This is a genomic window from Bacillus sp. FSL R7-0646 (assembly GCF_037969865.1).
Lineage (GTDB): Bacteria > Bacillota > Bacilli > Bacillales > Bacillaceae > Bacillus > Bacillus licheniformis.
In genome coordinates this window covers 3,548,827-3,606,497 of sequence record NZ_CP150217.1, presented here as the reverse complement: position 1 = coordinate 3,606,497, position 57,671 = coordinate 3,548,827, and the positions used below count along the sequence as shown (strand labels likewise).

The window sequence follows — 57,671 nt, the reverse complement described above, 5'->3', positions numbered from 1 at the left end:
TGTCACACTGTTTGCAGGAAAGATTACCGGAGCTTTTTATACATACTTTTTGGCTCCGCAAACCGCACACGATTTCAGCGAGCCGCTGCCATCCAATGTCGCCAGGGCGAATTTGTTGAAAAACGCCGGGCATTATGTGCTGGATACTTACGGATTTGGCGTCGGCGCCGGCAATGTGCCATATTATTTGGAGCATCATGCACTGTTCGATACGGACCGGGTCGTGGAGGTTCATAACTGGCTCGTTGAGATCATGACGAATTTTGGAGTGGTGATGATGCTCGGTTATTTAACGATGTACATTTATTTAATAACCGTGCTTTACAGATATTATAAAAGATCGCTTGGAAGACGGCCAAAGCTTCTTATTGAAGGTTTGACAGCCGCGCTCGTCGCCTTCCTTGTGTCAAGCATCAGTCCGAGTTCCGTCTCGAATTTATATTTCCATTGGGTGTTCCTCGCGCTTGTGATTGCGACGGTTAATACCTTTAGAGTCTGCGGAACGGATGAAACCGAACAGTATAGGTGATTTTTGAAAATCGAATTTAAAAACAGGGAGAAATTCATGTGATGAATTTAATCAAACGTATTGCTGGTAGAGTGAAAAAGTTTATTGTGGCGATTATTGCGCTTCCTCTTATTCTTGGTCTTGTCGGCTATTTTATGCCGAAGGGAAGCGTTGCTCCATCTAATTACACGGCTACTGTAACGATATCAACCGGGAACTATGGAGAAGCGAAGTACAACAATGCAAAGCAAGTGCCGCTGCTGTTGAAAAACGAAGCTTTTTTAAAGGACATTTTCCCGGATATGCCGGAAGAGGATCTGGCGCAATTGAAAGACGATCTGGCGATTGAAATCAGAACGGATTCACTTTTCAACTTAAGCTACACAGGGCCTGATAAACAGGAAACATTGGATACTTTAGGAAAAATTAAAGATGCCTATATGAAAGGCGATAAGGCGCTGTTCTCAAAAAGAGAAGAAGTCATTGAAAAGAATATTAAGGCGCTTGAAGACGAAACAGTCAGCGCTGATTCCAAAGTTGACAAACAGCGGTTTTTGTATGAGCTTGAAACAAGCAAGCTTGATATGAAGGCTGCTGAAGAAATTGAGCCGTTGATCGTGCTTGATAACCAGGCTGCCGGCATGTCGCCTAAGAAAAGAGCGGTGCTGGGCGTACTGATCGGTTTAGCGCTGTCATTTTTTATCATTGTCATTCCGGAAGTTTTCAGAGAACGTTAAATTTTTAATTGGGGATGTGGATCAGGACCATGACGAGGCAAAAACCTTTAATCTCTGTCATTACGCCTTCCTATAACGCGGAGGAATTTATCGAAAAAACCATTAAGTCCGTCTTAAATCAGACGTTTTCCGACTGGGAAATGATCATTGCCGATGATTGCTCAACAGATGGGACAAGAGACATTTTGAAGCGCTATGAAGAAGATGATGAGCGGATCCATGCCATTTTTCTGAAAGAGAATCAAGGTGCTGCAGCGGCGCGAAATGCGGCGCTCAGCAAAGCCGAAGGGCGCTATGTCGCCTTTTTGGACAGCGATGATGTTTGGAAAGCAGAAAAGCTGGATAAGCAGCTCGCCTTCATGAGAAAGCATCAGCATGCTTTCTCATTTACGGCATACGAGCTGATCAGCCAAGACGGCGAACCGCTTCATAAAACCATTCATGCACCCGTAAGCCTTACATATGATGATGTATTAAAAAATACGATCATCGGCTGCTTGACGGTGATGATTGACAGAGAACAAACGGGTGATATCCGGATGCCGAATATTAGAACCCGCCAGGATTTGGCGACATGGCTGTCCGTATTAAAGCGGGGGTTCAAGGCATATGGACTGAACGAACCCCTCGCGGAATACCGCATCGTTGAAACATCGATCTCCAGAAACAAGTGGAAGGCGGCGCGAAAAACCTGGTACGTATACAGGGAAATCGAACGACTTCACTTGATGAAAGCGACATGGTGCTTTTTCCATTACGCTAAGAACGCAGTAATGAAAAGATTATAACGGCATTGACAGAAAAGGTGATTGAAAGTGAAAGCAGATCAATTCATACACGTCATAGTAGCGACAGGTGAATGGGGGCAGGATCAGCTAAGATACAGAAGGCACCGCCTTGCTGAGTTTTTAGCAGGCCGCAAGGAGACGAAGGAAGTCATTTGGGTTTGTCCGTCTGAAAATCCTTCCCGTGAGACTTTTACATTGCTTGACAACGGAATCAAGCAATTTGCAGTCAAAGATTTTTTGAAAAAGAAAATATTCAGGTTTGCCCGCTACAAAGATGTTTTCTATCAAAGCAAGCTGAAGCCGCTGCTTGACCGGCTGAAAGAAGACGTTCAGGGAGAAAAGGTGTGCTTATGGTACACCTTCCCCGGCTTTCCGCTGCTGTCGTCGCTTTATCAATGGGATCAGGTCATCTATGACTGCAGCGACCTGTGGGCGGCCCCGATCAGCGGTAGCCAAAGCCTTGTCTCAGGATTCAGGCAAAAGGTCATTTTTGAAGCTGAAGGCAGAATCATCAAAGCTGCTGATACGATTTTTTGCACTTCCGAATACTTGCAACAAAATGTAGCAGACCGGCTTCAAGGAGAGACAAAGCCGGTTTTTACAATCGAAAACGGTGTGGAGTACAGCTTGTTTGCAGAAAATATGCAAAAAGCGGATGTATTGAAGGGAAGGGAAGGAACCGTCCTCGGCTTTATCGGAGGAATCAAGCCGAAGCTCGATTTTAAGCTCGTCAAAGAAGCTGCCAGAACAAAAAAAGAGTGGACATTTTTATTTGTCGGTCCTGACGGGACAAACGGAGACGAAGATTTTAAAGCGCTTCTTGAAGAAGATAATGTCATCTGGACGGGCCCCGCTGCGCCGTCAGAAGTACCAGCTTATATGAATGTAGTGGATATCGGTATCATGCCGTATAAACCGTCGCCATATAACAATGCGGTATTTCCTTTAAAGCTGTTTGAATTTTTGGCTGCCGGAAAGCCTGTCGCAGGTATGAACCTCCCTTCAACGGAAAAGGTTGAACAGGAACACGTTTACCGTCATTTAACAGGAAACGACCCCGCTGAATTTACAGCGGTTTGTGAAGAGCTGGAGCTTGCGCATGATGATGTTTCCCATGTGGAACTGCGCAGAAAGATCGCACGTGAAAGAGACTGGCATCATCTATTTTTAATGATGCTTGATAAATTGAACTTGAATAAGGATGCATAATTTGCGGCGGGGGATATTAATTCGTGATGTTTCTTTTGGCTGGAGCTTGTTATAATAAATAATGAAATTGTATAATGAAAAGGTATGATCTTTTATACGACCAGACTTCATTTAAAAAGGAGACTTCCTTATGTCTTATGAACGCACTGTAATTGCGTTTTTTGTCTCTCTCATTACTGTTTTAATTATTACTCCGCTTGTCAAACGTCTAGCAATCAAATCCGGGGTCGTGGATCAGCCGGATAAACGAAAGATACATGATAAAGTAATGCCGAGAATGGGCGGTTTAGCCATTTTTATAGGAGTATTGACCGGTTCGTTTGCCGGCGGCCTTTATGAAAACAGAATAACAGCAATTACACTCGGTGCTTTTATGATCGTAATTTTAGGCATTGTAGATGACAAATACAATTTAAGCGCGAGAATTAAATTTATCGTACAAGTATTAGTAGCCTGCATCATCGTCAGTACAGGCTTGAAAATGGAATTTTTATCGATTCCGTTTTGGGATCTTCGCTTTGATTTGGGGTGGCTCGCATACCCGTTGACGATTTTGTGGATCGTCGGGATCACCAATGCCATCAATTTAATCGACGGATTGGACGGACTGGCTGCGGGTATATCCGTCATCGGCCTCTCGACGATTGCCGTCATGGCGTTTTCTGCCGATAAAATCTTGATCTTCTCTTTGTCGCTGGTAGTCATCGGAAGCACGGTCGGCTTTCTGTTCTACAACTTCCACCCGGCGAAAATTTTTATGGGAGACACGGGCTCGCTGTTTTTGGGCTATGTGATCTCGGTTCTGTCGCTGCTGGGGCTGTATAAAAGCGTGACTCTGTTCAGCGTCGTCATCCCGATTATTATATTAGGAGTGCCGATATTTGACACGACATTTGCGATCATCAGGCGGATTTTAAACAAGCAGCCGATTTCGGCTCCCGATAAATCGCATATTCACCACAGGCTGATGGCCTTCGGCCTGTCCCATCGGAAAGCCGTTATCGTCATTTATTTAATCGGCGTCGTCTTCAGCCTGAGCGCCATTCTTTTAAAAACCGCAACCCTATGGGTGTCCATCTTCATCATCTTCGGCTTAATACTGTTCATGCAGATCATCGCAGAGGTGACAGGCCTTGTAAATGAGCAGTACAAGCCTTTTACGAAGTTTTACAGGCGGATGGTGAAGAGGAATTAATGAACGCAAAAAACCCCTGGTTTCCAGGGGTTTTATTTTTACCGCATTTCCGGAAGTATCATAAGCGGGTTTTTAATAATGGCTGAATAACTAAAACTTTATGAAAAGGAGGGTTATTTATGGATGATCATTACCTTGGACAAATCGAACAAATAGTGAAAGCATTGTATAAATCCTGGTCTTCAGATTCAAGTTCAAAATGGAGTAAGGATAACCCTGCCAAGGGACAATGCGGCGTAACCGCGCTAGTCGTAAATGATATATTAGGTGGAGAAATAAAGAAAACAAAGCTGCCTGAAGGGTGGCATTTTTATAATTTTGTCAATGGTAAAAGATATGATTTAACGGTTTCTCAATTCAAAGAAGACATCCTGTATATGGATATTCCCTCAAATAGAGACGAGGCATTCTCAGATACCAGCGAAAAACAGTATAATTATTTAAAGCATAGTATGATCAATCATTTGCCTTGTTCAAATAGTAAGTTACGCTAGCTTAAAAAGAAAGGGGAACCCTAAATATATAAAGAGTTCCCCTTCAATTTATTCATTTATGAATTTAACATTCAACAGAGCCGATCAATAAGAAGCAGCAGACGATTCAGCTGAGCTGTCCGCACCGTCAGCGGTTGCGGAAGATTCAGACGATGTTCCGCTCGAATCGGCAGCTGAGTCCGGGTACAAATGATGGGTCAATTCATTTTGCACGTTTTCCAGGTTTTGCTGGTCAGGCTCAAAGTAGTAAACATTTGCAATCGTAAGATCCTGTCCTGTGATGTTTAATGTTTTGATATCATCGCCGGCAAAGCCGCTGTAAATTTGTTGAAGCGCCAGCGCCTGCGTGATTCTAAAATTCGTCTGAATGTTTTTGCTTGCTTTTTGGGCAATTGTATCAATTTTAGCGAGGTTTTGCGGTTTTGAGATTTGATCAAGAGCGGCTTTTAAAATTTGCTTCTGTCTGTCGTTTCTCCCGAAGTCTCCACGCTTATCCTGTTTTCTCATCCTTGCGTAGGCAAGAGCTTCCTCACCATTTAGATGCATATTTCCTTTTTTAAAATAGATTCTCTTCGATTTGGAGACATCGCTTTTTTCGCTAAAGTCAAACGGCACATCGACATCGATTCCGCCGATTTCATCGATGACATCTTTAAACCCGTCAAAATCGACCGTTGCATAGTAGTCGATCGGGATTCCGAGGAAATCCTCAACCGTCTCAATTGTTTCATCCTTGCCGCCTTTTGCATAGGCCGCATTAATTTTTGTTTTTGTGCCGGTTGTGTCGCTGGCCAAATGAACCCTTGTGTCCCGCGGAATGCTCAGCATTTTCATCGACTTCTTTTTAGGATCGAGCGTCACGACAATCAGGGAATCCGTCCGGCCGTGCTCGCCGTTTGTCGAATAATCTTCAACCCCCATAAAAAGAATCGAGAACGGCTTTTTTTGAATATCAACAACATCGTCCCTGAGCTTCGACTTCTCTCCGCGTTCAAGCTCATCATAAGTGCCGTCAGCCGCGGAAATCGTGTTTATAATTTTATATATGCCCACTCCGCCGACTGCGAGAAGTGCGAGCAGCATAAGGACTATAAACCGTTTAATCAGCCTTCTCTTTTTATTCTTTTTTTTCCGCACTTTCACTTTAATACGCTCAGCCATAAGATGATTCTCCTTTAATTATTAAAAGCTTCTTCCAAATAGACTTGAATGCCTTCTCTATTCTCACTCTTGCCATTTGTTAATTCGGTTATCCATTCCGTAAATGCCTGTTTTTCGCTTTCCTTGACATACGTTTCAAATTCGACATCGTCTGCATAGTGAACGTCTTTTATTTGATAAGGGGACTCGCGAAGCTCGTTTTCAAGCTTGCCGATCCATGTATAGTTCACAGTGGTGTGCATGACCCGCATCAGCTTTAGTTCGACAACGCCGACATGGTTCAGCCCCTCTGACACGGATTTTCCGTAAGCCCTTATCAATCCTCCTGCGCCGAGTTTAATGCCGCCGAAATATCTCGTCACAACGGCGCATGTATCTTTAAGGTTGCGTTTCTTCAAAACTTCAAGCATCGGTACGCCCGCTGTCCCGCTCGGTTCTCCGTCGTCATTCGCTTTTTGAATTTGATCATTTTCTCCTATGACGTAAGCCGAGCAATTATGCGTCGCATTCCAATGCTGCTTTTTTATGTGGTTGATAAAGTTCTGTGCTTCTTCTTCAGTACTGACGCGGCTCAAGTGGCATATAAACCGGGATTTTTCAATCACGATTTCATGGGTCCCTTCACCTGCAACAGTCAGATAGCTTTGCAGCATGCCTGCTTACCTCCTGACAAGCCTGCGGCTGTTCTCCTAAAAATCGAACAGACTTAGAATTTTGGCGCGTATTTTGTTATGATTAAATAGAAATGGATCGGTAACCATAAAAAAACCAGAATACGCATTCTTTCATTATAATTCGACACGAATTTCAGTTCAATGAAATTTATGATAAAACTAAATGACAATGCTGTTACGGAGGGAAAATGGGTGAGCGTTTCCAAAATGGACTCCAAAGTTTTAGATTCAATCATTATGAAGATGTTAAAAACGGTTGACGGGAGCAAGGATGAAGTCTTTCAAATCGGAGAGCAGTCCCGCCAGCAATACGAAGGCTTGGTAGAAGAGCTGAAACAGATTAAACAGCAGGTCAACGAAGTCATCGATCTTGGAGACAGGCTGGAAGTGCATGCCCGCCATGCGCGGAACCGCTTGTCAGAGGTCAGCAGAAACTTTCATAAATTCAGTGAAGAAGAGATTCGCGAAGCTTATGAAAAAGCCCACAAACTGCAGGTTGAACTGACAATGATCCAGCAGCGGGAAAAGCAGCTGAGAGAGAAGCGTGATGATCTGGAACGGCGCCTTTTGGGGCTTCAGGAAATCATCGAGCGTTCAGAAGGGCTTGTCAGTCAGATTACCGTCGTCTTAAACTACTTAAATCAGGATCTGCGCCAGGTCGGCGTTCTCCTTGAAGATGCGCAGGCCAAGCAGGATTTCGGACTGCGGATTATCGAAGCCCAGGAGGAAGAAAGAAAAAGGGTCTCAAGGGAAATTCACGACGGTCCTGCGCAAATGCTGGCCAACGTTATGATGAGATCTGAACTGATCGAACGCATCTTCAGAGACAAAGGAACAGAAGAAGGCTTTCAGGAAATTAAAAACCTCCGGCAAAACGTCAGAAATGCTCTTTATGAAGTCAGAAGAATCATTTATGATTTAAGGCCGATGGCTTTAGACGATTTGGGATTGATACCGACGCTCAGAAAATACTTGAACACGATCGAAGATTATCATGGAAAAGCAAAGATTCATTTCCAATGCATCGGAGAATCCGAAGAAAGAAGAATAGCACCGCGGTTTGAGGTTGCACTATTCCGGCTTGCACAGGAAGCGGTGACAAACGCCTTAAAACACTCCGAATCAACTGAAATTCATGTTAAAGTAGAAGTGACAAAAGATTTTGTGACGCTGATTATCAAAGACAATGGAAACGGCTTTGACTTAAAAGAAGTAAAAGGCAAGAAGAACAAATCTTTCGGTCTGCTAGGTATGAAAGAAAGAGTCGATTTGCTCGAAGGCTCAATGACAATCGATTCGAAAATAGGTCTTGGGACATTTATATTGATTAAAGTTCCACTGTCTTTGTAAAGATAATTGTAAAATAGAGACAAAAGACATATTGACCATAAAAGCGGTGTGTTTAACAATGAGAATGGGGAGGCGTAGCTTGTGACTAAAGTAAATATTGTAATTATTGACGATCATCAGTTATTCCGTGAAGGTGTCAAACGGATTTTGGATTTCGAACCTACCTTTGAGGTAGTGGCCGAAGGAGACGACGGAGATGAAGCGGCTCGCATTGTCGAGCACTACCATCCTGATGTTGTTATCATGGATATTAATATGCCGAATGTGAACGGAGTAGAAGCGACAAAACAACTGGTCGACTTGTATCCGGAATCAAAGGTTATTATTTTATCCATCCATGATGACGAAAACTATGTTACACATGCATTAAAAACAGGAGCCCGGGGCTATCTGCTGAAAGAAATGGATGCCGATACGCTGATCGAAGCCGTGAAAGTAGTAGCTGAAGGCGGATCTTATCTGCATCCTAAGGTTACACACAATCTTGTGAATGAATTCCGCCGTCTTGCAACAAGCGGTGTATCATCTCACGCTCAGCATGAGGTGTATCCGGAAATCCGGAGACCTCTTCACATTCTCACAAGAAGGGAATGCGAGGTACTGCAGATGCTGGCGGATGGAAAAAGCAACCGCGGAATCGGCGAATCATTATTTATCAGTGAAAAAACGGTTAAAAACCATGTCAGCAACATCCTTCAAAAAATGAATGTAAACGACAGAACGCAGGCTGTTGTTGTAGCCATTAAAAACGGCTGGGTAGAAATGAGATAAAGATGGACTTGCCATAAGGCAGGTCTTTTCTTTTGGCAGAAAATTAAACTTTATAATGAAAAAAGCTGCTTTTTCTTTTAGAATAGAAAAGAGTATCTTTCATAAGGAAGGTTTATTTCATGAAAACAGCAGTAGTAACAGACAGTACGGCATATATACCTAAAGACCTGCGTGACCGCTACAATATTCATATGATACCTCTCAATGTGATCTTTGGAGAGACTTCATACAGGGAAGAGATCGATATGAGCTGGAAGGACTATTACAAAGAAGTAAAAGCCCACGAAAATCTCCCGACGACTTCCCAGCCCGCCTACGGCGAGTTGATTTCTCTCTATGAAAAACTCGGTGAAACATATGACGCGGTCATCAGCATCCACCTTTCCAGCGGCATCAGCGGAACATTCAACAGCGCTGTATCAGCAAGCGGTATGCTTGAAGGAATTAAAGTGTATCCGTTTGATTCGGAAATCAGCTGCATGGCTCAGGGTTTTTATGCGATCGAGGCGGCTGAGATGGCGGAAAAAGGAGCGGCTCCTGAGGAAATCATCCGCCACTTGGATCATATGAAAACCTCGATGAGGGCTTATTTTATGGTTGACGACCTTTCACATTTGCAAAGGGGAGGACGTCTGAGCGGCGCCCAGGCTTTTGTCGGAAGCCTTTTAAAAGTAAAGCCGATCTTGCATTTTGAGAACAAGCTGATCGTTCCCTACGAGAAAATCCGGACGAGAAAAAAAGCGATGAACCGTTTATTTGAGCTTTTTGGCGAAGATGCCGAGAAAGGAAAGCCGCTGAGAGCGGTTGTGATTCATGCCAACCGTGAAGAAGAAGCCGATCAAATAATCGAAGAATTGTCGAAGCAATATGCACATGTCGAATTTTATAAAAGCTATTTCGGGCCTGTGATCGGCACTCACCTTGGTGAAGGAGCGATGGGTATCGCCTGGTATACAGTATAAAAGCCAATCTCCGTTTTGCAAAACGGAGATTTTTTTTTCAACTGTTTTGAAGGGAGATTTTTAGATTTTGACTGTTTTACAAGAAACCATGGATGATAGATACTAAATGGCAGATTGGAGGTGATTCACATCGAACAACCGGCATTCTATACCCGTGAATTGCGGTCATGTTTGGAGCAGCGCCACCTTCTGAAAAGCGAACTTCCTTTTCGTGAATCCGTCGTTGATTGGCATATCCAAGAAGGCTTGATAAAAACGGAGGAAGGTATTAAAAAAACGAAGAAAGGCTTTATTTGTTTGAGGTGCGGCCAGCACGAACGCTCATTTTTCGCCCGGTATCCTTGCTATCGGTGCAGTAAATGCTGCGTGTACTGCCGATCCTGCGTCATGATGGGCAGGGTGAGCGATTGTACGCCTCTGTTGACTTGGCACATGCATGTCAGCCATAAATGGGCGCCTGTTCATACGGAGTGGAAAGGCGCGCTTTCAGCAGGTCAGGAGAAAGCGGCCAAATCCATTATCAATGCTATACGAAGAAAAGAAGAACTGTTGGTCTGGGCGGTTTGCGGGTCGGGGAAAACAGAACTTCTCTTTCAAGGGATCGAATTCGCGCTGAACAACGGCTTGACAGTATGTATCGCTACTCCGAGAACCGATGTCGTACTCGAGCTTGCTCCGCGGTTTCGCCAAGCCTTTCCAGGGGTGGAAATTGCCGCTTTGTACGGAGGAAGCTCAGACGTTGGGAATCTCTCGCCGCTTATCATTTCAACTACCCACCAGCTGCTCCGCTATAAAGAAGCATTTGACGTGATCATCATAGATGAGGTGGATGCTTTTCCGTATTCTATTGATAACACGCTGCAATACGCTGTTAAAAAATCGGCAAAACGGCAAAGCGCTCACATCTATTTAACTGCCACGCCTTCAGCAGATATGAAAAAAAGGGCTGAGAGCGGAAAGCTGGACACCGTCCGTATTCCCGCGAGATTCCACCGCAGCCCCTTGCCTGAACCTACATTGATTTGGTGCGGAAATTGGAAAAAGAGTTTGAAACGAAGAAAAGTTCCTTTTCGCCTCAAAAAATGGCTTTTTAAGCACCAAGAACTGCAGCAACCGGTTTTTTTATTCGTTCCCTCTGTCCCTGTTCTTAAATCTGTGGTCAGTGTGCTGAAAAAGGAAACATTTCGCGCTGAAGGAGTTTATGCCGATGACCCTGACAGAAATGAAAAAGTGAACCGGTTTAGGGAAAGTAAGCTTGAGGTGCTCGTGACAACAACGATTTTGGAAAGAGGAGTGACCGTCAAAAAAGCGCAGGTTGGAGTATTGGGGGCAGAGTCGGCGGTTTTTACCGAAAGCGCCCTCGTCCAAATGGCGGGAAGAGCCGGCAGGCATCCCGAGCACACAGATGGAGACGTCTGTTTCTTTCATTACGGCAGGACAAAGTCGATGAATGCGGCACGACGTCATATTCAAAACATGAATAAAATGTCTAAAAAGGAAATGTTGATTGACTAGTCTGATATTCATGGTAAAGTATACCTATGAATATAAAATGAGGAGCGGTGCCGGATGCTAGTCAACGCCAAAGAAGCTGTTTTGGAAGAGTTGTTTGATCAGTATATCGATCAGCTGCACATGAGCTGTACGTGCAGCAGGTGCAGGGAGGATGTGCTCGCCTTGGCTTTAAATGCAGTAAAACCGCAATATGTAACAGATCAGTCGAAGCTGGCTTACATAAAAGCAGAGCTCGTTGACAAACAAAAGAATACATCAATGCTTGTCACCTTGGCTGAAGCTGCCAGAAAGGTGAATGAAAACCCGCTTTGCGCAAGCAATCGAAGAGGGAGGGAATAAACTGAATTGTTTAATTTGTGCAGCGCCTCTTTTACATTCTCTCTCATGGCATTCTTTTTTCTTTTTACGATCAGAAGAGAAAATATGCAGGGAATGTAAAGAGAACTTTATCGAGATCAAAGGAACCGTATGCCCTAAGTGCGGACGGCCACAGGGGAGCGAAGAGCTGTGCGGTGACTGCGCAAAATGGGAGGCCAATCCGTTAACCCGCTCTCTTTTGAGGCAAAACCGCTCTGTTTATCTCTACAATACTTTCATGAAAGAAGTCCTTGCCCGTTTTAAGTTCAGAGGTGATGCTGAACTGGTCTTCGCTTTTGCCCCTTCATTTATCAGCGCTTTTCAACAATACTTCCGCCGCAGCCCGTCTGTTTTAGTTCCGATACCTCTCAGTGAAGAACGTAAAGCGGAGAGGGGATTTAATCAGGCGGAGCGTCTTGCTTCCTTATTACAAATACCCGTTATTCATCCCTTGATCAGAATCGAAAATGAAAAACAATCCAAAAAAAGCAGGAAAGAGCGAATTAAGCCAAAAACCGTTTTTAGAACCGAAAAGGGGTCAGTAAAGAATCTGGATGTCATATTGATTGACGACTTGTATACGACAGGAGCGACCCTTCATCATGCCGCTGATTGCCTGATGACATCCGGAGAAGCAAAATCTGTATCATCATATACATTAATTAGAAGCTAAATCATTTTTCTTCCCTGCCGATATAAAAAATAGAATTTAAGGATAGGGGTCAAAGTTTATGAGTCAATTGGCGAATTGTCCAAGATGTAACGCATTGTTTATGAAAAGCAGTTTTCAAACCGTTTGCGCTTCATGCTTGAAAGAAGAAGAGCGCGCGTATGAAATTGTTTATAAATTTCTGAAAAAACAGGAAAACCGGCAGTCCACGATGTTTCAGATCGTAGAAAAAACAGGTGTCGAAGAAGAGTTAATATTGAAGTTTATTAGACAGAAACGCATTCAAATCTCTAATTTCCCGAATCTCGGCTATCCGTGCGAAAGGTGCGGCACGCTTATTCGGGAAGGACGTTATTGCATGTCATGCGAGCAGGATTTGGCATCGCAAATGAGTCAATTAGACCAGCTGGAGCAGCTTGAAAGAGAGAGAAATAATAGTTCTAAAGGCACGTACTATACCTTTAAGCCCAAAAATGACTGATTCCCTAAACTAACTTGAAGCTCAGACGATAAAATGAGTATGATCATAGATAACTATGGCGGAAAGTGAGAGGAATCCCATGAAGATCAACCAATATGGAACACAACCTGTTAATCCTTATCATAAATCATTTGAAAAACAAACAGCTTCTTCACAGGGAGCAGCCCAGCCGGAAGACAAAGTTGAGATTTCCGCGAAAGCAAAGGAGCTGCAAAAAGGCCCTGATTTAATGAAGGAGCGTCAGGAGAAAATTGCCCAGCTGAAAGCAGCCGTGGAGAATGGAACGTACAAAGTTGACGGCAAAGGCATAGCTGAAAAAATGGTCAATTTTTATAAACAGCAATAAAAGGAGGAAGTCAGTTCAGTGAAACGGGTGATTGAAGAGCTGGAGCGCTTATGCGTGCTGCATGAACATCTGCTGTCTCTGTCGGAACAAAAAACGGAGGCGCTGAAGACGAACGAAATAAAGGCACTTTCAGAAATCGTGACGAAAGAACAAAAGTATGTGCAGGCCATTGAACAAACGGAGCAGTCCCGCATTGAAGCAACTAAAAGCTGTATCGGCAGCTCGGACGCGACGATCAGCGCATGTATCAGCAAAGCTGCGGGCGGCGAGAAAAAGGTGCTGGAACAGCTGTATGCCAAGCTCTCACAGCTCGTCACCCGTTTGAAGGATGTGAACGATTTGAACAAGCAGCTGACTTTTCAGTCGCTTCAATTTATCTCGCTTACATTTGATATGCTCCTTCCGAATGAAGGCGGTTCGAATTACGGAAAAGAGCAGCAGCCAAACCAGACAGGCGGGGTGAAACGGCTTTCTTTATTCGATTCAAAAGCTTAGAACGGAGTGAAAAAGATGACAAATCCAACTTTTTTAGGGCTGGAAATCGCAAAAAGAGGCTTGTCCGCGCAGCAATCAGCTCTGAGCGTGACAGCAAACAATATATCCAACGCCAATACCGAAGGGTATTCAAGACAGCGTGTTACATTTAAAGCATCAACCCCTTATCCGTCCGTATCAAGAGACTCTGTCGGACTTGCAGGCCAGATGGGTACAGGCGTTGAAATCGGTTCGGTTGAAAGGGTTAGGGACAGCTTTCTGGACTATCAATACAGGACGCAGAATACAAAGGCCGGCTATTACAATGCAAAAGTGGACGCTTTTAACCAAATGGAAGGGATTATGAATGAACTGAACGACACCGGACTAAACAAAGTTCTGAATTCATTCTGGAATTCCATTCAGGAATTGACGAACAACGCCCACGAACCGAGCGCTGCTTCTGTTGTTGCGCAAAAAGGGCAGGCGGTCGCCGATACATTTAACACTCTGTATGAATCGCTGACAACCGTTCAATCAAATTTAGGCGACCAGATTGATCAAAATGTGATGACGATTAACTCGCTTTTGTCCCAGCTGAACAGCTTGAACGAGCAAATCGCCAAAGTCGAGCCGAACGGCTATCTCCCGAACGATTTGTACGATAAGCGTGATCAGCTCCTTGATGAACTGTCTTCAATGGTTAATATCAAAGTCAGCTATGCGAAAACCGGCGGCAATCCACTCGCAACCGCTGAAGGCATTGTGTCAATAGAAGTCCTTGACGTAAACGGCCAGTCTCTGGGCAAGGTTCTTGACGGGCCAAACTTCACGACTGAAACTGTCAAAGTGAATTACGACAACGATACAGGCCTTGTGACGGGCGTTTCCCTCGGCGGGACGGACATCGGCATCGATTCGTTTACTAGCAAAGGGTCCCTGCTCGGTTTAATCGAATCTTACGGATATATGTCAAACGGTGAAGAAAAAGGTTTGTATCCCGAAATGCTCGCAGATCTGGATACGATGGCGCTTGCTTTTGCGAAAGAGTTTAATGCAGTCCATCAAAGCGGGTTTACTTCATCGGGAGAACCGGGAGGCATTTTCTTTGAATTTACCGGAGGAGAGGCTGAGCCTGCAAAGGGAGCCGCCGGCAAAATCAAAGTAGCCGATGAGATCATGAATTCAAAAGGCGATAAAGTCGCCGCATCGCTGAATGGTGAAGCGAGCGACAACGCCAACGCGACAAATCTCGCTAATGTCTTCACCAAGAAAATTCAAATCGGTGACAAAACGACGACCGTTTTAGACTATTACGCAGGCATCATCGGTGAAATGGGCGTAAAAGCTCAGGAAACAAACAGACTGGCCAAAAATACAGAAACGCTTGTAAACACTGCTGAATTGAACAGACAGTCTGTTAGCGCCGTATCATTAGACGAAGAAATGTCGAACATGATCCAATTCCAGCATGCTTATAACGCGGCTGCGAGAATGATTACGCTGCAGGACGAAGTCCTCGATAAGATTATTAACGGCATGGGTGTCGTGGGAAGGTAGGTAGAGATTCATGCGGGTAACCCAAGGGATGATTGCAAAAAATTCTTTGCGCTACATCAATTCAAGCTATGGAAAACTGGATAAGCTTCAATCCCAGATTTCTTCGGGAAAAAAGATCACAAAGGCATCCGACGATCCCGTCGTCGCGATGAAAAGCCTGAAGTACAATACACAGCTGTCCCAGGTTAAACAATATCAAAGCAATGCCTCGCAAGCTTTTACATGGCTTGAAAACACGGAAACGAACATTACAGAAGGCATTGATATCATGGCGAAAATCAGGGAGCTGACCGTTAAGGCTCAAAACAGTACAAACGGCAAGGATGAATTAAATGCGATCGGGGTCGAAATCGGCCAACTGAAAGACCAGCTGATTCAGATCGCCAATACGCAGGTCAACGGCCGCTACCTTTTTAACGGAACGAACTCTGACGTCGCTCCGATCACAAAAAACGCCGATGGTACTTACACATACAATTTTGAAAACTATACAAGCAGCTCTGACGTTCTCATCAATGTTTCGCCAAACGCAACCTTAAATGTAAACTCAAATCCGATTTCGGCTTTCGGCGGACAATCAAGCAGCGGACAAAACGTCTTTGAAATGATTGAGTCTCTCGAAAATGCCTTAAAAGCGGGAACAATGGAAGGAATGGAAAACGCCCTTTCAGACATTGACCAGTTCTCCAATCAGATGAGCAATGAGCGGTCTGATATCGGAGCGCGCTACAACCGGCTCGAATTGATCAATGCGCGGCTGAGCGAACAGGAAGAGACGGCGACAAAGGTATTGTCAGACAACGAAGATGTTGAGCTTGAGGAGATCATTACTGAATTTATTACACAGCAATCGGTTCACAGAGCTGCACTTGCCGTAAATGCGAAAATCGTTCAGCCGACACTGGTTGACTTTTTAAGATAAAAGCAACTCTATCCGAGTTGCTTTTTTTCAGCAAAAGGAGGATATCATAATGGAGATGCCTAGGCTGATCATGCAAAATATCCCCGGCCGCATCGGTTTAACAACGACGCCGCCAGATTTGAAAATGGAACAGCCGCGCGCTGACTTGAAAATCGAGCAGCCGCCGGCCGAACTGAAGATTACAACCACCCCTTCAAAGCTCACGATTGACCAGACAAAAGCTTGGGAAGACTTAGAAAGAAAGCATATATTTAAAAGGATTGAAGAAGGGGCGCAGCAGGGCTATCAGGATTGGCTCGCCGGAATGGCACGGACCGCTGAAGAAGGAGACGAAATGATGCGGATCGAAATCGAAGGCAATCCGCTTGCAGACCAGGCGAGGCGGAACAGCGAGCCTGAACCGATTCAAATCGGCGTTCATTTTACGCCGTCATTTGACAGGGTGAAAATCGCATACGAACCGGCTAAAGTGAACATTGAAGCGACGCCGCGCAAGCCTATCATCGAAGCAACGCCGAATAAACCGGTTGTTAACTATACGCCGGGCAGTGTGAAGGTTGACATGCTCCAATATCCGGAGGTAAAAATAGATGTGGAATACCCAAAACAAAAGTAATTCAGCAAAGGATCGTGAATGATGATCATTAAAACAAAGTATCACGGAGAAACGCAAATTCAAGAAGACCAGACAATCGTGTTTAAAAACGGCCTGCCTGGATTTACAGGGGAGAAGAAGTTCGTCATCCTGCCGCTTTCCGAGGATTCGCCGTTCGTCGTCCTTCAGTCGGTGCAGTCGGAAGAGCTGGCATTCATTGTCGCCAGTCCGTTCGTCTTTTTCAAAGATTATGGCTTTGATCTTGATGAAACGACGGTTGAACTTCTTGAAATCGAATCTGCCGAAGACGTTGAAGTAATGGCGATTTTAACGATCGAAGAGCCATTCGAGAAATCAACGGCCAATTTGATGGCGCCGATAGTGGTGAACCGCAGAAAGATGCTTGCCAAGCAAGTGATTTTGCATGACTCTTCTTATCTGACAAAGCAGCCGATAGGAGGGGAAGCATGCTAGTCTTATCCCGCAAGCTCAATGAAGCGATTCAAATCGGAGACGATATCGAAGTGAAAATCATATCCGTTGACGGAGATCAGGTGAAAATCGGCATCGACGCGCCGAAGCATATCGAAATTCACCGCAAGGAAATCTATTTGGCGATCCAGGAAGAAAACAGCCGGGCCGCTTCCATCTCAAACGATTTGCTTGCGAAATTATCCTCACAAAAAAAGTGAGGATTTTTTTATTTTTGCTATAAACAATTTCAAGGCACCTCCGATATAAAATATGTAGCAGGAAGGACAGCCTGAATGCTTCAAACATGCACATGGACGTGCAATCAAACACATTTCAAGGAGGAAATACACAATGAGAATCAACCACAACATTGCAGCGCTTAACACGCTGAACCGTCTGTCAGCAAACAACGGCGCAAGCCAAAAGAACATGGAGAAGCTTTCTTCTGGTCTTCGCATCAACCGTGCCGGAGATGACGCAGCAGGTCTTGCAATCTCTGAAAAAATGAGAGGACAAATCCGCGGTCTTGAAATGGCTTCTAAGAACGCTCAAGACGGCATCTCTCTTATCCAAACAGCTGAAGGTGCATTGACTGAGACTCACTCAATCCTTCAACGTGTTCGTGAACTAGTTGTTCAAGCTGGAAACACTGGAACACAACAAACTGAGGATTTAACAGCTATCCAAGACGAGATCAAAGCATTAAAAGACGAAATTGACGGCATCTCAGAACGTACGGAATTCAACGGTAAAAAATTGTTGGATGGTACTTTCAAAGCACCAGCAGATCCAGCAAACCCAGCTGCAGGTGAAAAATCTTTAGTTTTCCAAATTGGAGCTAACGCAACACAACAAATTTCTGTTAACATTGAAAAAATGAGCACTGATGCATTAGGAGTCAAAGATCCTGCAGATACTACGGGCAGAACTCTAGTAACCAACCAATCAGTTAAAGATATCGATGTAACTAAATTTGCTGATAATGCAGCAACTGCAACAGATGTAGGTTTTGATACTCAACTTAAAATCGTTGATTCAGCGATCAACCAAGTATCTGCACAACGTGCTAAACTTGGTGCGGTACAAAACCGTCTAGAGCACACAATCAACAACCTTGGTGCTTCTTCTGAAAACTTGACAGCTGCTGAGTCTCGTATCCGCGACGTTGACATGGCTAAAGAAATGAGCGAGTTCACAAAGAACAACATTCTTTCTCAAGCTTCTCAAGCTATGCTTGCTCAAGCGAACCAACAGCCGCAAAACGTTCTTCAGTTGCTTCGTTAATTTTAAAAAGATCTTGGCCTTTGCCAAGGTCTTTTTTTACATTTGTCCAAGAATCCTTTGCAGGGATTCTTTTTTTAAATTAAACCACTTTGTCTTTTCTCATAATTTTTTTCCATAAAGATATTTAATCTCATTCGCCCTTAGCCGATATAAGTTTTAGATCATAGCATAGGGGATGGTAAAAATTGTCGATCAATAGATTGTCATCTTTAGAACCCATTATTGATGCTTACAAAACACAGATGTTGAATAAACAGTATGAAGCTGTGGAACGCCCGCAGCAGACGGACGCTGCAGAATTTACATTTGCTCAGCTTGAAAAAACCATACAAGGCGCAAACAACCTTTTGGAGCCGTCGCAGGTGCACCTACAGTTTGTGCTTCACGAAAAATTGGGAGAGTATTATGTGAAGGTCGTGGACAATCGGACAGAGGAAGTCGTCCGCGAGATTCCGCCAAAGGAGTGGCTCGATTTTTATGCGGCGATGGCGGAATTTATGGGGTTAATTGTCGATAAAACTACATAGAACAGGAGTGTTAAAGATATGGCGATCAGAATATCAGGATTAGCTTCAGGTATGGATATAGACGACATTGTCAGCAAATTAATGAAGACGGAGCGCGTCCCGCTTGATAAGCTTACTCAAAAGAAACAGACTTTGGAATGGCAGCGCGACAGCTATCGTGAAATCAATACGAAAATTAAAGATTTGCAGGAATCCATCAACCTTATGCTCCGTCCCAGCACGTACGGCGCGAAAAAGGTGACAAGCTCTGACGAGTCGGCGGTTACGGCAACAGGCACCACGAATGCGGCGTCAGGCACGATCCAAGTCAACAAGCTGGCGACTGCGGCCACCTATAAATCTTCCAGCCTTTCAGGGTATACCGGGAGCGATCAAACGCTAACTTTCCAAGTGACAGCACCTGGAGAAACGACTGCGAAAAAAGTTGAAATCAGCGTCAGCAGCACGGATACGCTGGATGACATCGTTTCCAAAGTCAACAAATCAAATTTGGGCGTAACCGCTATGAAAGAAAAGATTTATAACGGTTCTGAATATGTAGAAACGATCGCTTTCACATCAAAAGCAACCGGCGCAGGGGGCAGCATACAGGCAGCTGATGATGCGACGGCGAGCTTTATGTCCAATCAGCTCGGATTTGCGCTTGATGCCGACAACAAGCTGACAGCCAGCCAAGCCGGCCAAAACGCCGAAGTTGTCATCAACGGATTGCAGATTGAGAAGACAACGAACAACTTTACCGTTAATAATGTGACATATCAGTTGAAGAATACGACAAACAGCCCCGTTTCGCTTGATGTAGCGACTGATGTTGACGGGATTTATGAAAAGATTAAAGACTTTGTCACACAGTACAACGAACTGATCGATATGGTCAACGGCAAGCTCACGGAAAAGAAATACCGCGACTATACGCCGCTGACAGAAGAACAGAAAAAAGATATGACGGAAAAGCAAATTGAGCTGTGGGAAGAAAAAGCGAAAAGCGGATTGTTAAGGGGCGACACGATTTTAAGCGGCGCCACCAATCAAATGAGGACAGATTTTTATTCGAATGTCTCTGTGAACGGCGAATCGCTGCAGCTCACTCAGTTTGGAATTACGACATCAAGCGTATACAGTCAGCGCGGTCATTTAGAGATCAACGAAGAAAAGCTGAAAGCGAAAATTAAAGAAGACCCTGACAGTGTGGCAAACCTCTTTATGGCGGGAACGAGCAGCACGGAAAATTACAATGAAAAAGGCATCATGAGACGCCTTCAGACGGTTTTGACCGATACGAAGAAGCAGATTGAAGATAAAGCCGGAAATTCAGCAATGGCAAACAATCAATTTACAATCGGGAAAAACTTGAATACAGTTGAATCTGATATTTCGTCCATGAATAACCGCCTGACACAAATCGAAAATCGCTATTATACAAAGTTCACGGCGATGGAAAAAGCGATTCAAAAAATGAATGAACAATCGACATACTTGGCGCAATTGCTTGGACAATAATTGTAATTTGGAGGATCAACAATGGCTTTAAACAATCCGTATGCAGCTTATCAGCAAAATTCAATCAACATGGCGACTCCTGGAGAATTGACGCTTATGCTATTTGACGGCTGCCTTAAATTTATGAAGCTGGCGAAACAGGCGATTGAACAAGAGGATATGGAAACGAAAAATACGAACCTTGTCAAAGCTCAAAACATTATACAGGAGCTCAATATCACCCTTGATCGGAAAGTCGAATTGGCCGCTTCGATGGGGGCGATGTACGAGTATATCCACCGCCGCCTGATTGAAGCAAACATTAACAATGACAAAGATATCGTGGCGGAAGTCGAAGGGTATGTCAAAGATTTACGCGATGCCTGGAAGCAGGCGCTTCAAATTGAACGGCAGGGCCGGTTCGGATCGGGCGGACTGGCATAATGGAAAAGATTGAGCTGCTCTACAGCGAAACAAAACATATGCTCGCTCAAATAAAAGGCGCCCCGGAAAGCGACGAGCTGGTTCAGGCAATTGAAGATTTTCTTAAAAAACGCGATGGCTTGATCCGCGAGATCAAGCCGCCTCTTTCTGAGACGGAAAAGCGGCAGCTGCAGCAGGTGACGGATATGGAGCCATTGATCATGGCCGAACTGAAAAGGCTGCAGCAGGCTGTCAAGCAGGAGCTGCTTCAGGCGAAGCAGAAGCGTGCCATGCATCATTCCTATATCAATCCGTACGCCAACATGACGATTGACGGCACATATTATGACAAGCGCAAATAGGTGATCGCTTTGACAAGCACCGACGATTACATGCTCTTAACGACTTATTATCAGCTTTTGTTTACGATTGAAGAGGGGTTTTGCTATTTAATAGAAGCGAATCAAGATTTGGCGAAGACAGAAGGAGAGCGGATTTTTAACGATTTAATCTATGCTTTTTTTCAGTTGGATTCGTCGCACGCTGTTTTGCTGTCGATTTTGGAGACAAGCTGTGCCAAATCTTCGATTCGTTTTTTTGACAGAGTCTTCCGTGAGTTTGACAGCTTGATCTACTACAATTATCCGTCTGCTGAATTTCAGCATGACTTGATCCATCACTTTTTACCGCTTTATCGGGAATGGATGAAAACGATCCACCAATGCATGAAACCTTATGTCATCCATTAATGGCATACATCTGTCAGGATTCTGCAGGTGTATGCCGTTATTTTTTGTTCTTATTTTATCCGCATGTGAATATATTTAAGATTTAATAAAGGGGCTCAGATGGCAGGAGACAAACTTCGTCAAAATTCACGGATTTTTCACATAATTTTTACGTTTATGCAGGAATTCAGCAGGGAAAAGACGAAATATATTTACATATCCTTAATATAAAGGAGGCGTTCTTTTGATGGAGTTCAACGTCAGAGGAGAAAATATTGAGGTAACACCAGCGTTAAGAGAACACGTCGAGAAGAAGATTGGAAAGCTTGAGCGTTATTTTGAAAATAACGTTGATGCGATTGTTCACGTCAACTTAAAATTCTACAATGATCAGGAATCAAAGGTGGAAGTGACAATTCCAATGACAGACCTCTCTCTCCGTGCGGAAGTTCACCACGAAGATATGTACAATGCAATCGATCTCGCAACGAACAAACTGGAACGTCAAATACGCAAGCATAAAACAAAAGTTAACCGGAAATTCCGCGAAAAAGGTTCTTCGAAGCATGTTTTTGCAGAAGGAAACGGCATCGGAACGGCCGTGCAGGAAGACATTGAGGATGAACAGCCGCAGGTTGTCCGTCAAAAGCGCTTTAATTTAAAGCCGATGGATAATGAAGAAGCGATTTTACAAATGAATATGCTTGGACACAGCTTCTTTGTATTCACGAACGCCGAAACCAATCTGACCAATGTGGTCTACCGAAGAAACGATGGAAAATACGGTTTGATCGAGCCGAACGAATAAATATATCGAGTCCCCTCCCGGATCTTCCGCAGAGGGGATTTTTTCCGTTCCCCCGCGGTAAATTGTTTGGAAATGACAAAAGGTATGATATGATATTGCATATATAAAAATTACTGTTTACTCATGCTTAAACAAGGAAATTAAAGAGGAGCGTTATTCTATGCTTGGAATTTTAAATAAAGTGTTTGATCCGACAAAACGCACGCTCAGCCGTTATGAAAAGAAAGCGAACGAGATTGATGCGCTCAAGGCAGATATAGAGAAGCTTTCAGACGAAGCTTTGAAGCAAAAGACGATCGAGTTCAAAGAGCGCCTTGAAAAAGGCGAAACGGTTGACGATCTTTTGGTTGAAGCGTTTGCCGTTGTCAGGGAAGCTTCCCGGCGCGTGACAGGCATGTTTCCGTTTAAGGTTCAGCTGATGGGGGGCGTCGCCCTTCATGAAGGGAATATCGCCGAAATGAAAACGGGGGAAGGTAAAACGCTGACTTCCACAATGCCCGTTTACTTGAACGCTCTGTCAGGGAAAGGCGTTCACGTCGTGACGGTCAACGAATACCTGGCGAGCCGCGACGCTGAAGAGATGGGGAAAATCTTTGAGTTTCTCGGGCTGACGGTCGGCCTAAACCTGAACAGCCTGTCAAAAGACGAGAAGCGTGAAGCCTATGCAGCAGATATTACGTATTCTACGAATAATGAGCTTGGCTTTGACTACTTGCGCGACAACATGGTGCTTTATAAAGAGCAGATGGTTCAGCGCCCGCTTCATTTTGCGGTCATCGATGAAGTCGACTCCATTTTGATCGATGAAGCAAGAACGCCGCTCATCATTTCTGGACAAGCGGCCAAATCCACCAAGCTTTATGTTCAGGCCAATGCGTTTGTCCGCACGCTAAAAGCGGATCAGGACTACACATACGATGTGAAAACAAAAGGCGTTCAGCTGACTGAAGAGGGGATGACAAAAGCTGAAAAGGCATTTGGCATCGAAAACTTGTTTGACGTCCGCCATGTCGCCTTAAACCATCATATTGCCCAGGCGCTGAAAGCCCATGCGGCGATGCATAAAGACGTCGACTACGTCGTCGAAGACGGTCAGGTCGTTATCGTCGACTCTTTTACAGGCCGTTTGATGAAAGGCCGCCGCTACAGCGACGGACTTCACCAGGCCATTGAAGCGAAGGAAGGCCTTGAGATCCAAAATGAGAGCATGACGCTCGCGACGATCACCTTCCAGAACTATTTCCGAATGTATGAAAAATTGGCTGGAATGACGGGTACCGCAAAAACGGAAGAAGAAGAATTCCGCAACATCTACAACATGCAGGTTGTTACGATTCCGACCAACAAGCCGATTGCCCGCGATGACCGACCGGATTTAATTTACCGGACCATGGAAGGAAAATTTAAAGCTGTTGCAGAGGATGTCGCCCAGCGCTATATGGTCGGACAGCCGGTACTTGTCGGTACGGTTGCGGTTGAAACATCTGAATTGATATCAAGGCTCCTTAAAAATAAAGGAATCCCGCATCAAGTGTTGAACGCGAAAAACCATGAGCGGGAAGCTCAGATTATCGAAGATGCCGGGCAAAAAGGCGCGGTCACCATCGCGACCAACATGGCGGGCCGCGGAACGGACATCAAGCTTGGCGAAGGTGTAAAAGAGCTTGGCGGACTGGCCGTCATCGGTACGGAACGCCATGAATCAAGGCGGATTGACAACCAGCTGCGCGGACGTTCAGGCCGTCAGGGGGACCCTGGTATCACCCAATTTTATCTGTCCATGGAAGATGAATTAATGAAACGCTTCGGCGCAGAGCGGACGATGGCGATGCTTGACCGCTTCGGAATGGACGATTCGACGCCGATACAGAGCAAGATGGTTTCAAGAGCGGTCGAATCTTCACAGAAGCGTGTGGAAGGCAACAACTTTGATGCCCGTAAGCAGCTTCTGCAATACGATGACGTGCTCCGCCAGCAGCGCGAAGTCATCTATAAACAGCGCTTTGAGGTCATCGATTCCGATAACCTCCGCTCCATCGTCGAAAATATGATTAAAGCTTCACTCGAGCGGGCTGTTGCTTCATATACGCCGAAGGAAGATCTGCCTGAAGAGTGGAATCTTGACGGCCTTGTGGAGCTTGTAAATGCGAATTTCCTTGATGAAGGTGGAGTGGAGAAAAGCGACATTTTCGGAAAAGAGCCCGAGGAGATTACAGAGCTCATTTACGACCGCATCAAAACGAAATACGATGAGAAAGAAGAGCGGTACGGCTCTGAACAAATGCGCGAATTTGAGAAAGTCATCGTTCTCCGCGAAGTGGATACGAAATGGATGGATCACATCGATGCGATGGATCAGCTGCGGCAAGGAATTCATCTGCGCGCTTATGCTCAGACAAACCCGCTCCGCGAGTATCAGATGGAAGGCTTTGCAATGTTTGAAAACATGATCGCGGCGATTGAAGATGATGTAGCCAAATTCGTCATGAAGGCTGAAATCGAAAACAACCTTGAGCGCGAAGAGGTCATTCAAGGACAGACGACAGCCCATCAGCCGAAAGAAGGCGATGAGGAAAAACAAGCGAAGAAAAAACCGGTCCGCAAAGCGGTGGATATCGGACGCAATGATCCTTGCTACTGCGGAAGCGGAAAAAAATATAAAAACTGCTGCGGAAGAACAGAATAAAAAGAGGTGCACGCCTCTTTTTATTTTGAACCGGCTGAAATATATGATGAGGTGAAAGAATAATGGAATTGGCAGAAATCAGACAGGAACTTGAAAATATGGCTACTCGGTTAGCGGACTTCAGGGGGTCTCTTTGACCTCGAAACAAAGGAAGCAAGAATCAGCGAATTAGACGAGCAGATGGCTGACCCCGACTTTTGGGGAGATCAGCAGAAAGCGCAGACGATCATTAATGAAGCGAATGCGTTAAAAGACTATGTCAACACGTACAAAAGTTTAAGCGAGTCTCATGAAGAACTGCAAATGACACATGATCTTTTAAAAGAAGATCCTGACCAGGACCTGCAAAATGAACTGGTCAACGAGCTGAAAAGCTTAACAAAGCAGTTTAATGAATTTGAGCTCCAGCTATTGTTAAGCGAGCCTTATGATAAAAACAATGCGATCCTTGAGCTTCACCCGGGAGCCGGCGGCACCGAATCACAGGATTGGGGTTCAATGCTTCTCAGAATGTACACCAGGTGGGCAGAGCGCCGCGGATTCAAGGTGGAAACCCTTGATTACCTTCCAGGAGATGAGGCGGGAATCAAGTCTGTCACTCTCCTGATTAAAGGCCACAATGCCTACGGTTATTTAAAAGCCGAAAAAGGCGTGCACAGGCTCGTCAGAATTTCTCCGTTTGACTCTTCAGGGCGCAGGCACACGTCGTTTGTGTCTTGTGATGTCATGCCTGAATTCAACGAAGAAATCGACATTGAGATCCGTACGGAAGATATTAAAGTCGATACGTACAGGGCAAGCGGCGCCGGCGGCCAGCACGTCAATACGACAGACTCCGCCGTCAGGATCACCCACTTGCCGACAGGCGTCATCGTCACTTGTCAGACAGAGCGATCACAAATTAAAAACCGCGAACGTGCCATGAAAATGCTGAAATCGAAGCTGTATCAGCGCAGAATCGAGGAGCAGCAGGCACAGCTGGACGAAATTCGCGGCGAACAAAAAGAAATCGGCTGGGGAAGCCAGATCCGCTCATACGTTTTCCACCCGTATTCTCTAGTGAAGGATCATCGAACCAACACGGAAATGGGGAACGTGCAGGCGGTTATGGACGGAGACATTGACTCTTTCATTGACGCATATTTGCGTTCCAAGCTTTCCTAAATTGAAGAAAGGCGCATCCACATTGTGAGGATGTGCCTTTTTTGCGGGGAAAATTGCCTGAATCTGGGCAGCTTAAGCCGTAAGAAGCTTTGTCCCTCTGCCGCTTTATTCAATTAATACGTTATTTGGCTGTTATTTACTTACAGTATGCTAAATGCTATACTCTCGATTGGTAATGAATCGTGCGGAGGATGACAGACATGAATATGGACAAAACGAGATATCAATTGTTTACGGTGCTGCGTGACTACGGCTATATCCTGTTTGGATCAGCCGTCGTCGCTGTGACATTTAATATGTTTTTGCTTCCCAACCGGATTGCAGCCGGCGGAGTCAGCGGCATCAGCACCATTTTGCAATCGTTCGGCTTTGAAGCCGCCTATGTGCAATGGGCATTTAATATTCCTTTATTTATTGCCGGGGTTCTGGTACTCGGAGGAAAATTCGGCATCAAGACGCTTGTCGGGTCTGTTTTTCTCCCGTTTGTCGTATACGTGACGCGGGACATTGCTCCGGCGACAGAGAATCCGCTCTTGGCCGCCATTTTCGGCGGTGTCGGCATCGGAGTCGGGATCGGGATGGTCTTTCTCGGAAGGGGCTCGACAGGCGGCACTGCGCTGGCCGCGCAAATCATTCATAAGTACACCGGGCTGTCGCAAGGCAAATGTTTGGCGCTGATTGACGGAACGATCGTCCTGTCCGCGATGTTTGTTTTTAACATCGAACAGGGACTTTATGCTATGCTTGGCGTTTATATATCAAGCAAAACCATCGATGTCATCCAGGTCGGATTGAACCGTTCCAAAATGGCGATGATCATTACGAACCGGGAAGAGGAAGTTCGACATGCGGTACTGAATAAAATCGACAGGGGGATTACGAAAATATCAGCGGTCGGAGGCTATACAGATGATGAGCGGCCTATTTTGATGTGCGTGGTCGGCCAGACCGAGTTCACAAAGCTGAAACAACTCGTAAAACACATTGATGAGTCTGCATTTGTCATTGCGATGGATGCTTCAGAGGTGCTTGGCGAGGGTTTTAAACGCGCATAATCGAGGTTATAATAAAGGTTGACTTGTTAAAGGAGCTGACTTGAAAAAATGAAAATGAAGCTGTTTACTCTGTTTATGGCTGTTTCTTTTGTGCTGGCTGCCTGCGGCGGCAATAACAACGAAAGCAAAGAGAAAAATACAGGCGGGCAAGCAACTGCAACCGACGGGGAAGAGATTTACCAGCAAAACTGCACAGGCTGCCATGGTAAGGATTTGGCCGGCGGTTCCGCTCCGAGTTTGAAGGAAGTTGGCGGCAAGTATAAGGAAAGCGAAATTAAGGACATTGTAGTCAACGGCCGCGGCGGAATGCCTGGCAATCTTGTAGATGAAAAAGAAGCTGAAGCGGTCGCGAAGTGGCTTTCAGAGAAAAAGTAAGCATGCCTTGCCAGTCAGGAGGCGAAAAGAACCTTCTTCACGTTCAGGTGAAAAAGGTTCTTTTTTTGTTGAAAAGGTCTTTTTGCCTATTGAGAAAACGGAATTAACGGGTTCTTTTGTCTTAAATAAGGCCCAAAGTACAAATTTTTTGGCTGATTTTGCGTTTTTCCTATAACTTAGGTCGGCATTGAAACAAAACTGTAATATCATTTTGTCTAATCTTGACGTATAATGGGTGTTGTTGAAAAAGGGCTTGAATTAATACCATTTATCGTGAAATTGGCAGGGGACACAAAACGACAGGCCCTTTCGAAGAGTATGACCGTATAAACATAAAAGATTAGGTGATTACATGATCGAAATAAAAGATGTATATAAGACTTATTCCAACGGGGTCTCGGCGCTGAACGGAATAAGCATCTCTATATATCCCGGGGAATTTGTTTATGTTGTAGGACCGAGCGGAGCAGGAAAATCAACCTTCATTAAAATGATTTACCGCGAAGAAAAGCCTTCCAAAGGGAAGATTGTCATAAACAATAAAAATTTGGCGCAGCTCAAAGAAAAAGAGATTCCTTTTATCAGAAGGAAAATCGGCGTTGTATTCCAAGACTTTAAACTGCTGCCGAAGCTGACGGTGTTTGAAAATGTTGCATTTGCTTTAGAGGTCATCGGGGAGCGCCCAGAGGTGATCAGAAAAAAAGTGCTTGAAGTGCTTGATCTTGTCCAGCTGAAGCACAAAGCAAGGCAATTTCCTGATCAGCTGTCCGGAGGAGAACAGCAACGGGTTTCAATTGCGCGGTCAATCGTCAACGACCCTGATGTCGTGATCGCTGACGAGCCGACGGGAAACCTTGACCCTGAGACGTCTTGGGAAATCATGAAGACGCTCGAAGAGATCAACAACCGCGGAACAACAGTCGTTATGGCGACTCATAACAAAGAAATCGTAAACACCATGAAGAAACGGGTCATCGCAATCGAAGACGGGGTCATTGTGCGTGATGAAGCTAGAGGGGAGTATGGTTCTTATGATTAGAACTCTCGGACGGCATTTGCGCGAGAGCTTAAAATCTCTCGGGAGAAACGCGTGGATGACTTTCGCATCCATCAGTGCTGTAACAGTTACACTTATCTTGGTCGGCGTGTTCATGGTCATCATGCTGAACGTATACAATATGACATTAAAAGCCGAACAAGAAGTCGAAGTCAAAGTGCTGGTTGACTTAACGGCCAACCAGGATCAAAAAAATACATTGGAAAAAGAAATAAAGAAAATACCGGAAATCAGCAGTGTCAAATACTCATCTAAAGATGAAGAACTCAAAAACCTGAAAGACAGCTTTGGGGAAGACGGGAAATTCTTTGCGATGTTCGAGCAGGAAAACCCGCTGAACGATGCATTTGTCGTAAAAACAAAAGACCCTCAAGACACACCGAAAGCTGCCAAGAAGCTTGAGAAGCTGACCAATGTCTATAAGGTGACATACGGACAGGAGCAGGTAGACCGCTTGTTTAAAATCAGCAATGTCGCCAAAGTCATCGGGATTGCATTGGTCATCGGCCTGCTGTTTACGGCGATGTTTTTAATTTCTAATACGATCAAAATTACGATTTTTGCGAGACGCAAAGAAATCGAGATTATGAAACTTGTAGGTGCGACAAACTGGTTCATTCGCTGGCCATTTTTCATTGAAGGTTTGCTCTTGGGTGTATGCGGTTCTATCATTCCGATCGCTATTTTGCTCGGAACGTATCATCATGCCGTTCAGTGGATCGCTCCGAAAGTTCAAGGCACTTTCATACAGCTCTTGCCGTACAATCCGTTCGTCTTCCAGATTTCAGCGATCCTGGTGCTGATCGGAGCCGTTATCGGTGTATGGGGAAGCTTGATGTCGATTCGCAAATTCTTAAAAGTTTAAACCGGCGCTTTCGCCGGTTGTATCATGTTTAAAGCTGGGATGCCTGCAAAGCGCCGGGCTCCCTTGATTCTGAAGGCAAGGAGGAACCAAGGTTGAAAAGAAAGCTTATGACGCTGGGGCTGACCGCTGTGCTCGGATCGTCGGCAGTGCTGATCCCCTTAAAAAGCAACCATGCTTTAGCTTATGAAGACTTGGAGAAAAAAAAGAGCGACGTTCAAAGCAAAAAATCTGAAAACGAGTCAAAACTCGAAAAAACGAAACAGGAGCTTTCAGAGCTTGAATCAAAGGAAGCAAGCCTGAGAAGCGAGATCGAGAAAATCGACCGTAAGATGACGGACACGAATGAAAAGCTGGAAAAGAAAAATGAAGAAATCGATAAAACAAAGAAAAGCATCGAAGAGCTGAAAAAGCAAATAAAAAAGCTTAAAGAAAAGATTGAGAAACGCAATAAAATATTGAAAGACCGTGTTCGCTCAATGCAGGAAAACGGCGGTTCTGTTCAATACATAGATGTGCTTCTCGGCTCGAAAAGCTTCGGGGATTTCATCAGCCGCGCGGGTGCGGTTTCGACAATTGTAGAAGCTGATAAAGACCTGATGGAAGAGCAAAAACGCGATCTTCAGCTTGTCGAGGAAAAGGAAACTAAGCTGAGCAAGGACCTTGAAAGCCTTGAAAAAGCGCTCAAAGACCTGGAAGATTTAAAAAAGACGCTCGACAAGCAGCAAAAAGAGAAAGCAAATGTCATGAAAAAAGTGAAGCAAGATAAAGATCATGCACATGAAGAACTTGGTTCACTCGAAAATGAAGCAGAAATTTTAAAGCGCCAGGATGAAGCGATCAAAGCCGAAGAGGCGCATCGCAAAAAGCAGGAAGCTGAAGCGAGCCGCCAGGCTTCAAGCGGCCAATCGGAAGCTTCCTCATCTAAACCGTCGGCACCAAGCAGCTCAGGCTTTATCCGCCCTGCTTCCGGCACATTTACTTCCGGGTTCGGAAAGCGTTCGCTCGGAAATCACTTCGGCGTAGACATCGCCAAGCGCGGTTCAGGCGTTCCGATTTATGCGGCCGCCGCCGGAACGGTCTATAACGCCCATTACTCGTCCAGCTACGGCAATGTTGTGTTTATTACCCATAACATCAACGGGCAAACATATCAGACGGTCTACGCTCACATGTCTTCAATTAAAGTGCAGACAGGCCAGCGTGTTGAACAGGGACAAGTGATCGGAACGATGGGAAATACAGGCCAATCCTACGGGCAGCATCTTCACTTTGAAATTCATAAAGGCCTTTGGAACAACGCGAAATCCAATGCTGTTGATCCGGCCAATTATATACCGCTTTAAAATGAAAGCCGATTCGTCCGGAGATGGACTGAATCGGCTTTTTGTTATTCAAACTGGGTTTTTCTCAAAATTTATTCTTGTCAGAAAATAACACAAGGTATAGAATGAAAGTGACAACTGTCGACAGTCGACAATTTGAAATAGGGGATGATCCAATGAAAGTATTCAACATTGCCAGCATACCCGGTGACGGGGTAGGGAAAGAAGTCGTACCTGCTGCACAACGAGTTTTGAAAGCGGTTTCGGATGTTCACGGGGGACTCTCATTTCGGTTTACGGAGTTTCCATACAGCTGTGAGTATTATTTGGAACACGGGGAAATGATGCCTGATGACGGCTTGGAGCAGCTGAAAGAGTTCGACAGCATCTTTCTTGGGGCTGTAGGAAACAGCAAGCTTGTCCCCGACCATATTTCCCTGTGGGGGCTGCTCATTAAAATCCGCCGCGAATTTGAACAGGTCATCAACATTAGACCTGCGAAATATTTGCAAGGAATCAAGTCTCCGCTGGCCAACCCAAAAGATTTCGATCTGCTTGTCGTCAGGGAAAACAGTGAAGGGGAATACAGCTCGATCGGAGGCAGAATCTTCAGGGATGAAGATGAAATCGCCATTCAAAATGCCGTTTTTTCAAGAAAAGGGGCGGAGAGGGCGATGCGCTTTGCTTTTGAGTTGGCGGCTAAGCGGAAAAAGCATGTCACAAGCGCAACAAAGTCGAACGGAATCGTTTATTCAATGCCTTTTTGGGATGAAGTCTTTGAGAACACGGCAAAAGACTACCCCGATATTACCGCAGATTCGCAGCACATTGACGCGCTGTCGGCCTTTTTTGTAACGAGGCCAGAGAAGCTTGACGTCATTGTTGCCAGCAATTTATTCGGCGATATTTTGACCGATATCGGGGCGGCGATTATGGGAAGCATAGGTGTGGCGCCGGCCGCCAACATTAATGTAAACGGCAAATATCCATCTATGTTTGAGCCTGTGCACGGCTCTGCTCCGGACATCATCGGAAAAGGAATCGCCAATCCGATCGGCCAAATTTGGACGGCAAAAATGATGCTCGATCATTTCGGGGAAGAAGAACTCGGTGCAAGATTGCTTGACGTGATTGAAGACGTTCTAAAGAGCGGCTACTTAACGCCTGATATCGGCGGTTCAAGTACGACGGATGATGTGACAGAAGAAATCATCAAGCGCGTGAGGACCATATAAGCGAAAGCTGCCAGCACTCCGGCAGCTTTTTTTGCTGTGGAATGGAAAATCGATTACATGATACGGGCGGTTTTGGCGCATACTACATCAAGCAACAAAACATAGTGCAGGCAGAAGAGGAGGTATAGGATGAATCAGAAGATTGTGCGGCTCATCATTGCGCTCAGCCTGTTATGCGGCTTGGTAACAGGCGCCGGCCCGATTCCGTTACATGATGTCGTTTCAAAAGCATCAGCGGCTGAAGAAGCTGCAGCCAAAAGCACCGCTAGAAACGAATTGGAGAAAATTGAGAAAGCATATGACCTGATTTCAAATGAATATGTGGAGCAGGTCGACAGGGAAAAACTGTTGGAAGGAGCCATACAGGGCATGCTTTCAACATTGAATGACCCATACTCGGTCTATATGGATAAACAGACGGCAAAGCGGTTTTCAGATTCCCTTGATTCCTCTTTTGAAGGAATCGGTGCAGAAATCGGAATGGAAGACAGAAAAATCATTATCGTTTCTCCTTTTAAACAGTCTCCGGCAGAGAAAGCCGGATTAAAGCCGAACGATGAAATCATCAGCATCGACGGCGATTCCATGAGCGGAATGGATTTGAATGACGCCGTATTAAAGATCAGAGGCAAAAAGGGATCGAAGGTTACACTGAAAGTTCACCGACCCGGAATGAAAGACCAGCTGACATTTACGATTAAGCGCGATGAAATCCCGCTGGAAACGGTGTTTGCTTCCATAAAGAAAGTACAGGATAAACCTGTCGGCTATATCGCAATATCTTCCTTTTCCGAACATACGGCAAAAGATTTTACTGCTGAACTGAAAAAGCTTGAGAAAAAGGGAATAAAAGGGCTCGTTTTGGATGTAAGAGGAAATCCGGGCGGGTACTTGCAAAGCGTGGAAGACATTTTAAAACATTTTGTGACAAAAGATCATCCGTATATACAAATCGCCGAAAGAAACGGAAATAAAAAACAATACTTCTCAAAATTAAAAGAGAAAAAACCATACCCTGTGAGCGTGATCACGGACAAGGGCAGCGCTTCGGCTTCGGAAATTCTTGCAGGCGCATTAAAAGAAGCCGAGGGCTACGACGTGGTTGGCGATCCTTCCTTTGGAAAGGGAACCGTCCAGCAGGCGGTGCCGATGGGAGACGGTAGCAATATTAAGCTGACGCTGTACAAATGGCTGACACCTAAAGGAAATTGGATCCATAAGCAGGGCATTCAGCCGACCGTTCCAGTCACGCAGCCTGCATATTTCTCGGCGGGGCCTTTACAGCTGAAAGAACCCCTCAAGCCGGATATGAACAACAATGAAATTAAGCGGGCGCAGTTCCTGCTGAAAGGACTCGGGTTTGTCCCCGGCCGGGAAGACGGCTATTACAATGAAAGCACAAAAAAAGCCGTCATGGCGTTTCAGGCAGCAAACAAGCTGAAGCAAACAGGGATCATTGACCAAAAAACGGCAAATACAATGAACCTGCGGATTGAGGAGAAAAAGATGGATGAAAAGAACGATCTTCAGCTGCAAGCCGCATTAAAAGTGCTGTTTAACAAAAAGTGAGGGCACGGGATGTCCTCACTTTTTTTATTCTCAGAAAGTAAATTCTCAATCTTTTTACCTAAAATTTTTGCTTTTTCATAAAAAAAACATTCATAATGAATAGAATTGACCCGATAACATAAGTATATGGGAGACTTTATAAGGATGTAAAGATGCAGTAAAAATGTAACTTTTGCAAGTTGTATAACATAGGAAAACTTTTTAAAATAGAACCAAAGCTTTTTCAAGAATTATAATGTGTGCATTTTTTTTTGCGGAGAATGTTAGCGCTGTTTGCGTTCTTCGTCTCTGTTGGTGGAGTCGTCTGACGCTTGCGCTTTTCTTATATATAAATAATAAATGGGGGTACACGATTGAAAAGGGCAAGTATTGTGAGAGAGAAAAAATACTATGAATTAGTGGAGCAGTTAAAAGTTCGATCACAAGACGTTACGTTTTCCGCTACAAAGGCAGTAGGATTGCTTATGCTGTTCAGCAGATACCTCGTGAACTACACTTCGGTCGAAAGTGTGGAAGATATTAATGAGGATTGCGCGGAACTTTATTTCAACTACTTGATGGACAACCACAAGCGGCTCGGCATCAATCTGACCGACATCAAGCGGTCAATGCAGCTGATAGGAGATATTCTTGATGTCGAGGTCAATCATTACCTGAAAGATTTTTCTTTGTCGAATGTGACGCTTTGGATGAGCCAGGAGAAATAAACCTCACGTTTACCATACCCAAGCATTTTATTATTTGTTAGAATAATAATAAAATGCACCAGCTTGCCTAAAGGTGCCAGCATTTGTCGTCACGAATGCGCATGAAAAGCACCGGCGTTTAAGCATCATGACGAAAGTTTCTGCGGCTGACGGCTCAGGCATCCCGCCTGAACGGCCGCCCGTCATTTCCTCGTGCCGACGCTTTAGACAAGCTGGGTTTCCTTAAAATATCCAACGTTAAAAAGCTGCCGTGTTGAAGGCGGCCTGAAATGCTTGGCTGAGGCGGTGAACGTTCCCTTGTCAGTTGAAGAAAGCTTAATTGAACTTTTAAAAGGAGCAGGATTGTTCTTTTTGCACCCGCTCTTCTATTTTATGATGATTATGAGTCTTGCTTACGGCTATGCCCGGATCAAACGTGAAAGAAAGACGTTCCATACGCGTATTGAAGATATTTATGACGAGTTCAAATTTACATATTCCAAGGGACTTCTGGCAGGACTTGTACTGTCCATTGTTTCGTTCGGCTTGGGGCTGTATCTCCCGATGGGCATGCTGGTTTTAATAGCGGCGGTCAGCGTTGCCGCAGCTTTAACTTTCAGACAGAGTCTGCTGTCAGCGGCATATACGCTTGGCGTGAGCATCGTCGTTGGTTTATGTATTGAATACACCGGTTTCGGAGCGCTTGACGCGTTTCTGCCGCAGCTGTCCCTCGCGAATTGGTCGGCTGCTGCCGTCTTGCTCGGACTTCTGTTGGTGGCGGAAGGAGTGCTTGTCTATAAAACGGCACATATCAAAACGTCCCCTGCGATTGTCATGAGCACAAGGGGTCTCCCGATCGGACAGCAGATTGCGGGCAGAACCTGGCTTCTGCCGTTGTTTATTCTTATTCCGGGACATGCGATCGAATCATCTGTTCCGTGGTGGCCTGTTTTGTCATTTAACGGCGGCTTTGAGCTCTTGTGGATTCCGTATTTCATCGGCTTCGGCCAAAGGGTTCAAGGATCGCTTCCGATTGAAAGCATTAAAATTACAGCGAAGCGCATCAGCGTGCTTGGCATCATCATTCTGCTGATCGCGGCCGGAAGCATATGGTGGACTCCGCTTGCCGCCCTTGCCGCCGGAGCAGCGATCGCAGGAAGGGCCTTTTTATCCTGGAAGCAGCGGATGAACGACAATTCCGCCCCTTTCCATTTTTCAAAGAGAGACCAGGGCTTGATGGTGCTCGGGATTATTCCGAACACGCCGGCAGCCGATCTCGGTCTCAAGATCGGCGAAATCATCACGAAGGTCAACGGGATTGAAGTGAAAAATGCGGCGGACTTCTACGAAGCGCTCCAAAAGAACAGGGCTTTCTTCAAGCTTGAAGTCGTCGGTTTAAACAATGAGATTCGTTTTGAACAAAGAGCTTCTTATGAAGGGGAGCATCATGAGCTCGGCATCATCTTTGTAAAAGAAGAGGATGCGGTGATGAAGCATGCCGAGGCAGCAGCCTCAGCAGAAACAGAATAACCGATGTTAAAAAAGCGCCGCTTTCAGGCGCTTTTGCTTTTGCCTTGTTTCGAAACTTTTTGGTTGTCTTTTACAAAACGTTCCGCTAGGATGATGGATAGAACTCATTGAAGGAGAATGATTGATGAAAAGGGCTTTTCTCGCAGGTGCTTTCGTTTGTTTAATAGCTGTATTGGTTTCGGCTGCGGCCGGGGATTGGACGCTGATTTTCAAAGTTTCGGGAGCAGCCGGCCTAGGCGCGATTCTGTTGTCTGCTTTATGTTCGGGCGTATTTGTCAGCGGTGACCGGTTCAGGGGAAATCACGATGCAGAAACGAAAGAGCACGGGGAGTGGAACAGCAAGCTGGCAAACGCTCTCGCCATTTTCGCCATGCCAAACCTCCTGGCCGCCGGAATATCGTTCTTTTTCGCCTTTTAACGTCCGATTCCGAATAACGCGGCAAGATGATGGACAAAATGAATGAGTGTCCATGTTTGTCCGTTTCTTTGTTCTTTAATATAATCGAATAAGATCAAGAAACGTGAGGAGGGTTTTTGTGTTTACAAAAGCCGTTTTTGCACTGATATTTCCTTTTATTCTTGTCTTGTTTTTTACAAGGGTGACCTATAACCATTACGTCGGAATTGCGCTCACTGCAGCGCTGTTGTTCGCTTCATATTTAAAAGGTTATACGGAAACCTTTTTTATTGTAGGACTTGATATCGCCTCGCTCGTCGCCGGTTCGCTCTATGCGGCAAAAAAGGCGGGCGAAAAGAAGGAAGACTCATAGAAACCGTAAGATTGATTGCCGTGAAGCCCTGCTTTTGATGACAAAAAGGAGGGGTTTTTTGATAGATCAGAAATCGCCGGCTTTTGTGGGAAAACACAAAAACCGAACTTTAGTTCGTATTTTTGCTTCGGGTGTGTTAAAATAATAAACAGGAAGATTTCGTAAAGAAACGGAGGCTTTTATGTGAAAGACCGCTTTGAATTAGTCTCGAATTATCAGCCCCAGGGGGATCAGCCGAAAGCGATTGATCAGCTTGTCAAAGGAATCAATGAAGGCAGAAAGCATCAGACGCTTTTGGGGGCAACCGGTACTGGAAAGACGTTTACGATGTCGAACGTGATTAAAGAGGTCAACAAACCGACTCTCGTCATCGCCCACAACAAAACGTTAGCCGGGCAGCTTTACAGCGAGTTTAAAGAATTTTTCCCCAACAACGCAGTCGAATATTTTGTCAGCTATTATGACTATTACCAGCCTGAGGCCTACGTGCCCCAGACTGATACATTTATCGAAAAAGATGCCAGCATTAACGATGAGATTGATAAATTAAGGCACTCTGCCACGTCTGCTCTTTTTGAACGCAAAGATGTCATCATTGTGGCGAGTGTCTCTTGTATTTACGGCTTGGGTTCTCCTGAGGAATACAGGGAAATGGTGCTCTCGCTCAGAACGGAAATGGAAATCGAGCGGAATGAGCTGCTCAGAAAGCTCGTTGACATCCAATATGCGCGGAATGACATCGATTTTCAGCGCGGAACATTCAGGGTGCGCGGCGATGTCGTCGAGATCTTTCCGGCTTCAAGGGATGAGCACTGCGTCCGAGTTGAATTTTTCGGGGACGAAATCGAACGGATCAGGGAAGTGGATGCCCTGACTGGCGAAATTTTAGGGGAGAGGGAACACGTCGCGATCTTCCCGGCTTCCCACTTCGTCACCCGGGAAGAAAAGATGAAGAAAGCGATCATAAACATTGAAGAGGAGCTGGAAGAGCGCCTCAAAGCGCTTCGTGAAGAAGGCAAGCTCCTTGAAGCGCAGCGTCTGGAACAGCGGACGAGATACGATTTGGAAATGATGCGCGAAATGGGCTTTTGCTCGGGCATCGAAAACTATTCAAGACATTTGACGCTTCGTCCGGCAGGTTCGACTCCATATACGCTGCTCGATTACTTTCCGGATGATTTCCTGATGGTCATAGATGAGTCGCATGTCACCATACCGCAGATCAGAGGAATGTACAACGGAGACCAGGCGAGAAAACAGGTTCTCGTCGATCATGGATTCAGGCTGCCTTCCGCTTTGGATAACCGTCCGCTCAGGTTTGAAGAGTTTGAAAAGCACATTCACAACATCGTGTATGTGTCGGCTACGCCGGGGCCTTATGAACTTGAGCATACGCCTGAAATGGTAGAGCAGATCATCCGGCCGACAGGGCTGCTCGATCCGATTATTGAGGTAAGGCCGATTGAAGGGCAGATCGATGATCTGATCGGTGAAATCCAGCAGAGAATCGAGCGGAATGAACGCGTCCTCGTCACGACGCTGACGAAAAAAATGTCCGAGGATTTGACGGATTATCTGAAGGAAATCGGTATCAAGGTCACGTACCTGCATTCAGAGATTAAAACGCTGGAGCGGATCGAGATCATACGCGACCTTCGCCTCGGCAAGCATGACGTTCTCGTCGGCATCAACCTGCTGAGGGAAGGACTCGATATTCCTGAGGTTTCACTCGTCGCCATTCTTGACGCAGACAAAGAAGGCTTTTTGCGGTCCGAACGCTCGCTCATCCAAACGATCGGCCGCGCCGCCAGAAATGCCGAAGGCCGCGTAATCATGTATGCCGACAAAATCACCAACTCGATGGAAATCGCAATCAATGAAACGAAGCGCCGCCGCGAACAGCAGGAGGCTTATAATGAGAAACACGGCATTACGCCGAAAACGATCAACAAAAAGATCAGGGACGTCATCCGGGCAACTCATGCTGCTGAAGACCAGGAAGAATATCAAGTGAAAGAGGAGCCGAAGCTTTCGAAGATGACGAAGAAAGAGCGGGAAAAAGTGATCGCTCAAATGGAAAGCGACATGAAGGAAGCGGCAAAAGCGCTTGACTTTGAACGCGCCGCCGAGCTTCGCGACTTGCTCCTAGAGTTAAAATCGGAAGGATGAATAGAAAATGGCAACGAAACGAATTGAGGTGAAAGGTGCAAGGGCCCATAACCTGAAAAATATCGATGTCTCTATTCCGAGGGATCAGCTTGTCGTTTTGACAGGTCTTTCGGGATCAGGGAAATCATCCCTTGCGTTCGATACGATATATGCAGAGGGGCAGCGGCGCTATGTCGAGTCTCTCTCCGCATATGCCCGCCAGTTTTTAGGACAGATGGACAAACCCGACGTCGATGCGATTGAAGGCCTGTCGCCGGCGATCAGCATCGATCAGAAAACAACGAGCCGGAACCCCCGGTCGACAGTCGGAACGGTGACGGAAATCTACGATTATCTCCGGCTGCTGTTTGCCAGAATCGGAAAGCCGGTTTGCCCTGTTCACGGCATTGAAATTACCTCGCAAACGATCGAACAGATGACGGACAGAATTTTGGATTATCCCGAGCGGACGAAGATCCAGGTGCTTGCGCCGATCGTCTCGGGAAGAAAAGGATCGCACGTGAAAGTGCTCGAACAAATCAGAAAACAAGGCTATGTGAGAGTCCGGATCGACGGCGAAATGAACGACCTCTCAGAGGACATCGAGCTCGAAAAGAATAAAAAGCATTCGATCGAAGTCGTCGTCGACCGCATCGTCATAAAAGAAGGCGTAACCGCCCGTCTCACAGACTCGCTCGAAACGGCGCTCCGCCTCGGCGAAGGCCGTGTGATCATCGACGTGATCGGGCAGGAAGAGCTGCTGTTCAGCGAGCACCATGCCTGTCCGCACTGCGGTTTTTCAATTGGGGAACTGGAGCCGAGGATGTTTTCTTTCAACAGCCCGTTCGGCGCATGTCCGAGCTGCGACGGCCTCGGGTCCAAGCTGGAAGTCGATGTAGAGCTCGTCATTCCAAACGATGAGCTGTCTCTAAAGGAGAATGCGATTGCACCTTGGGAACCGCAGAGCTCCCAATATTATCCGAAGCTGCTTGAAGCGGTATGCAGCCACTATGGAATCGATATGGATATTCCGGTCAGAGACCTGCCGAAGCACCACCTTGAGAAAATCCTCTACGGCAGCGGAGGCGAGCAGATTTATTTCAGATATGAAAACGACTTCGGACAAGTCCGGGAAAACTACATTGAGTTCGAAGGCGTCATCCGCAATATCGAAAGGCGCTATAAAGAAACCAGCTCGGATTATGTTCGTGAACTGATGGAAAAATATATGGCTAATCAGCCGTGCCCTTCATGCAAAGGCTACCGTCTGAAAAAGGAATCCCTCGCCGTGCTGATTAACGGCCTTCACATCGGTAAGATAACCGAAATGTCGGTAGCTAACGCCCTTCAATTTTTCCGTGAACTTGATCTTTCGGAAAAAGACATGAAGATCGCCAACCTCATTTTGCGGGAGATTGAAGAAAGGCTCGGATTCTTGAACAATGTCGGGCTTGACTATTTGACGCTCAGCCGCGCAGCCGGCACTCTGTCGGGGGGAGAAGCGCAGCGGATCAGGCTTGCAACGCAAATCGGCTCAAGGCTGACCGGTGTCCTTTACATCCTTGATGAGCCGTCAATCGGTCTTCATCAACGCGATAACGACCGCCTGATTGAGACGCTCAAAAACATGAGGGATATCGGAAACACATTGATCGTCGTCGAGCATGACGAGGATACAATGCTTGCCGCCGATTATTTAATCGATATCGGGCCCGGCGCGGGTGTACACGGGGGAGAAGTAATCTCCGCCGGAACGCCGGAAGAAGTGATGAACGATGATCAATCTCTGACAGGGCAATATCTTTCAGGGAAAAAATTCATTCCTCTTCCTGCCGAGAGAAGAAAGCCTGACAACCGCTTTATCGAGGTAAAAGGGGCAAAGGAAAACAACTTGAAAAATGTTTCCGTGAAATTTCCGCTCGGCGTGTTCACAGCTGTTACCGGGGTATCGGGATCAGGGAAAAGCACGCTCGTTAATGAAATTCTCCACAAAACGCTGGCTCAGAAGCTGCATCGGGCTAAGACGAAACCGGGAGAATACAAAGAAATAAAAGGAATCGAGCACCTCGATAAAGTGATCGATATTGACCAGTCTCCGATCGGCCGGACGCCGAGGTCAAATCCGGCCACATATACCGGCGTGTTCGATGACATCCGCGACGTGTTTGCCCAGACGAATGAAGCGAAAGTCAGAGGATACAAGAAAGGGCGCTTCAGCTTTAACGTCAAAGGCGGACGCTGTGAGGCCTGCAAAGGCGACGGAATCATTAAAATCGAGATGCACTTCCTGCCCGATGTATACGTTCCTTGTGAGGTTTGCCACGGAAAGAGATACAACCGTGAAACGCTTCAGGTTACGTACAAAGGCAAAAATATCTCTGACGTGCTTGAGATGACGGTCGAGAATGCCGTTCAATTTTTTGAGAACATCCCGAAAATCAAGCGCAAGCTGCAGACCCTCTATGATGTCGGTCTTGGCTATATTACGCTCGGACAGCCGGCTACAACGCTTTCCGGGGGAGAAGCGCAGCGGGTCAAATTGGCATCTGAACTTCACCGCCGTTCAACGGGAAGATCCCTTTATATTTTGGACGAGCCGACGACAGGACTGCACGTCGATGATATCGCAAGGCTTTTGGCCGTTCTGCAGCGCCTGGTCGACAATGGAGATACAGTGCTTGTAATCGAACACAATCTAGATATTATAAAAGCGGCTGATTATTTGATCGACTTGGGTCCTGAAGGCGGAGACGGCGGGGGAATGATCGTGGCTGCCGGACCTCCCGAAGAAGTCGTGAAAGTCGAAGGGTCATATACCGGCCGTTATTTAAAACCGATCATTGAACGCGACAAAAACAGAATGAAGAAGCGGCTTCAAGAAAAAGAAGCTGTCAGACCGTAAAGAAAAAGCTGCCGATGTCACGTCGGCAGCTTTTTCAATGGCCGAATGATCCGCGGCAAGCTTTGTTCAAAAAGATTTTCATTGCTCTTTTATTCAATAGCTGTTATAACGTAAAAAAACAAACAATAAAGGGGGATGGGGTGATGAAGATCGATCGCATGGATCATTTGGTACTGACTGTAAAAGACATTGATGCGACATGTGATTTTTACAGCCGTGTGCCGGGGTTGAATGCGGTCACTTTTCGAGAAGGAAGAAAAGCGCGACATTCGGCAGGCAAAAAATAAACCTCCACGAAGCCGGAAAATAGTTTGAGCCGAAGGCACAGCACCCGATGCCCGGCTCCGCAGACCTGTGTTTCATACAAATGCCGGCATTGATGATGTGATTCGTCATCTGGAGGGGCTGTCCATTAAAATTGAAGAAGGCCCCGCAGAGCGAATGGGCGCTGAAGGGCCGGTCGTTTCGGTTTATATCAGAGATCCCGACGGAAATCTGGTTAAAATATCATGAAAACGGTTAACGTTCAGTCCGGCTGATGTGTTTGGTCGCTTCACTCATACTGTTTAAAATATGGGTGCTGCTGCTGTTCAGCAGAACCTTTAAATAGCGGATTTCGCTGGAAAGCGGAGGAGCGGAATTGATCGATTCCAATCGGTTCACGATCTCCTGATTCATCCTTTTTTGTTCCTGAATCAGACTAAGAAGCTGGGAGGCGGATGAGGCGTATACTTCCGATTTCTGTTTCATAACGCTCGCTCCTTTTCATTGGCTTTGCCACATATTTTAAAGGGTTATAAAAAAAGAATCTATTCATAAAATCTAAAAAAATCAATTTGCGAAGTTTGACGCACGCCGATCGAATGAAAATGAAACCTAAAGGCCATGATACACGTAAACTAAGTATAAGGTCACTGTACATTAGACTCACAAAGAACGGTTTACATCATAAGGAGTGTTATGTATGACGAGAAACAACGCGCTGATTTCTTCAATTTGTTATTTTAGTGTTTTTTTTGCCCCGCTTATTTTGCCAATCGCAGCGTATTTTATAACAGATGATCAAGAAACGAAAAAGCATGCGATGCGTTCGCTTATTTCGCATATTATTCCGTTTATAAGCGTAGTCATATTGGCAGCAGGCGCGATAAGCGGTACGCTTATCTTTGGTGACGGCGGTTATTTGGCGGTCATTTTCATGATCGGAGGTTTCGTTTTTTTCGGGATCATCAGTTTGATTATTGTGGTCTGGAACGTAGTTCAAGGGATTAAAATGCTGACTCAGGCCTAAAAGAAGGAGAACGGGGGAGCTTTTCATGAAGCATGAGAAAGAACGAATTTTAAAATTGGTCGAGGAAGGAAAGCTGTCTGCAAAAGAGGCGCTGATCCTGATCGAAAAACTTGAAGAAGACTACAAGGAAACCGAGAGCAAGGTGACAGCCCTGTCTGAGGATGTCATTGATTCGGAGGACTTCTACAGCGAAAAGAAAAAAGAACCGAAGCCTTCGATCGGTTCAAAACTGTTCGAATGGATTGATACCGCTGTAAAAAAAGTAAAAGAAGCAGACTTGGATTTGAATTTCGGGCACTCGTACGATGTCCAGCATATATTCCAGTTTAAAGACACTGATTTTTCGACTCTGGATATTCAGCTTGCCAACGGCAGCGTCAACCTTGTACCATGGAGCGATTCCGACATCAGAGTCGAATGCCAGGCAAAAGTGTACCGGGCTGAAAATCAGGATGAAGCAAGGCAGGCTTTTCTCCAGCATATCGACTGCGGTGTGGAAGGCGATAAGTTCATGATCCGTACCGAGAAAAAAACGATGAAGACCAACCTTACCGTCTATATACCGGACAAAGAGTACGGCAAAATCCGCTTTAAACTGTTTAACGGCCCGGTCAGAGGGGAACATTTAAACGTAAAAGAGCTGTCCGCCAAAACGACGAACGGCGTGCTGTCGTTCTCTGCTCTCACGGCAGGAAAAGCTTCATTGGAAACTGCAAATGGACAAATCAAACTAGCCGACCATACTTGCGGAGAGATTGAAGCGGAAACCATCAATGGATTGATCGACCTTAAAGGTTCATGCGAGGCGCTTGACCTGCAGAGCTTTAACGGCAATATCGCGGCAACAGTCAAAAATCCGCACTGCCGGACGGCATATGTGAAAACAACGACTGGAAGCGTAGAGTTGAATGTTCCCCGGGACTGCGCTGTTACAGCGGAGCTGAAAAGCAATCTCGGTTCTCTGTCTCATGATCTTTCAGATGCAGAAATTTTAAAGGAAAAAAACGAGACAATCCAGAAGGAAATGTACCTAAAAGCAAATCAAAATCATGATCATAGCATGACCGTGTTTTTGGAATCGAAGACAGGATCGATCCATTTAAACCATACACAGGAGTGATACAATGAAAAGGCTATTTCGATCCGAAACAGACAGAAAGATTGCCGGGGTCGTCGGAGGTCTTGCTGAATATTTAAATATGGATGCGTCATTGCTGAGAATCATTACGGTTCTATTATTTATATTTTCGACCGGAGTTCCCGTCCTGCTGATTTATATTGTCTGGGTATTCCTTGTGCCGAATGAAGGAGACGTCAACAGATGATGAGATGGATTATAAACGTTCTTGTCAATGCCTTATTATTAATTGTCATTGCCGGTTACTTTGATGCGGTTCACGTCAGAAGCATCGGAGCAGCCATTACGGCAAGCTTGATTTTATCCATCTTAAATATGTTTGTGAAGCCCGTGCTGGTGATTTTGACGCTGCCCGTCACAGTAATTACGCTAGGTTTATTTTTGTTTATCATCAATGCGATCACTCTTTATATGACCGCGTCCATTATGGGGGACAGTTTTGACCTGGACGGCTTTGGGACAGCCATTTTTGCGTCGATCGTCCTGTCGGTTTTTCACTTGCTCATTCAAAAAGCAATTATCGAACCGATGTCCAGAAAATAAGTTGAAGTCTGATGAATCATCAGGCTTCTTTTTTTTGCCCGGATGTCTCTTTCATAAAAATGATCTGTAAAGGCAAAATACGAAAGGGAGGTAGACGATGAAAAAGTACAGAAATCGCCAAACCCTTTTATTGTTGGCCGCAGTTTTACTTTTTGCCTTGCAGATCCCGATTTCGTCCGCATCGGGTGAAGAGCATATTCAGCCTGGTTCACCGGTTATCAGGCATACTCCTGTTGAACAAGTTCAAAAAGGAGATGACATATATTTTTCCGCGCAGGCGGCCGCCGACACGGTCATTTTATATTACAAGCAGCATGACGAATTGCCGTATCGGGCGATTCCGATGGAAGTTGAGCCGGGCAGACAGAACGCCTATATTGCCAAATTGGAAAGCGAATCCATAGCATCCGGCAAAGTCCAGTACTACATTGAAGCTCAAGTCGGCGACTCCTCTGTGAAGACGGATGTGTATACTGTCGCCCTGAAAGGCATGCGTACAGATACACAAAAGCTTCCGGAGCTGTTGATCACGGAAATGGTAGTCGACACGTCAAACACCGGTGGAAAGGACGGCTATGAATTTATTGAAGTTTATAACAATACCAATAAAGCTGTTCATCTGAACAGCTACAAAATCAAGTACAGACATCCTGAAAAGGGCAAGGAATCAGACGTCATCTGGCCTTTTGAGCACGATGATGTGGCGATTCCTTCCGGTCAAACACACGTGTTTTGGGTGAAAAACCGCTCAAACGGTCATCTGACGGAAAGTGATTTCAATCGGTATTACGGTGTTCACCTTCGTGAAGGCAAAACGCTTACTGCTCTCAAAGGGGGCGGCATGGAGAATACGGCGCCGAGAGAGGTGATCATCTGCACAAACAGCGGAGAAGAGGTCGCATCCGCCCGTTATCAAAGCGAGCCGGATAAAACCGATGTCGCCAAAAATAAAGCGCTTCTGTATCGATATCCGCTGGACGGAACGAAGCATATGAAAATCATATCGGCCGGGGAAGAAAAACCGTCGCCTGGTTCGCTTCTGAAGACGCAGGCACCTTCACAGACGGTGACGGTTATGCCGGACAGAGAAAAGCCGGATATCCATGATATGACGGATCATCAAGCTGTAAAACCGGGTGAAACGATCCAGCTCTTAGCTGATATGAAAGACAATCGGCAAGTGAAGCAGGCGCAGTTTTTCTACCGCATGAATGATGATGAGCCGTTTACCGAAGTCCGTGTTGAAAAAAGCCGCAATGACGGCCTGTACCGCCACAATATCTATTTTGCCGAACTCATTGGCAAAGAAAAAGTGGAGTACTATATGCGGGCCGGTGATGGATCAAATGTTTCGTCGACTGAAAAGAAAACGATACCGCTCGAACAGCGCATTTTGAAGGGACTCAGGCTGAATGTAAGCGAAGGCGGAACCGTTTCCGGAAAAATGCTGTTGAAAGCCACATCAGAAAAGCCGCCTTCTGAAACGACAATTCGTATTGACGGGATTGAACAAAAAGAAGGTGAACCGGCGCTTGAAAAAAAAGCCTACTTTGCTTTCGATGTCAATCAAACGAATCTGTATTTTAAAAATGCTGTAACGATCGGCAGGAGAGTTCAAAAAGTTTTTGACGATTCGCGCCGCCGGTATGCGACAATTACGGTCCCGGTTTCTCCGGATGAATTTAAAAAAGGAAAGCCGTTTTCGATTAAAGTTCGTTCAGGTACGAAATCAACACCATTTGAACAAACTGCAGAAGAAAACAGGGATGATTTTGTCCTCAAGAACCCCCGCCTCATACTCGCGGATGGGACCATCATCCGCGATGAGCGATACGACGATCCGAAAGCCGAGCTTCCGGCCGGTGACGGCCCTGGGGCGCATGAATGGTATGAATTCCGTTTTACGATTCCGGAAGCCAAGTTTGCATCGCTTGCGAGTCAATGGCATACACGCGCCTGGAACGAAGGGCAGCACATCGTTGAAGCGGAGAATGGCGAAGAAAGGCTCATCCGCAGGGTAACGGTCGATAACACAGGTCCTGAGATCAAAACGTCATTAAAAGACGGCAGGACGTATAAAGGGTCGTTTGAGATCAATGCGGCCGCACACGATAAATGGAGCGGGATGAAAAGCATAAAAGCCTTTCTTGACGGCAAAAAGATTGCGCTTCCCTATCTCGTATCTTCTGCCCGCCTGGATGCGGGAAAGCACGAGTTGAAAATAAAAGCGGAGGACAGCGCCGGCAACCTGTCAATCGTAAAAAAGGCATTTTACATTAAAGAGGAAAAGCCGGACAAGCCCGCTCGGGTCAAAAATACACCCGGCAGCACACATGCTAAGCTCGCCGTCCGCGTCAAGGACCCGACAAAAGATAAGATGAAAGTGTCATTCCATCAGGGATTTCAGTACACAGTAAAAGACGAAGAGCATGTTGATGTGTCAGCGAACGAAAGCGGGACGGAACCTCCGCAAAGCTTTGCGGTCAGGGGGGAAAAGGCGCTGACAAAAGAAGAGCGCAGCGGCATGTCCGCACTTGACGGAAAAGGTTTTGAAACCTCATCAACAACAAAGTTTCCGTACCATCGCTTTGATGTAAAAGTGGATGAAAATACGGGGCCGAACGACAAGGTGGAAGTGCTGTGGCGCGGGAGTTCGCTTCCCGGCAGAAAAGTCTCCATGTTCGCCTGGAACTGGGCCAGCAAGAGGTGGGAGACGCTTGCATTCCATGTTGCAAAGGATGGCAAACCTTTTACCCTCAAAGGAAGCATAAAAGCCGCCGATTATATCCGCCAATCCAAGGCGAGCATCATCATTCAGGATCAAATTCAGCTTTCGCAAAATGACTATACATTTGTGTGGATGTCTGATACGCAATATTATTCGGAAAGCTATCCGCACATTTTTGAACGTCAGGTCAAGTGGATCGCGGAACAAAAGGACAAGCTGAACATTCAGTACGTCTTTCATACGGGGGACCTTGTGGATGAAGCGGATCAGCCGCTGCAATGGAAGCGCGCCGACCAGTTCATGAAAGTTCTCGACGACAATCAAGTTCCATACGGCGTGCTGGCGGGCAATCACGATGTCAGCCATAAAGACCGGTCATATTTGAAATTCGGCAGGTACTTCGGGGAGAGGCGTTTTAAACAAAAACCGCATTACGGCGGGTCTTATCAGAATAACAAAGGGCATTACGACCTCATTTCCAGCGGGGGCAACGACTATATCATGGTGTCGATGGGGTGGGGAATCGGAAAAAAAGAACTGCAGTGGATAGATGATGTTCTGAAACGCCATCCCGATCGAAAAGCGATTTTGGCATTTCACGAGTTTTTGCTTGTCAGCGGAAGCAGAAGTCCAATCGGGGAGAAAATATTTGAACAGATCATCAAGCGGAATCCGAATGTGATTGCCGTATTGAGCGGTCACTATCACAGCTCCAACTTAAAAGTCGACAAGCTTGATGATAACGGGGACGGCAAGCCGGATCGCAAGGTTTATCAAATGCTTGCCGACTATCAGGGCGGTCCTGAAGGAGGCCAAGGTTATTTAAGAATTCTCCATGTGGATCCGAAGCATGACACGATCCATGTCAAAACGTATTCGCCATATCTTGATGACTATAACTTTTATGATCCGCACCAATTTGGCCCGAAGGACGAGTTCAACATTAAAACGGATCTGAAACCGAGGAAGAAAAAGGTTAAAACCGATTATTTTGAGCTGAATGTCTTTTCGAACAAGGAAATTGGGAAAGCAAAAACGGTGAAAAGCGGAAAGACGGCTTCCGTGACGTGGAAAGATTTGCAGCCGAATACAACCTATTTCTGGTACGCCGCAGCTTCAGATCAATACGGCGGCAACAGCAGGTCTCAAATGTGGAGATTGACGACAAAAGACGATGGCATGAAATCCTTTTTAATAGATCAAACAGCCGGGGCGGGCTCGGCCCTGAGGCAATTGTCGGGGAGCCCCCCGCCGGCCGGGATGATTTTAAAGAAAGGGACAAACCTCCCAATTGCTGAAATCAGCTTGTGGCTGGCGGCGGTTTTCCTTTGCGAACGCAAAAAGCATTTGTTTTCCTAAGAGGGAGCAAATGCTTTTTAGTTTGTCACGTCTTTTTTTAGACGGCTTGCCGTGTCGGTTTGTTTTTTCCTATAAAGCGATAAAACGCTGACAGAAGCAATGACTGCAAGTGAAAGGACGGCGGCTGTGAAGTAGAGGTTAAAAAACCCCGCTCCCACACTTTCATGGATCGCTTCGCTTATGATGTCTTTTACTTTTGGGTCGGAAATTTGGCTGAGGGATTCGCTCAGCCTTGATACGTCCGTCTCACCGCCTGCAAACCCCTTCAGAGTGATCCCTGCATCATTCAGCTTATGTTTGATATGTGTGCCGATATTTTCGTAGCCGGCCGTTATATATCCTGCATACAGCGCGGGCGCCAAGGTCATCCCCATCTGCCTGACGAGCGATAATGTACCGAGCGCTGTCCCGTAATCCTGTTTTGCCGCCTCGGATACAAGCATATTTAACGGCGCGCCTAACAGAAAGCCAAAACCGACCCCTGCGATGATGCTTGCCAAAACAAATTCCCACTTCTCTGTCACCCAGGAGGACAAGAGCAAAAACCCGGCGAACGAAATGACGCCAGAGAGCCGGGCCGCCTTTACCGGTCCTTTTCGATCGGCGAGCATTCCGCCGAGCCCGGCTCCTATCCCTGAAGCCAGCGCAAGAGGCGTCATCCAATACCCCGCTTTTTCAGGAGCGACGTGCAAATATTGTTCCGCATATGCAGGAATAAAAATAACGGCTGCCAAGAGTCCGCCGGATAAAAATCCGATAAAAAGCGTCCATTGAAACACCTTGTTTTTTAATAAACTGTAGGCAAGGATCGGGTCGCCTCCCTTCAGCTCTACGCGCTTTTCGTAAAAAATGAGTCCCGCAAACAGCGCGCAGCCGATCAGGAGAAAAAAGTAAACCTTTGGATCGGACAAGACGGCAGACAGGCGCTGTCCGTTTATATTCGTTATTCCGTACATCACAGCTAAAATCGCAAGAGACAATATCACAGTTCCGGCCAGATCTAGGGGTTTTCGTGTTCCGCCTTTTGTCTCCTTCATCAATGGAACGCTGAGGATGATCAGTGCTGCGGCAATCGGAAGGTTGATCAAAAACAGCCAGTGCCAGCTTCCGGTCATATCCAAAATAAAGCTGCCGATATTCGGACCGAGCACTGCCGCGATTCCGTTCATCGCACCTAAAAGCCCCAAGGCGGTTCCCTGTTTTTCTTTAGGCAGCGCAGTGAGAATATGCGAGCTCCCGATAATAAAGATTCCGCCTCCGCCAAGCGATTGAATCAGCCTCGCCAACAAGAACATCGGGAAGTTTTGGCTCAATGCAACGAGCAGCGAACCGGCGCCAAACAGCAAGACTTCGATGATAAACAGCTTTTTGCGTCCATACCGGTCAGACAGCTTTCCGACGATCGGAACGCTGACTGCCAAACCGAGCGTATAAAGCGTGATGCCCCATGCTCCCCATGAGGGGGATACTTGAAAAGAATCATTGATTGTCGTCAGTGCCGCTGAAATGATGCCGTTGTCTAAAGCAGCCATAAACACGCCGATCGTAAACAATAATACAGCCCACTTTTGGTTCACGCCACGTATCCTCCTTTTTCATTAACTTCGAATGAATAATTCACTTTGAATGAATTATTTTTATCATCCTTAAAAAAGCACGTTTTGTCAAAAGAAATTTTTCAACAAAAAAAGCTGCACCGGTTTCCGGGCAGCTTGTCTATTCATCATCGGCTTTTAACGCTTTTTCAAGAATTGTAAGGCCTTCATTCACTTTGTTTTTTTCCTGTTCATTCAGCTTCTGAAGCGCTCTTTTGAGCTTTTCATGCCCTTTTTTGTAAAGGCTCCGAAAAATCCCCTTCGCATCTTCGGTTAATTCAACCACAATCGTTCGCCGGTCTTGCTCGGAATGTGTTCTTTTGATAAAGTTCGCCTGTTCAAGGCGGCTGAGCAGTCCGGTCATATTCGAAAGGGAAGCTCCCATTTTTTCGGCGATTTCTGAGACTTTCAGTGTGCCGTGGTTGTTCAGAAGCATTAAAACCTTCATTTGCGGCATGCTGAGATCGAGCTTCATCCATTCGGAGACATCCCCCAAGCCGGCAGCAGTCAGTACTTTCATATAAAGAACCCATGTCTCTTTTTCTTCCGGTGTCAAAATGTCTTCGTTCAGCACGGTTGTATCATGAATATTGTATTTCAACGGTTCTTCACTTCCTTTTCGCGTTCCTCTTTACATACTACTGATTTTTCGCTTTGAAAGAAAGCACTTCATCGAAGTGTCAAGGGGGCCATTTTCAAAAAATGTTTTAGGTTCATTTTGAAAGTGATAGAATAAAGCTGAATGTCTAGTTCTTCATCTGAGAAGAGGAGGGTGCATCAATCGTGCCGAAAGTTCGAACAAAAGATGTGATGGATAAATTTAAGCTTGAGCTCATCAGCGGAGAAGAAGGGATCAACCGCCCGATTACGATGAGCGATTTATCAAGACCGGGCCTTGAAATGGCTGGTTATTTTACATACTATCCAAAAGAGAGGGTTCAGCTGCTGGGGAAGACTGAGATTACCTTTTTTGAAAAGCTTCCAGAGGAGGAAAAAAAGCAGCGGATGCTGTCGTTATGCACGGAAATTACACCGGCTATCATCCTTTCCCGTGATTTGCCGATTCCGCCTGAACTCGTGGAGGCATCCGAAGAAAACGGCGTGCCTGTGCTTCGTTCCCCATTAAAGACGACGCGCCTGACGAGCCGTCTGACGAATTTTCTTGAAAGCCAGCTGGCTCCGACAACTGCGATTCACGGCGTCCTCGTCGACGTTTACGGCGTCGGGGTGCTCATTATCGGAAAGAGCGGCGTTGGAAAAAGCGAAACGGCTTTGGAGCTTGTCAAAAGAGGCCATCGCCTTGTGGCGGATGACTGCGTTGAGATCAGACAGGAAGACCAGGATACATTGATCGGAAGCGCGCCTGAATTAATTGAGCATCTCCTGGAAATCAGAGGTCTTGGCATTATCAATGTCATGACGTTATTTGGCGCGGGGGCGGTCAGAAGCTTTAAACGAATTACCCTTGTCATGAGCTTGGAGCTTTGGGAGCAAGGAAAGCAGTACGACCGCTTAGGGCTTGAAGAAGAAACAATGAAAATTATTGATACAGACGTTCCAAAGCTGACAATTCCGGTTCGTCCGGGAAGAAACCTTGCCGTCATCATCGAAGTGGCCGCAATGAACTTCAGACTGAAGAGAATGGGGCTGAATGCCGCGGAGCAATTTACCCATAAGCTTGCGGATGTAATTGAAGATGGTGAGCTTGAAGAATAGGAGCTGACAATATGAATGAAACGATTGAACCATTAAATCCGATTGCTTTTCAACTGGGGCCGATCGCTGTCCATTGGTACGGTATTATCATCGGCCTTGGCGCTTTGCTCGGTTTGTGGCTGGCAGTCAGGGAAGGCGAACGTAGGGGACTGCATAAAGACACCTTTGTCGATTTGGTGCTTTTTGCGATTCCGATTGCCATTTTATGTGCAAGAGCATATTATGTCATTTTTCAATGGGGTTATTACAGTGAACATCCTGACCAGATTATTCAAATATGGAACGGCGGCCTTGCGATTCATGGCGGACTGATCGGCGCCGTGCTGACGGGAATCATTTATGCGAAAGTCAAGGGGCTTTCGTTTTGGAAGCTGGCTGATATCGCTGCTCCAAGCATTCTGCTTGGTCAGGCGATCGGACGCTGGGGAAACTTTATGAACCAGGAAGCGCACGGTGAGGCGGTCTCAAGAGCGTTTTTAGAAAACCTCCACCTGCCTGATTTTATCATCAATCAAATGTATATTGACGGACAATACTACCAGCCTACCTTTTTGTATGAATCGCTGTGGAGCTTTACGGGAGTCGTTGTTCTGCTTCTTTTAAGAAAAGCGAATTTAAAGAGAGGCGAACTGTTCTTAATCTACGTTATTTGGTATTCGATGGGACGCTACTTTATCGAAGGCCTTAGAACGGACAGTCTGATGCTGACGGAGAATCTTCGCATCGCACAGGTTATTTCGATCGTACTGATCCTCTGTGCAGCTGCGCTGATAGCCTACAGACGTTTCAAAGGCAGAGAGATTAAACGGTATCAGGAGATGTAGCGACTTTACTAAGGGGAGGACAACAATGAAGGGAACTTTAAAAGCCGGCGCTGTGGCGGGGCTGAAAACAACGTGGACGCTTGGAAAAGTGATTTTTCCTGTCACGCTGATTGTCAGCCTTCTTCAGCATACACCGGTGATGGACTGGTTGATCAAACTGATCACGCCGGCGATGGGGATTTTCGGGTTGTCAGGGGAAGCGGCGATACCGCTTGTGCTCGGCAACATGCTGAACTTGTATGCCGGAATTGCGGGAATTTTAACGCTTGATTTGACCGTTAAAGAAGTGTTTATTTTAGCGGTTATGCTGTCGTTTTGCCACAACTTGATTATCGAGTCGACTGTTGCTTCAAGGGTCGGAATCAAAATATGGCTGATTTTGCTCGTGCGCATCGGTCTCGCTGTTTTTTCGGCCATTATCATCAACCTTGTCTGGCATGGCGGGCAGGATGCGGCCAAATACGGCTTAATCTCAGCGAAAAGCGCCGCTCCTTCCGGCTGGTTTGACATTGCGCTAGAAGCCGTGACCAAGGCGGGTCTTGGTGTCCTTCAGCTTGCAGCCATCGTAATACCGCTGATGATCATCATTCAATATATGAGAGACCTCGGCTGGCTGAATGCTTTTTCAAAGTGGTTTGCACCGATAACGAGAATGCTTGGAATGAAAGAGAACACCTCAATGACAATGGTTGCCGGGCTGACGATCGGCCTTGCATACGGGGCCGGCGTTATGATCAAAGCGGTCGAAGAAGACGGCGTCAGCAAAAGGGATGTCACGCTTGCTTTTATTTTTCTCGTCGCCTGCCACGCGGTTGTTGAAGATACATTGGTATTTATCCCGCTCGGCATTCCGGTCTGGCCTCTTTTGTTGATCAGGCTTGCGACCGCGGTTCTGCTGACGATCGCGATTTCGCGCTTCTGGAGAAAGCCGGGTTATTCCGTTCGCAGAAAGGAAGCTTTGTATGAAAGTTAATACGGTTTTATTTGATTTGGATGGAACGCTCATCAATACAAATGAGCTGATTATCGCCTCATTTTTGCATACGCTCGATCATTATGCACCGGGACGCTATAAACGGGAGGATGTTCTTGCTTTCATCGGACCTTCCCTTTATGAAACGTTCTCAAGCATTCAAAAGGATAAGGCTGAAGAAATGATCACCATGTACCGGACATTTAATCATCAGATGCATGATGAACTGGTAACCGAGTATGAGACGGTTTACGAGACGCTTGAACGCCTTGCGGAAGAAGGCTATAAGCTCGGCATCGTCACGACAAAGCTGCGGGACACCGTCATCATGGGGCTTAAACTGACTGGGCTTGATGCCTTTTTCGAGACGGTTGTGACGCTGGATGACGTCGAGCGGCCGAAGCCTGACCCCGAGCCTGTTTTGCTCGCCCTTTCCAAGCTTGGCAGCCGTCCGGAAGAAGCCATTATGATCGGTGATAATTACCACGATATTTTAGCCGGGAAGAATGCTGGAACGAAAACAGCAGGCGTTGCATGGACGATTAAGGGAGAAGAAAGCCTGGCCAAACACGAGCCTGATTTTATGCTTCAGCAAATGAGCGACCTCCTTCACATTCTTGGGGTGGAGAAAGTTTGAGAAAAACGAAGCGCTACCCGGTGTCCGGCGCCAATTCCTTATGGCACATCTATCAGACGGTTCCGTTTTTTAAAGTAGTCAAAAACTTTATTGTCATTCAGGCGGCGCGCTATACGCCGTTTCTTGGAATGAAAAACTGGATGTACCGGACGTTTTTGCGGATGAAAATCGGAGAGAAATGCTCGTTTGCTTTAATGGTCATGCCGGATATCATGTTTCCCGAAAAAATCTCAGTCGGGCGAAACACCGTAATCGGCTATAATACGACCATTTTGGCGCACGAGTATTTAATAAAAGAATATCGGCTCGGTGAGGTGATCATCGGCGATGAAGTCATGATAGGAGCCAATACGACGATCCTCCCGGGCGTCGAGATCGGAGACGGCGCCGTCATTTCCGCCGGTACGCTCGTTCATAAAGATGTGCCTCCGGGCGCTTTTGTCGGCGGCAATCCGATGCGGCTGATCTATACAAAAGAAGAAATGGAAAAAAGATTGGAGACCCCCGCTGAATAAAGAGCGGGGGCCTTTATTTGCAATCAGTGTTAAAATTCATGATTGTTTCTTTCCGTAGCATGCTTCACACCGATCCATTTCTGACCGACTTTTGAGTATCTTGTATTTGTCATTGTAACGGAACTTGTACTGCTGTCGGTTCGGAAGATCGCCTCTTTCATGTTTGTAATCGTACAGTTATCAATATTGACCACGGCTTTAAATGTCGAGCCTCCGAGCTGGCGAATGAATTTGCCTCCTTGATCGGCAGTAAAATTTTTCACGGTAAATGTGCTCGCTTTATTAATCTGAAAGATTTTGTCCGCGGCAAGCCGGGCCGATCCTCCGTTTATCGTGACACTTCCTTCGCTTTTGACAGTCAAGGCATCTTCGCCGACATCTTCCCAAACAACGTTGTTTATGGAAGCGTTTCCATATGTGTGAACACCATCAGCAGCAGGAGCGCCAAGCACGACATTTTTGAGCGTTGCACCATCCTCCACTTTGAAAATCGGTTTTTGATCCTCGCGTTGGCTGCCGTCCCCGAGCTCCGGACCTGCAATCAGCCGCTTGCCTTTTCCGTCATACGTTTGGCCTTTCTCGACTACGATCGTTTTGTGAACGACCTCGGCGGCCAAAGCTTTTTCAGGCAGAGCCTGTCCAAACCCGCATACGAGCAAACCTGACAAAATAACCGTACCTGCTAATCTCTTCATCATTTCCATCCTCCTCAAGAAATATTTTTGAAACAGGTGTGTGTCTCCCTTAAATGAAAGTGATTTCTGGTCATTATGTAATAAAATGAGACACCTATTTCGGTACTATCATATATGCGAGCTTGCTGAATGTAAACAAGTATTTTGAATATTATGAAAAAACAGTAAATTAAACATGTGCAGAAAGGTTGTTTTCTGTATTTTGGATTTATCAAAAGGGTAAAGCGGCTTAATTTAATAAGGGCTGAAAGAACTAAAAAAAGGCAGGGATTAATCTGCCTTTTTAGGCGGCGATCACGATCGCCTGACTGCCCATCTGTTTCCATGATTTTTCAAAATTTTCTCTGTCTGTTTTTCTGTTTTTATATCCGTACGGATCATTCACATAAACGTAATCCTCATCATAGCCTGTCACGGCAACACTGTGAACGCTGTACGTCACATCGACTTTGCCTGACGGTGTATTCCATGTTTCCATATCGTTGACTGGGGTGAAATGTACAGTGGTGATGACCCAAACCGGTCTGCCCTGATTCAGCTGTTCATAAATTTTTCCCGGCTCACTTCCCGTCAGATCGACCGCTTTATTACCTGCGTATGAATGGGCCAAATCGTAAATCGGGCCATGGTAGACACTCAGTCCGGGTCCGTTTTCCATATCGCCGACAAAGCCGTCGTTAGGATTTCCCTTTAAGCCGTTTTCATATTGCAGAGGCACTCTTTTCACCTCATTGGCAAGTTCAGTTTTTGTGACACTATATCCGCTGTAGTTTAAGATCATCGCCAGGCTGGCGACTTCACAGCCGTTATAAAGCTTCGGCGGGTCCATTTGGTTGATCAGCGGAACGTCAAGCGGCTGACGCTCTCCTTTATTATTCGCATTGTCAGCAGCAGTTTTATGGCTGCTGTGCAACATTTCGGCTAACGGGCTTAACGCATCTTTAGAAAACAGTATAAGAACGGCGGTCATAAGAACTGCTACGAAAAAAATAAAAAAAAGAGTTTTGAAAAATTTCATTCTGAGTCTCCTGTCTTCCCGTTGCTGGTTTGGTTAAGGCAAAGATTTGCGATCGTATATATATTATAACATCAAGATGTTCATTACATAAAAGTTATCATTTCCCATACGGTGCAGGCGTCTATTTTATGAGCGGCTGTTGATTTTGATTCTTTTATCTGTTAGCATATTATCATATTAGCGAACTAAAGGATTCGGAATTTTCCTTCAAACGGTTATGGGGGTGCAAGTGTAAATGTTTATGTTTGAAAAACCGCATGGCATGCGGGATACGCTGCCTATGCTTTACGAAACAAAGAAAAAGGTGCGCTCTTCATTAACAGAGGTGATGGCTTTGTGGGGGTATCAGTTCATGGAGACGCCTGCCCTTGAATTTTATGATACGGTCGGTGTGCAGTCGGCCATATTGGATCAGCAGTTGTTTAAACTCCTTGATCAGGAGGGGCAGACGCTCGTGTTAAGGCCTGATATGACGGCTCCAATCGCCAGGGTGGCGGCCTCAAAGCTTCATAAAGACGATCATCCGCTCAGAGTAGGCTATGCTGCAAATGTGTTCCGGGCACAGGAGCGTGAAGGAGGACGCCCCGCCGAATTTGAGCAAGTCGGCGTTGAACTGATCGGCGATGGATCGACAAGCGCTGACGCAGAAGTGATTGCGCTCGTCATTTTTTCGCTTAAAAATGCCGGCCTGACTTCATTTAAAATCTCGATCGGCCATGTCGGTATTTTAGACGCCTTGTTTGTGGAAGTTTTAGGGAATGAAGAAAGGGCTCATGTCCTGCG

At 46.0% G+C, this 57,671-nt stretch carries 61 protein-coding genes (2 of these 61 only partly in view); 54 read left to right on the top strand and 7 right to left on the bottom strand.

Annotation, left to right across the window (positions count from 1 at the left end; translation table 11 throughout):
- From MKY62_RS18865 to MKY62_RS18840, 6 genes are all read left to right on the top strand, one after another.
- A protein-coding gene (locus MKY62_RS18865) for an O-antigen ligase family protein (RefSeq protein ID WP_009329676.1) crosses the window boundary here: on the top strand, nt 1-529 show its final stretch. 926 nt of this gene lie to the left of the window's left edge; only the last 529 of its 1,455 coding nucleotides appear in the window; its start codon lies off the left edge, out of view; the stop codon is at nt 527-529.
- A gap of 41 nt (nt 530-570) precedes the next feature.
- A complete protein-coding gene (locus MKY62_RS18860; RefSeq protein WP_009329675.1) occupies nt 571-1,245 on the top strand; it encodes a hypothetical protein in 675 nt (224 codons plus the stop codon).
- Between the two features lie 29 nt (nt 1,246-1,274).
- Nucleotides 1,275-2,033, top strand: coding sequence for a glycosyltransferase (locus MKY62_RS18855; RefSeq protein WP_009329674.1), 759 nt, complete (start codon nt 1,275-1,277; stop codon nt 2,031-2,033).
- 27 nt (nt 2,034-2,060) lie between these two features.
- The gene (locus MKY62_RS18850; protein ID WP_011198354.1) at nt 2,061-3,242 is read left to right on the top strand and encodes a glycosyltransferase family 1 protein; all 1,182 of its coding nucleotides are present in this window, start codon (nt 2,061-2,063) and stop codon (nt 3,240-3,242) included.
- Between the two features lie 130 nt (nt 3,243-3,372).
- Nucleotides 3,373-4,437, top strand: coding sequence for an MraY family glycosyltransferase (locus MKY62_RS18845; RefSeq protein ID WP_003185739.1), 1,065 nt, complete (start codon nt 3,373-3,375; stop codon nt 4,435-4,437).
- Between the two features lie 119 nt (nt 4,438-4,556).
- Nucleotides 4,557-4,931: a hypothetical protein gene (locus MKY62_RS18840; RefSeq protein ID WP_003185738.1), complete on the top strand. Its 375-nt coding sequence runs from the start codon at nt 4,557-4,559 to the stop codon at nt 4,929-4,931.
- A gap of 84 nt (nt 4,932-5,015) precedes the next feature.
- Here MKY62_RS18840 and MKY62_RS18835 read toward each other — a convergent pair whose 3' ends face one another.
- Both MKY62_RS18835 and MKY62_RS18830 read right to left on the bottom strand, forming a co-directional pair.
- Nucleotides 5,016-6,092, bottom strand: a complete 1,077-nt coding sequence (locus MKY62_RS18835; RefSeq protein ID WP_003185737.1) for an LCP family protein — start codon at nt 6,090-6,092, stop codon at nt 5,016-5,018.
- 14 nt (nt 6,093-6,106) lie between these two features.
- Nucleotides 6,107-6,745: a YigZ family protein gene (locus MKY62_RS18830; protein WP_011198353.1), complete on the bottom strand. Its 639-nt coding sequence runs from the start codon at nt 6,743-6,745 to the stop codon at nt 6,107-6,109.
- A 213-nt stretch (nt 6,746-6,958) separates the two neighbouring features.
- On the opposite strand from MKY62_RS18830, the gene MKY62_RS18825 reads away from it, so the two are divergent.
- The 37 genes from MKY62_RS18825 (at nt 6,959) to MKY62_RS18645 (ending at nt 42,143) form a co-directional block, all read left to right on the top strand.
- Nucleotides 6,959-8,116, top strand: coding sequence for a histidine kinase (locus MKY62_RS18825; protein ID WP_003185733.1), 1,158 nt, complete (start codon nt 6,959-6,961; stop codon nt 8,114-8,116).
- A gap of 81 nt (nt 8,117-8,197) precedes the next feature.
- Nucleotides 8,198-8,887, top strand: a complete 690-nt coding sequence (degU, locus tag MKY62_RS18820; protein ID WP_003185730.1) for a two-component system response regulator DegU — start codon at nt 8,198-8,200, stop codon at nt 8,885-8,887.
- A gap of 119 nt (nt 8,888-9,006) precedes the next feature.
- A complete protein-coding gene (locus MKY62_RS18815) occupies nt 9,007-9,849 on the top strand; it encodes a DegV family protein (protein WP_003185726.1) in 843 nt (280 codons plus the stop codon).
- 120 nt (nt 9,850-9,969) lie between these two features.
- Nucleotides 9,970-11,364, top strand: a complete 1,395-nt coding sequence (locus tag MKY62_RS18810; RefSeq protein ID WP_003185720.1) for a DEAD/DEAH box helicase — start codon at nt 9,970-9,972, stop codon at nt 11,362-11,364.
- 54 nt (nt 11,365-11,418) lie between these two features.
- Nucleotides 11,419-11,703 carry a competence protein ComFB gene (locus tag MKY62_RS18805; protein ID WP_003185718.1) on the top strand — a complete coding sequence of 95 codons (285 nt, stop codon included), beginning with the start codon at nt 11,419-11,421 and terminating at the stop codon, nt 11,701-11,703.
- Nucleotides 11,660-12,394 carry an amidophosphoribosyltransferase gene (locus MKY62_RS18800; RefSeq protein ID WP_011198352.1) on the top strand — a complete coding sequence of 245 codons (735 nt, stop codon included), beginning with the start codon at nt 11,660-11,662 and terminating at the stop codon, nt 12,392-12,394. The genes MKY62_RS18805 and MKY62_RS18800 overlap by 44 nt, the downstream gene beginning before the upstream one ends.
- Before the next feature lie 58 nt (nt 12,395-12,452).
- On the top strand, nt 12,453-12,872 hold the full coding sequence (locus MKY62_RS18795) for a TIGR03826 family flagellar region protein (RefSeq protein ID WP_003185715.1): 420 nt from the start codon (nt 12,453-12,455) through the stop codon (nt 12,870-12,872).
- 79 nt (nt 12,873-12,951) lie between these two features.
- Entirely contained in the window at nt 12,952-13,218 is a 267-nt protein-coding gene (gene flgM, locus MKY62_RS18790; protein WP_003185713.1) for a flagellar biosynthesis anti-sigma factor FlgM, read from the top strand.
- 18 nt (nt 13,219-13,236) lie between these two features.
- Nucleotides 13,237-13,713 (top strand): flagellar protein FlgN, encoded by a 477-nt coding sequence (locus MKY62_RS18785; RefSeq protein ID WP_003185711.1) that lies wholly within the window; start codon nt 13,237-13,239, stop codon nt 13,711-13,713.
- A gap of 15 nt (nt 13,714-13,728) precedes the next feature.
- Nucleotides 13,729-15,252: a flagellar hook-associated protein FlgK gene (gene flgK, locus MKY62_RS18780; protein WP_003185709.1), complete on the top strand. Its 1,524-nt coding sequence runs from the start codon at nt 13,729-13,731 to the stop codon at nt 15,250-15,252.
- Between the two features lie 10 nt (nt 15,253-15,262).
- Nucleotides 15,263-16,174: a flagellar hook-associated protein FlgL gene (flgL, locus tag MKY62_RS18775; protein WP_003185705.1), complete on the top strand. Its 912-nt coding sequence runs from the start codon at nt 15,263-15,265 to the stop codon at nt 16,172-16,174.
- A gap of 49 nt (nt 16,175-16,223) precedes the next feature.
- Nucleotides 16,224-16,790: a DUF6470 family protein gene (locus MKY62_RS18770; protein ID WP_009329670.1), complete on the top strand. Its 567-nt coding sequence runs from the start codon at nt 16,224-16,226 to the stop codon at nt 16,788-16,790.
- 21 nt (nt 16,791-16,811) lie between these two features.
- Nucleotides 16,812-17,243: a flagellar assembly protein FliW gene (gene fliW, locus MKY62_RS18765; RefSeq protein WP_011198351.1), complete on the top strand. Its 432-nt coding sequence runs from the start codon at nt 16,812-16,814 to the stop codon at nt 17,241-17,243.
- A complete protein-coding gene (csrA, locus tag MKY62_RS18760) occupies nt 17,237-17,461 on the top strand; it encodes a carbon storage regulator CsrA (RefSeq protein ID WP_003185697.1) in 225 nt (74 codons plus the stop codon). Before fliW ends, csrA begins: the two co-directional genes overlap by 7 nt.
- A 133-nt stretch (nt 17,462-17,594) precedes the next feature.
- On the top strand, nt 17,595-18,527 hold the full coding sequence (hag, locus tag MKY62_RS18755; protein ID WP_009329669.1) for a flagellin Hag: 933 nt from the start codon (nt 17,595-17,597) through the stop codon (nt 18,525-18,527).
- Nucleotides 18,528-18,712: 185 nt separating this feature from the next.
- A complete protein-coding gene (gene flaG / locus MKY62_RS18750) occupies nt 18,713-19,054 on the top strand; it encodes a flagellar protein FlaG (RefSeq protein ID WP_011198350.1) in 342 nt (113 codons plus the stop codon).
- Between the two features lie 18 nt (nt 19,055-19,072).
- Nucleotides 19,073-20,554 (top strand): flagellar hook-associated protein 2, encoded by a 1,482-nt coding sequence (locus tag MKY62_RS18745; protein ID WP_009329667.1) that lies wholly within the window; start codon nt 19,073-19,075, stop codon nt 20,552-20,554.
- Between the two features lie 21 nt (nt 20,555-20,575).
- The gene (gene fliS / locus MKY62_RS18740; protein ID WP_003185688.1) at nt 20,576-20,977 is read left to right on the top strand and encodes a flagellar export chaperone FliS; all 402 of its coding nucleotides are present in this window, start codon (nt 20,576-20,578) and stop codon (nt 20,975-20,977) included.
- The gene (fliT, locus tag MKY62_RS18735) at nt 20,977-21,318 is read left to right on the top strand and encodes a flagella biosynthesis regulatory protein FliT (protein ID WP_003185686.1); all 342 of its coding nucleotides are present in this window, start codon (nt 20,977-20,979) and stop codon (nt 21,316-21,318) included. Before fliS ends, fliT begins: the two co-directional genes overlap by 1 nt.
- Nucleotides 21,319-21,327: 9 nt before the next feature.
- Complete coding sequence (locus MKY62_RS18730; protein WP_003185684.1) at nt 21,328-21,705, top strand: hypothetical protein; 378 nt, start codon at nt 21,328-21,330, stop codon at nt 21,703-21,705.
- Nucleotides 21,706-21,931: 226 nt separating this feature from the next.
- On the top strand, nt 21,932-22,492 hold the full coding sequence (gene raiA, locus MKY62_RS18725; protein WP_009329664.1) for a ribosome-associated translation inhibitor RaiA: 561 nt from the start codon (nt 21,932-21,934) through the stop codon (nt 22,490-22,492).
- A gap of 160 nt (nt 22,493-22,652) precedes the next feature.
- On the top strand, nt 22,653-25,178 hold the full coding sequence (secA, locus tag MKY62_RS18720; RefSeq protein WP_003185681.1) for a preprotein translocase subunit SecA: 2,526 nt from the start codon (nt 22,653-22,655) through the stop codon (nt 25,176-25,178).
- Between the two features lie 62 nt (nt 25,179-25,240).
- A protein-coding gene (prfB, locus tag MKY62_RS18715; protein WP_097366454.1) for a peptide chain release factor 2 occupies nt 25,241-26,342 on the top strand; the annotation gives its coding sequence in 2 pieces (ribosomal slippage) (nt 25,241-25,312 and nt 25,314-26,342; 1,101 coding nt in all).
- A 206-nt stretch (nt 26,343-26,548) separates the two neighbouring features.
- Nucleotides 26,549-27,397 (top strand): YitT family protein, encoded by an 849-nt coding sequence (locus tag MKY62_RS18710; protein ID WP_025806165.1) that lies wholly within the window; start codon nt 26,549-26,551, stop codon nt 27,395-27,397.
- Between the two features lie 48 nt (nt 27,398-27,445).
- Entirely contained in the window at nt 27,446-27,772 is a 327-nt protein-coding gene (cccB, locus tag MKY62_RS18705) for a cytochrome c551 (RefSeq protein ID WP_003185673.1), read from the top strand.
- A 352-nt stretch (nt 27,773-28,124) separates the two neighbouring features.
- The gene (gene ftsE / locus MKY62_RS18700; protein ID WP_003185670.1) at nt 28,125-28,811 is read left to right on the top strand and encodes a cell division ATP-binding protein FtsE; all 687 of its coding nucleotides are present in this window, start codon (nt 28,125-28,127) and stop codon (nt 28,809-28,811) included.
- Complete coding sequence (gene ftsX, locus MKY62_RS18695) at nt 28,804-29,694, top strand: permease-like cell division protein FtsX (RefSeq protein ID WP_011198348.1); 891 nt, start codon at nt 28,804-28,806, stop codon at nt 29,692-29,694. The genes ftsE and ftsX overlap by 8 nt, the downstream gene beginning before the upstream one ends.
- A gap of 92 nt (nt 29,695-29,786) precedes the next feature.
- Nucleotides 29,787-31,037: a M23 family metallopeptidase gene (locus MKY62_RS18690; protein ID WP_003185665.1), complete on the top strand. Its 1,251-nt coding sequence runs from the start codon at nt 29,787-29,789 to the stop codon at nt 31,035-31,037.
- A gap of 155 nt (nt 31,038-31,192) precedes the next feature.
- Entirely contained in the window at nt 31,193-32,251 is a 1,059-nt protein-coding gene (locus tag MKY62_RS18685; protein WP_003185664.1) for a tartrate dehydrogenase, read from the top strand.
- 129 nt (nt 32,252-32,380) lie between these two features.
- A complete protein-coding gene (locus MKY62_RS18680) occupies nt 32,381-33,820 on the top strand; it encodes a S41 family peptidase (protein ID WP_003185662.1) in 1,440 nt (479 codons plus the stop codon).
- Nucleotides 33,821-34,173: 353 nt separating this feature from the next.
- Entirely contained in the window at nt 34,174-34,527 is a 354-nt protein-coding gene (gene swrA, locus MKY62_RS18675) for a swarming motility protein SwrAA (protein ID WP_003185659.1), read from the top strand.
- Nucleotides 34,528-34,824: 297 nt separating this feature from the next.
- Nucleotides 34,825-36,036, top strand: a complete 1,212-nt coding sequence (locus tag MKY62_RS18670; protein WP_011198347.1) for a PDZ domain-containing protein — start codon at nt 34,825-34,827, stop codon at nt 36,034-36,036.
- Nucleotides 36,037-36,160: 124 nt separating this feature from the next.
- Nucleotides 36,161-36,454 carry a DUF5316 domain-containing protein gene (locus tag MKY62_RS18665; RefSeq protein ID WP_003185656.1) on the top strand — a complete coding sequence of 98 codons (294 nt, stop codon included), beginning with the start codon at nt 36,161-36,163 and terminating at the stop codon, nt 36,452-36,454.
- 118 nt (nt 36,455-36,572) lie between these two features.
- Complete coding sequence (locus MKY62_RS18660) at nt 36,573-36,806, top strand: CsbA family protein (protein WP_003185654.1); 234 nt, start codon at nt 36,573-36,575, stop codon at nt 36,804-36,806.
- Nucleotides 36,807-36,989: 183 nt separating this feature from the next.
- A complete protein-coding gene (uvrB, locus tag MKY62_RS18655; RefSeq protein WP_003185651.1) occupies nt 36,990-38,975 on the top strand; it encodes an excinuclease ABC subunit UvrB in 1,986 nt (661 codons plus the stop codon).
- A 7-nt stretch (nt 38,976-38,982) separates the two neighbouring features.
- Complete coding sequence (gene uvrA / locus MKY62_RS18650; RefSeq protein ID WP_003185648.1) at nt 38,983-41,856, top strand: excinuclease ABC subunit UvrA; 2,874 nt, start codon at nt 38,983-38,985, stop codon at nt 41,854-41,856.
- Between the two features lie 143 nt (nt 41,857-41,999).
- The gene (locus MKY62_RS18645) at nt 42,000-42,143 is read left to right on the top strand and encodes a VOC family protein (RefSeq protein WP_003185642.1); all 144 of its coding nucleotides are present in this window, start codon (nt 42,000-42,002) and stop codon (nt 42,141-42,143) included.
- A gap of 232 nt (nt 42,144-42,375) precedes the next feature.
- Here MKY62_RS18645 and MKY62_RS18640 read toward each other — a convergent pair whose 3' ends face one another.
- A complete protein-coding gene (locus MKY62_RS18640) occupies nt 42,376-42,606 on the bottom strand; it encodes a hypothetical protein (protein ID WP_003185639.1) in 231 nt (76 codons plus the stop codon).
- Between the two features lie 214 nt (nt 42,607-42,820).
- Between MKY62_RS18640 and MKY62_RS18635 the strand changes: the two genes are divergently transcribed.
- The 5 genes from MKY62_RS18635 (at nt 42,821) to MKY62_RS18615 (ending at nt 48,915) form a co-directional block, all read left to right on the top strand.
- A complete protein-coding gene (locus MKY62_RS18635) occupies nt 42,821-43,147 on the top strand; it encodes a DUF4870 domain-containing protein (RefSeq protein WP_003185637.1) in 327 nt (108 codons plus the stop codon).
- Between the two features lie 25 nt (nt 43,148-43,172).
- Nucleotides 43,173-44,267, top strand: coding sequence for a DUF4097 domain-containing protein (locus MKY62_RS18630; RefSeq protein WP_003185635.1), 1,095 nt, complete (start codon nt 43,173-43,175; stop codon nt 44,265-44,267).
- 4 nt (nt 44,268-44,271) lie between these two features.
- Entirely contained in the window at nt 44,272-44,472 is a 201-nt protein-coding gene (locus MKY62_RS18625; protein ID WP_003185633.1) for a PspC domain-containing protein, read from the top strand.
- Entirely contained in the window at nt 44,469-44,828 is a 360-nt protein-coding gene (locus MKY62_RS18620) for a phage holin family protein (protein ID WP_003185632.1), read from the top strand. The genes MKY62_RS18625 and MKY62_RS18620 overlap by 4 nt, the downstream gene beginning before the upstream one ends.
- 97 nt (nt 44,829-44,925) lie before the next feature.
- Entirely contained in the window at nt 44,926-48,915 is a 3,990-nt protein-coding gene (locus MKY62_RS18615) for a metallophosphoesterase (RefSeq protein WP_016886523.1), read from the top strand.
- 17 nt (nt 48,916-48,932) lie between these two features.
- Here the strand turns inward: MKY62_RS18615 and MKY62_RS18610 are convergent, their stop codons facing one another.
- Together MKY62_RS18610 and MKY62_RS18605 are read right to left on the bottom strand one after the other, a co-directional pair.
- Entirely contained in the window at nt 48,933-50,492 is a 1,560-nt protein-coding gene (locus MKY62_RS18610) for an MFS transporter (RefSeq protein WP_003185627.1), read from the bottom strand.
- A gap of 139 nt (nt 50,493-50,631) precedes the next feature.
- Nucleotides 50,632-51,111 (bottom strand): MarR family transcriptional regulator, encoded by a 480-nt coding sequence (locus MKY62_RS18605; protein WP_003185625.1) that lies wholly within the window; start codon nt 51,109-51,111, stop codon nt 50,632-50,634.
- A gap of 182 nt (nt 51,112-51,293) precedes the next feature.
- Here MKY62_RS18605 and hprK point away from each other — a divergent pair, with 182 nt between their 5' ends.
- Genes hprK through MKY62_RS18580 form a run of 5 tightly spaced genes read left to right on the top strand, consistent with a single transcriptional unit; the run spans nt 51,294 to nt 55,175 of the window.
- Complete coding sequence (hprK, locus tag MKY62_RS18600) at nt 51,294-52,226, top strand: HPr(Ser) kinase/phosphatase (protein WP_003185623.1); 933 nt, start codon at nt 51,294-51,296, stop codon at nt 52,224-52,226.
- An 11-nt stretch (nt 52,227-52,237) separates the two neighbouring features.
- Nucleotides 52,238-53,050 (top strand): prolipoprotein diacylglyceryl transferase, encoded by an 813-nt coding sequence (gene lgt / locus MKY62_RS18595; RefSeq protein WP_003185621.1) that lies wholly within the window; start codon nt 52,238-52,240, stop codon nt 53,048-53,050.
- 25 nt (nt 53,051-53,075) lie between these two features.
- A complete protein-coding gene (locus tag MKY62_RS18590) occupies nt 53,076-54,023 on the top strand; it encodes a nucleoside recognition domain-containing protein (RefSeq protein WP_003185619.1) in 948 nt (315 codons plus the stop codon).
- Nucleotides 54,013-54,660, top strand: coding sequence for a pyrophosphatase PpaX (ppaX, locus tag MKY62_RS18585; protein WP_003185617.1), 648 nt, complete (start codon nt 54,013-54,015; stop codon nt 54,658-54,660). Before MKY62_RS18590 ends, ppaX begins: the two co-directional genes overlap by 11 nt.
- Nucleotides 54,657-55,175, top strand: a complete 519-nt coding sequence (locus MKY62_RS18580; RefSeq protein ID WP_003185615.1) for an acyltransferase — start codon at nt 54,657-54,659, stop codon at nt 55,173-55,175. Before ppaX ends, MKY62_RS18580 begins: the two co-directional genes overlap by 4 nt.
- Before the next feature lie 29 nt (nt 55,176-55,204).
- Here MKY62_RS18580 and MKY62_RS18575 read toward each other — a convergent pair whose 3' ends face one another.
- Both MKY62_RS18575 and MKY62_RS18570 read right to left on the bottom strand, forming a co-directional pair.
- A complete protein-coding gene (locus MKY62_RS18575; RefSeq protein WP_011198345.1) occupies nt 55,205-55,870 on the bottom strand; it encodes a pectate lyase in 666 nt (221 codons plus the stop codon).
- Nucleotides 55,871-56,153: 283 nt separating this feature from the next.
- Nucleotides 56,154-56,888 (bottom strand): C39 family peptidase, encoded by a 735-nt coding sequence (locus MKY62_RS18570; protein ID WP_003185610.1) that lies wholly within the window; start codon nt 56,886-56,888, stop codon nt 56,154-56,156.
- A 235-nt stretch (nt 56,889-57,123) separates the two neighbouring features.
- Here MKY62_RS18570 and MKY62_RS18565 point away from each other — a divergent pair, with 235 nt between their 5' ends.
- Nucleotides 57,124-57,671, top strand: partial view of an ATP phosphoribosyltransferase regulatory subunit gene (locus MKY62_RS18565; protein ID WP_009329644.1) — the start only. The gene runs 628 nt beyond the window's last position; the window shows 548 of its 1,176 coding nt (coding positions 1-548); it begins with the start codon at nt 57,124-57,126; its stop codon lies beyond the right edge, outside the window.

Coding starts and splice junctions, on each gene's coding strand:
- MKY62_RS18680 (WP_003185662.1), top strand. CDS start 32,381: ATGAATCAGAAGATTGTGCGGCTCATCATTGCGCTCAGCCTGTTATGC.
- MKY62_RS18840 (WP_003185738.1), top strand. CDS start 4,557: ATGGATGATCATTACCTTGGACAAATCGAACAAATAGTGAAAGCATTG.
- MKY62_RS18830 (WP_011198353.1), bottom strand. CDS start 6,745: ATGCTGCAAAGCTATCTGACTGTTGCAGGTGAAGGGACCCATGAAATC.
- ftsX (WP_011198348.1), top strand. CDS start 28,804: ATGATTAGAACTCTCGGACGGCATTTGCGCGAGAGCTTAAAATCTCTC.
- hag (WP_009329669.1), top strand. CDS start 17,595: ATGAGAATCAACCACAACATTGCAGCGCTTAACACGCTGAACCGTCTG.
- MKY62_RS18745 (WP_009329667.1), top strand. CDS start 19,073: ATGGCGATCAGAATATCAGGATTAGCTTCAGGTATGGATATAGACGAC.
- secA (WP_003185681.1), top strand. CDS start 22,653: ATGCTTGGAATTTTAAATAAAGTGTTTGATCCGACAAAACGCACGCTC.
- MKY62_RS18620 (WP_003185632.1), top strand. CDS start 44,469: ATGATGAGATGGATTATAAACGTTCTTGTCAATGCCTTATTATTAATT.
- fliT (WP_003185686.1), top strand. CDS start 20,977: ATGGAAAAGATTGAGCTGCTCTACAGCGAAACAAAACATATGCTCGCT.
- MKY62_RS18855 (WP_009329674.1), top strand. CDS start 1,275: ATGACGAGGCAAAAACCTTTAATCTCTGTCATTACGCCTTCCTATAAC.
- MKY62_RS18845 (WP_003185739.1), top strand. CDS start 3,373: ATGTCTTATGAACGCACTGTAATTGCGTTTTTTGTCTCTCTCATTACT.
- MKY62_RS18800 (WP_011198352.1), top strand. CDS start 11,660: ATGAAAACCCGCTTTGCGCAAGCAATCGAAGAGGGAGGGAATAAACTG.
- MKY62_RS18645 (WP_003185642.1), top strand. CDS start 42,000: ATGAAGATCGATCGCATGGATCATTTGGTACTGACTGTAAAAGACATT.
- flgK (WP_003185709.1), top strand. CDS start 13,729: ATGACAAATCCAACTTTTTTAGGGCTGGAAATCGCAAAAAGAGGCTTG.
- MKY62_RS18815 (WP_003185726.1), top strand. CDS start 9,007: ATGAAAACAGCAGTAGTAACAGACAGTACGGCATATATACCTAAAGAC.
- lgt (WP_003185621.1), top strand. CDS start 52,238: ATGAATGAAACGATTGAACCATTAAATCCGATTGCTTTTCAACTGGGG.
- MKY62_RS18570 (WP_003185610.1), bottom strand. CDS start 56,888: ATGAAATTTTTCAAAACTCTTTTTTTTATTTTTTTCGTAGCAGTTCTT.
- raiA (WP_009329664.1), top strand. CDS start 21,932: ATGGAGTTCAACGTCAGAGGAGAAAATATTGAGGTAACACCAGCGTTA.
- cccB (WP_003185673.1), top strand. CDS start 27,446: ATGAAAATGAAGCTGTTTACTCTGTTTATGGCTGTTTCTTTTGTGCTG.
- ftsE (WP_003185670.1), top strand. CDS start 28,125: ATGATCGAAATAAAAGATGTATATAAGACTTATTCCAACGGGGTCTCG.
- flgL (WP_003185705.1), top strand. CDS start 15,263: ATGCGGGTAACCCAAGGGATGATTGCAAAAAATTCTTTGCGCTACATC.
- flgM (WP_003185713.1), top strand. CDS start 12,952: ATGAAGATCAACCAATATGGAACACAACCTGTTAATCCTTATCATAAA.
- MKY62_RS18590 (WP_003185619.1), top strand. CDS start 53,076: ATGAAGGGAACTTTAAAAGCCGGCGCTGTGGCGGGGCTGAAAACAACG.
- MKY62_RS18630 (WP_003185635.1), top strand. CDS start 43,173: ATGAAGCATGAGAAAGAACGAATTTTAAAATTGGTCGAGGAAGGAAAG.
- MKY62_RS18835 (WP_003185737.1), bottom strand. CDS start 6,092: ATGGCTGAGCGTATTAAAGTGAAAGTGCGGAAAAAAAAGAATAAAAAG.
- MKY62_RS18805 (WP_003185718.1), top strand. CDS start 11,419: ATGCTAGTCAACGCCAAAGAAGCTGTTTTGGAAGAGTTGTTTGATCAG.
- MKY62_RS18615 (WP_016886523.1), top strand. CDS start 44,926: ATGAAAAAGTACAGAAATCGCCAAACCCTTTTATTGTTGGCCGCAGTT.
- MKY62_RS18860 (WP_009329675.1), top strand. CDS start 571: ATGAATTTAATCAAACGTATTGCTGGTAGAGTGAAAAAGTTTATTGTG.
- ppaX (WP_003185617.1), top strand. CDS start 54,013: ATGAAAGTTAATACGGTTTTATTTGATTTGGATGGAACGCTCATCAAT.
- fliW (WP_011198351.1), top strand. CDS start 16,812: ATGATCATTAAAACAAAGTATCACGGAGAAACGCAAATTCAAGAAGAC.
- MKY62_RS18710 (WP_025806165.1), top strand. CDS start 26,549: ATGGACAAAACGAGATATCAATTGTTTACGGTGCTGCGTGACTACGGC.
- uvrA (WP_003185648.1), top strand. CDS start 38,983: ATGGCAACGAAACGAATTGAGGTGAAAGGTGCAAGGGCCCATAACCTG.
- MKY62_RS18685 (WP_003185664.1), top strand. CDS start 31,193: ATGAAAGTATTCAACATTGCCAGCATACCCGGTGACGGGGTAGGGAAA.
- fliS (WP_003185688.1), top strand. CDS start 20,576: ATGGCTTTAAACAATCCGTATGCAGCTTATCAGCAAAATTCAATCAAC.
- MKY62_RS18575 (WP_011198345.1), bottom strand. CDS start 55,870: ATGAAGAGATTAGCAGGTACGGTTATTTTGTCAGGTTTGCTCGTATGC.
- csrA (WP_003185697.1), top strand. CDS start 17,237: ATGCTAGTCTTATCCCGCAAGCTCAATGAAGCGATTCAAATCGGAGAC.
- MKY62_RS18625 (WP_003185633.1), top strand. CDS start 44,272: ATGAAAAGGCTATTTCGATCCGAAACAGACAGAAAGATTGCCGGGGTC.
- MKY62_RS18795 (WP_003185715.1), top strand. CDS start 12,453: ATGAGTCAATTGGCGAATTGTCCAAGATGTAACGCATTGTTTATGAAA.
- MKY62_RS18640 (WP_003185639.1), bottom strand. CDS start 42,606: ATGAAACAGAAATCGGAAGTATACGCCTCATCCGCCTCCCAGCTTCTT.
- MKY62_RS18665 (WP_003185656.1), top strand. CDS start 36,161: ATGAAAAGGGCTTTTCTCGCAGGTGCTTTCGTTTGTTTAATAGCTGTA.
- MKY62_RS18635 (WP_003185637.1), top strand. CDS start 42,821: ATGACGAGAAACAACGCGCTGATTTCTTCAATTTGTTATTTTAGTGTT.
- MKY62_RS18770 (WP_009329670.1), top strand. CDS start 16,224: ATGGAGATGCCTAGGCTGATCATGCAAAATATCCCCGGCCGCATCGGT.